Origin of the sequence: Cedecea neteri (assembly GCF_000758305.1) — a bacterium.
Classification (GTDB): domain Bacteria; phylum Pseudomonadota; class Gammaproteobacteria; order Enterobacterales; family Enterobacteriaceae; genus Cedecea; species Cedecea neteri_C.
Map to the genome: position 1 here is coordinate 2,467,170 of NZ_CP009458.1, position 56,259 is coordinate 2,523,428.

At 54.5% G+C, this 56,259-nt stretch carries 55 protein-coding genes, 3 tRNA genes and 1 riboswitch (2 of these 59 running past the window's edge); of the genes, 39 read left to right on the plus strand and 19 right to left on the minus strand.

The annotated features are described in order from the left end of the window. From tolQ to pnuC, 11 genes are all read left to right on the plus strand, one after another. A protein-coding gene (gene tolQ, locus LH23_RS11550) for a Tol-Pal system protein TolQ (protein WP_071704076.1) crosses the window boundary here: on the plus strand, positions 1–111 show its 3' end. It extends 576 nt beyond the left edge of the window; only the last 111 of its 687 coding nucleotides appear in the window; its start codon lies off the left edge, out of view; the stop codon is at positions 109–111. Positions 112–124: 13 nt separating this feature from the next. Then, positions 125–550, plus strand: coding sequence for a colicin uptake protein TolR (gene tolR / locus LH23_RS11555; protein WP_008456166.1), 426 nt, complete (start codon positions 125–127; stop codon positions 548–550). 32 nt (positions 551–582) lie between these two features. After that, entirely contained in the window at positions 583–1,902 is a 1,320-nt protein-coding gene (gene tolA, locus LH23_RS11560; protein WP_039291240.1) for a cell envelope integrity protein TolA, read from the plus strand. A 131-nt stretch (positions 1,903–2,033) separates the two neighbouring features. Beyond that, positions 2,034–3,326, plus strand: a complete 1,293-nt coding sequence (gene tolB / locus LH23_RS11565; RefSeq protein WP_008456170.1) for a Tol-Pal system beta propeller repeat protein TolB — start codon at positions 2,034–2,036, stop codon at positions 3,324–3,326. A 31-nt stretch (positions 3,327–3,357) separates the two neighbouring features. Then, positions 3,358–3,879 carry a peptidoglycan-associated lipoprotein Pal gene (gene pal, locus LH23_RS11570; protein WP_008456172.1) on the plus strand — a complete coding sequence of 174 codons (522 nt, stop codon included), beginning with the start codon at positions 3,358–3,360 and terminating at the stop codon, positions 3,877–3,879. Between the two features lie 9 nt (positions 3,880–3,888). Beyond that, complete coding sequence (gene cpoB / locus LH23_RS11575) at positions 3,889–4,674, plus strand: cell division protein CpoB (protein ID WP_039291242.1); 786 nt, start codon at positions 3,889–3,891, stop codon at positions 4,672–4,674. A gap of 164 nt (positions 4,675–4,838) precedes the next feature. Beyond that, a tRNA-Lys gene (locus LH23_RS11580) sits at positions 4,839–4,914 on the plus strand. 46 nt (positions 4,915–4,960) lie between these two features. Next, positions 4,961–5,036: transfer RNA gene (locus LH23_RS11585), tRNA-Lys, on the plus strand. A gap of 82 nt (positions 5,037–5,118) precedes the next feature. Further along, positions 5,119–5,194: transfer RNA gene (locus tag LH23_RS11590), tRNA-Lys, on the plus strand. Between the two features lie 380 nt (positions 5,195–5,574). Then, positions 5,575–6,636 carry a quinolinate synthase NadA gene (gene nadA / locus LH23_RS11595; protein ID WP_039296603.1) on the plus strand — a complete coding sequence of 354 codons (1,062 nt, stop codon included), beginning with the start codon at positions 5,575–5,577 and terminating at the stop codon, positions 6,634–6,636. 23 nt (positions 6,637–6,659) lie between these two features. Then, a complete protein-coding gene (gene pnuC, locus LH23_RS11600) occupies positions 6,660–7,376 on the plus strand; it encodes a nicotinamide riboside transporter PnuC (RefSeq protein ID WP_039291243.1) in 717 nt (238 codons plus the stop codon). Here pnuC and zitB read toward each other — a convergent pair whose 3' ends face one another. Further along, complete coding sequence (zitB, locus tag LH23_RS11605; protein WP_039291245.1) at positions 7,377–8,312, minus strand: CDF family zinc transporter ZitB; 936 nt, start codon at positions 8,310–8,312, stop codon at positions 7,377–7,379. It lies immediately after the preceding gene. Positions 8,313–8,643: 331 nt separating this feature from the next. On the opposite strand from zitB, the gene aroG reads away from it, so the two are divergent. Next, complete coding sequence (gene aroG, locus LH23_RS11610; RefSeq protein WP_039291247.1) at positions 8,644–9,696, plus strand: 3-deoxy-7-phosphoheptulonate synthase AroG; 1,053 nt, start codon at positions 8,644–8,646, stop codon at positions 9,694–9,696. A 63-nt stretch (positions 9,697–9,759) separates the two neighbouring features. Here aroG and gpmA read toward each other — a convergent pair whose 3' ends face one another. The 7 genes from gpmA to modE form a co-directional block, all read right to left on the minus strand. Then, positions 9,760–10,512, minus strand: a complete 753-nt coding sequence (gene gpmA, locus LH23_RS11615) for a 2,3-diphosphoglycerate-dependent phosphoglycerate mutase (RefSeq protein ID WP_008456186.1) — start codon at positions 10,510–10,512, stop codon at positions 9,760–9,762. Between the two features lie 209 nt (positions 10,513–10,721). Continuing rightward, on the minus strand, positions 10,722–11,762 hold the full coding sequence (gene galM / locus LH23_RS11620; RefSeq protein ID WP_039291249.1) for a galactose-1-epimerase: 1,041 nt from the start codon (positions 11,760–11,762) through the stop codon (positions 10,722–10,724). Next, a complete protein-coding gene (gene galK, locus LH23_RS11625) occupies positions 11,756–12,904 on the minus strand; it encodes a galactokinase (RefSeq protein ID WP_039291251.1) in 1,149 nt (382 codons plus the stop codon). Before galK ends, galM begins: the two co-directional genes overlap by 7 nt. Next, positions 12,901–13,953: a galactose-1-phosphate uridylyltransferase gene (gene galT, locus LH23_RS11630; RefSeq protein WP_039291253.1), complete on the minus strand. Its 1,053-nt coding sequence runs from the start codon at positions 13,951–13,953 to the stop codon at positions 12,901–12,903. The genes galK and galT overlap by 4 nt, the downstream gene beginning before the upstream one ends. 9 nt (positions 13,954–13,962) lie before the next feature. Next, positions 13,963–14,979 carry a UDP-glucose 4-epimerase GalE gene (galE, locus tag LH23_RS11635; RefSeq protein ID WP_039291255.1) on the minus strand — a complete coding sequence of 339 codons (1,017 nt, stop codon included), beginning with the start codon at positions 14,977–14,979 and terminating at the stop codon, positions 13,963–13,965. 224 nt (positions 14,980–15,203) lie between these two features. After that, positions 15,204–16,682, minus strand: a complete 1,479-nt coding sequence (modF, locus tag LH23_RS11640) for a molybdate ABC transporter ATP-binding protein ModF (protein WP_039291257.1) — start codon at positions 16,680–16,682, stop codon at positions 15,204–15,206. A 77-nt stretch (positions 16,683–16,759) separates the two neighbouring features. Next, on the minus strand, positions 16,760–17,551 hold the full coding sequence (gene modE, locus LH23_RS11645; RefSeq protein WP_039291258.1) for a molybdenum-dependent transcriptional regulator: 792 nt from the start codon (positions 17,549–17,551) through the stop codon (positions 16,760–16,762). Between the two features lie 300 nt (positions 17,552–17,851). Here modE and LH23_RS11650 point away from each other — a divergent pair, with 300 nt between their 5' ends. The 5 genes from LH23_RS11650 (at position 17,852) to modC (ending at position 22,367) form a co-directional block, all read left to right on the plus strand. After that, a complete protein-coding gene (locus LH23_RS11650) occupies positions 17,852–19,414 on the plus strand; it encodes an AbgT family transporter (RefSeq protein ID WP_039291260.1) in 1,563 nt (520 codons plus the stop codon). Positions 19,415–19,505: 91 nt separating this feature from the next. Next, positions 19,506–19,658 carry an AcrZ family multidrug efflux pump-associated protein gene (locus LH23_RS23425; protein ID WP_008456213.1) on the plus strand — a complete coding sequence of 51 codons (153 nt, stop codon included), beginning with the start codon at positions 19,506–19,508 and terminating at the stop codon, positions 19,656–19,658. Positions 19,659–19,843: 185 nt separating this feature from the next. Further along, entirely contained in the window at positions 19,844–20,620 is a 777-nt protein-coding gene (gene modA, locus LH23_RS11660; protein WP_039291262.1) for a molybdate ABC transporter substrate-binding protein, read from the plus strand. Beyond that, positions 20,617–21,309, plus strand: coding sequence for a molybdate ABC transporter permease subunit (gene modB / locus LH23_RS11665; RefSeq protein WP_039291263.1), 693 nt, complete (start codon positions 20,617–20,619; stop codon positions 21,307–21,309). Before modA ends, modB begins: the two co-directional genes overlap by 4 nt. Continuing rightward, complete coding sequence (modC, locus tag LH23_RS11670; RefSeq protein WP_039291265.1) at positions 21,309–22,367, plus strand: molybdenum ABC transporter ATP-binding protein ModC; 1,059 nt, start codon at positions 21,309–21,311, stop codon at positions 22,365–22,367. The genes modB and modC overlap by 1 nt, the downstream gene beginning before the upstream one ends. Here modC and LH23_RS11675 read toward each other — a convergent pair whose 3' ends face one another. Beyond that, on the minus strand, positions 22,368–23,198 hold the full coding sequence (locus tag LH23_RS11675; protein ID WP_039291266.1) for a pyridoxal phosphatase: 831 nt from the start codon (positions 23,196–23,198) through the stop codon (positions 22,368–22,370). It lies immediately after the preceding gene. Between the two features lie 128 nt (positions 23,199–23,326). Here LH23_RS11675 and pgl point away from each other — a divergent pair, with 128 nt between their 5' ends. Continuing rightward, complete coding sequence (pgl, locus tag LH23_RS11680) at positions 23,327–24,325, plus strand: 6-phosphogluconolactonase (protein ID WP_039291268.1); 999 nt, start codon at positions 23,327–23,329, stop codon at positions 24,323–24,325. A gap of 56 nt (positions 24,326–24,381) precedes the next feature. Here the strand turns inward: pgl and LH23_RS11685 are convergent, their stop codons facing one another. The 3 genes from LH23_RS11685 to bioA form a co-directional block, all read right to left on the minus strand. After that, positions 24,382–25,662, minus strand: coding sequence for a putative acyl-CoA thioester hydrolase (locus tag LH23_RS11685; RefSeq protein WP_039291271.1), 1,281 nt, complete (start codon positions 25,660–25,662; stop codon positions 24,382–24,384). Positions 25,663–25,806: 144 nt separating this feature from the next. Then, positions 25,807–26,046 carry a hypothetical protein gene (locus LH23_RS11690; protein WP_039291273.1) on the minus strand — a complete coding sequence of 80 codons (240 nt, stop codon included), beginning with the start codon at positions 26,044–26,046 and terminating at the stop codon, positions 25,807–25,809. Positions 26,047–26,208: 162 nt separating this feature from the next. Continuing rightward, positions 26,209–27,495, minus strand: coding sequence for an adenosylmethionine--8-amino-7-oxononanoate transaminase (gene bioA / locus LH23_RS11695; RefSeq protein ID WP_156108030.1), 1,287 nt, complete (start codon positions 27,493–27,495; stop codon positions 26,209–26,211). Positions 27,496–27,584: 89 nt separating this feature from the next. Here bioA and bioB point away from each other — a divergent pair, with 89 nt between their 5' ends. The 6 genes from bioB (at position 27,585) to LH23_RS11720 (ending at position 32,162) form a co-directional block, all read left to right on the plus strand. Next, positions 27,585–28,625, plus strand: a complete 1,041-nt coding sequence (gene bioB, locus LH23_RS11700; RefSeq protein WP_039291276.1) for a biotin synthase BioB — start codon at positions 27,585–27,587, stop codon at positions 28,623–28,625. Continuing rightward, the gene (gene bioF / locus LH23_RS11705; protein ID WP_039291278.1) at positions 28,622–29,773 is read left to right on the plus strand and encodes an 8-amino-7-oxononanoate synthase; all 1,152 of its coding nucleotides are present in this window, start codon (positions 28,622–28,624) and stop codon (positions 29,771–29,773) included. The genes bioB and bioF overlap by 4 nt, the downstream gene beginning before the upstream one ends. Continuing rightward, entirely contained in the window at positions 29,757–30,515 is a 759-nt protein-coding gene (gene bioC, locus LH23_RS11710) for a malonyl-ACP O-methyltransferase BioC (RefSeq protein ID WP_039291280.1), read from the plus strand. The genes bioF and bioC overlap by 17 nt, the downstream gene beginning before the upstream one ends. Then, complete coding sequence (gene bioD / locus LH23_RS11715; RefSeq protein ID WP_039291282.1) at positions 30,508–31,191, plus strand: dethiobiotin synthase; 684 nt, start codon at positions 30,508–30,510, stop codon at positions 31,189–31,191. The genes bioC and bioD overlap by 8 nt, the downstream gene beginning before the upstream one ends. A gap of 176 nt (positions 31,192–31,367) precedes the next feature. Further along, the gene (locus tag LH23_RS24265; RefSeq protein ID WP_071842715.1) at positions 31,368–31,628 is read left to right on the plus strand and encodes a hypothetical protein; all 261 of its coding nucleotides are present in this window, start codon (positions 31,368–31,370) and stop codon (positions 31,626–31,628) included. Positions 31,629–31,643: 15 nt separating this feature from the next. Next, on the plus strand, positions 31,644–32,162 hold the full coding sequence (locus LH23_RS11720; protein WP_039291284.1) for a helix-turn-helix transcriptional regulator: 519 nt from the start codon (positions 31,644–31,646) through the stop codon (positions 32,160–32,162). Between the two features lie 12 nt (positions 32,163–32,174). Here LH23_RS11720 and LH23_RS11725 read toward each other — a convergent pair whose 3' ends face one another. Then, positions 32,175–32,885: an ABC transporter ATP-binding protein gene (locus LH23_RS11725; protein ID WP_039291286.1), complete on the minus strand. Its 711-nt coding sequence runs from the start codon at positions 32,883–32,885 to the stop codon at positions 32,175–32,177. Between the two features lie 789 nt (positions 32,886–33,674). Here LH23_RS11725 and uvrB point away from each other — a divergent pair. After that, positions 33,675–35,690 (plus strand): excinuclease ABC subunit UvrB, encoded by a 2,016-nt coding sequence (gene uvrB / locus LH23_RS11730; RefSeq protein WP_039291288.1) that lies wholly within the window; start codon positions 33,675–33,677, stop codon positions 35,688–35,690. 10 nt (positions 35,691–35,700) lie between these two features. On the opposite strand, the gene yvcK is transcribed toward uvrB, so the two are convergent. Next, entirely contained in the window at positions 35,701–36,609 is a 909-nt protein-coding gene (yvcK, locus tag LH23_RS11735) for a uridine diphosphate-N-acetylglucosamine-binding protein YvcK (protein ID WP_039291289.1), read from the minus strand. 208 nt (positions 36,610–36,817) lie between these two features. Then, a riboswitch (molybdenum cofactor riboswitch) is annotated at positions 36,818–36,952 on the plus strand. Here yvcK and moaA point away from each other — a divergent pair. The 7 genes from moaA (at position 36,908) to LH23_RS11770 (ending at position 41,040) form a co-directional block, all read left to right on the plus strand. Next, the gene (moaA, locus tag LH23_RS11740; protein ID WP_039291290.1) at positions 36,908–37,930 is read left to right on the plus strand and encodes a GTP 3',8-cyclase MoaA; all 1,023 of its coding nucleotides are present in this window, start codon (positions 36,908–36,910) and stop codon (positions 37,928–37,930) included. (Overlaps the previous riboswitch by 45 nt.) 24 nt (positions 37,931–37,954) lie before the next feature. Further along, a complete protein-coding gene (moaB, locus tag LH23_RS11745) occupies positions 37,955–38,467 on the plus strand; it encodes a molybdenum cofactor biosynthesis protein B (RefSeq protein WP_039291292.1) in 513 nt (170 codons plus the stop codon). Positions 38,468–38,470: 3 nt separating this feature from the next. Next, positions 38,471–38,956, plus strand: a complete 486-nt coding sequence (moaC, locus tag LH23_RS11750) for a cyclic pyranopterin monophosphate synthase MoaC (protein WP_039291294.1) — start codon at positions 38,471–38,473, stop codon at positions 38,954–38,956. Beyond that, on the plus strand, positions 38,949–39,194 hold the full coding sequence (gene moaD / locus LH23_RS11755; protein ID WP_008456269.1) for a molybdopterin synthase sulfur carrier subunit: 246 nt from the start codon (positions 38,949–38,951) through the stop codon (positions 39,192–39,194). Before moaC ends, moaD begins: the two co-directional genes overlap by 8 nt. Continuing rightward, the gene (moaE, locus tag LH23_RS11760; protein ID WP_008456271.1) at positions 39,195–39,647 is read left to right on the plus strand and encodes a molybdopterin synthase catalytic subunit MoaE; all 453 of its coding nucleotides are present in this window, start codon (positions 39,195–39,197) and stop codon (positions 39,645–39,647) included. A 90-nt stretch (positions 39,648–39,737) separates the two neighbouring features. Then, positions 39,738–40,448, plus strand: coding sequence for a Bax inhibitor-1 family protein (locus LH23_RS11765; RefSeq protein WP_008456273.1), 711 nt, complete (start codon positions 39,738–39,740; stop codon positions 40,446–40,448). A 184-nt stretch (positions 40,449–40,632) separates the two neighbouring features. Continuing rightward, the gene (locus LH23_RS11770) at positions 40,633–41,040 is read left to right on the plus strand and encodes a YbhQ family protein (protein ID WP_039291296.1); all 408 of its coding nucleotides are present in this window, start codon (positions 40,633–40,635) and stop codon (positions 41,038–41,040) included. Here the strand turns inward: LH23_RS11770 and LH23_RS11775 are convergent. Genes LH23_RS11775 through cecR form a run of 5 tightly spaced genes read right to left on the minus strand, consistent with a single transcriptional unit; the run spans position 41,002 to position 46,672 of the window. Further along, positions 41,002–42,108 carry an ABC transporter permease gene (locus tag LH23_RS11775; RefSeq protein WP_039291298.1) on the minus strand — a complete coding sequence of 369 codons (1,107 nt, stop codon included), beginning with the start codon at positions 42,106–42,108 and terminating at the stop codon, positions 41,002–41,004. The genes LH23_RS11770 and LH23_RS11775 overlap by 39 nt on opposite strands. A 10-nt stretch (positions 42,109–42,118) precedes the next feature. Continuing rightward, complete coding sequence (locus LH23_RS11780; RefSeq protein ID WP_039291299.1) at positions 42,119–43,258, minus strand: ABC transporter permease; 1,140 nt, start codon at positions 43,256–43,258, stop codon at positions 42,119–42,121. Further along, on the minus strand, positions 43,245–44,993 hold the full coding sequence (locus LH23_RS11785) for an ATP-binding cassette domain-containing protein (RefSeq protein ID WP_039291300.1): 1,749 nt from the start codon (positions 44,991–44,993) through the stop codon (positions 43,245–43,247). The genes LH23_RS11780 and LH23_RS11785 overlap by 14 nt, the downstream gene beginning before the upstream one ends. Beyond that, positions 44,980–45,987: a secretion protein HlyD gene (hlyD, locus tag LH23_RS11790; RefSeq protein ID WP_039291302.1), complete on the minus strand. Its 1,008-nt coding sequence runs from the start codon at positions 45,985–45,987 to the stop codon at positions 44,980–44,982. The genes LH23_RS11785 and hlyD overlap by 14 nt, the downstream gene beginning before the upstream one ends. Continuing rightward, the gene (cecR, locus tag LH23_RS11795) at positions 45,977–46,672 is read right to left on the minus strand and encodes a transcriptional regulator CecR (protein ID WP_039291303.1); all 696 of its coding nucleotides are present in this window, start codon (positions 46,670–46,672) and stop codon (positions 45,977–45,979) included. Before cecR ends, hlyD begins: the two co-directional genes overlap by 11 nt. Positions 46,673–46,928: 256 nt before the next feature. Here cecR and rhlE point away from each other — a divergent pair, with 256 nt between their 5' ends. The 7 genes from rhlE to LH23_RS11830 form a co-directional block, all read left to right on the plus strand. After that, positions 46,929–48,326 (plus strand): ATP-dependent RNA helicase RhlE, encoded by a 1,398-nt coding sequence (gene rhlE / locus LH23_RS11800; protein ID WP_039291304.1) that lies wholly within the window; start codon positions 46,929–46,931, stop codon positions 48,324–48,326. Between the two features lie 129 nt (positions 48,327–48,455). Next, a complete protein-coding gene (gene dusC, locus LH23_RS11805; protein ID WP_039291305.1) occupies positions 48,456–49,391 on the plus strand; it encodes a tRNA dihydrouridine(16) synthase DusC in 936 nt (311 codons plus the stop codon). Between the two features lie 174 nt (positions 49,392–49,565). Then, positions 49,566–50,996, plus strand: a complete 1,431-nt coding sequence (locus LH23_RS11810) for an OprD family outer membrane porin (RefSeq protein ID WP_231560114.1) — start codon at positions 49,566–49,568, stop codon at positions 50,994–50,996. A gap of 24 nt (positions 50,997–51,020) precedes the next feature. After that, positions 51,021–51,911 (plus strand): 5'/3'-nucleotidase SurE, encoded by an 891-nt coding sequence (gene surE, locus LH23_RS11815; protein WP_039291307.1) that lies wholly within the window; start codon positions 51,021–51,023, stop codon positions 51,909–51,911. A 161-nt stretch (positions 51,912–52,072) separates the two neighbouring features. Beyond that, complete coding sequence (gene licT / locus LH23_RS11820; protein ID WP_039291308.1) at positions 52,073–52,912, plus strand: BglG family transcription antiterminator LicT; 840 nt, start codon at positions 52,073–52,075, stop codon at positions 52,910–52,912. A gap of 136 nt (positions 52,913–53,048) precedes the next feature. Then, positions 53,049–54,896, plus strand: a complete 1,848-nt coding sequence (gene bglF / locus LH23_RS11825) for a PTS beta-glucoside transporter subunit IIABC (RefSeq protein WP_039291309.1) — start codon at positions 53,049–53,051, stop codon at positions 54,894–54,896. A 15-nt stretch (positions 54,897–54,911) separates the two neighbouring features. Next, positions 54,912–56,259, plus strand: the 5' portion of a protein-coding gene (locus LH23_RS11830) for a glycoside hydrolase family 1 protein (RefSeq protein WP_039291310.1). 47 nt of this gene lie beyond the right edge of the window; the window shows 1,348 of its 1,395 coding nt (coding positions 1–1,348); the start codon lies at positions 54,912–54,914; its stop codon lies beyond the right edge, outside the window.

Here is a 56,259-nt window from a genome sequence, read left to right on the forward strand (position 1 = left end):
AACCGCCTTAACCAACGCGTGAACAAACTGGAATTGAATTACGACAACTTCATGGAAGAGTTCACGGCTATCCTGCACCGTCAGGCTTTTACCAGCAGCGAAAAGCAGTAACAAGGGGTAAGTCATGGCCAGACGCGGACGTGGTCGTCGTGAGCTGAAGTCAGAAATTAACATCGTTCCTTTGCTGGACGTGCTGCTGGTGCTGTTGCTGATCTTTATGGCAACGGCGCCGATCATCACCCAGAGCGTCGAAGTGGATCTGCCGGATGCGACCGATTCTCAGACCGTCAGCAGTAACGATGAACCACCGGTCATTATTGAAGTGTCCGGGGTAGGGCAGTACAGCGTAGTGGTTGAGAAAGATCGTATGGATCAGCTGCCGTCAGAGCAGGTTGTTGCCGAAGCGCAGCGCCGTCTGCAGGCGAATCCAAAAACGGTCTTTTTGATTGGCGGCGCAAAAGATGTTCCGTATGACGAGATCATCAAGGCGCTGAATCTGTTGCATCAGGCGGGCGTGAAATCCGTTGGTCTGATGACGCAGCCAATCTGATCCATTTCGCTTAAACCGTTTGGGAACCGAGAGTGTCAAAGGCAACCGAAGAGAACGCTAAATTAAAACGGGCGATCATCGTTTCAGTGGTGCTGCACATCATTTTGATTGCCATCCTGATCTGGAGCTCGTTTGATGAGCACATTGATGCATCCGCTGGCGGTGGCGGTGGTTCTTCTATTGACGCGGTGATGGTTGACCCGGGTGCGGTAGTGGAAAACTACAATCGCCAACAGCAGCAGCAGGCAAGCAGCAAACGTGCCGCTGAACAGCGTGAAAAACAGGCGCAGCAGCAGGCGGAAGAGCTTCAGCAAAAACAGGCGGCAGAGCAACAGCGTCTGAAAGAGCTGGAGAAAGAGCGTTTAGCGGCTCAGGAGCAGGCAAAAGCGCAGGCCGAACAGCAGAAACAGGCTGAAGCGGCCGCGAAGCAGGCTCAGGAGCAGCAGAAACAGGCCGAAGCCGCGGCTGCAGCTGCGAAGGCAAAAGCGGATGCTCAGGCGAAAGCCCAGGCTGACGCCCAGGCCAAAGCTCAGGCTGATGCCCAGGCTAAAGCTGCGGAAGAAGCTGCGAAGAAAGCGGCTGCGGATGCTCAGAAAAAAGCCACTGAAGAAGCGGCTAAGAAAGCAGCTGACGCAGAGAAAAAAGCTGCTGCTGACGCTGCTGCTGCAGCGAAAAAAGCTCAGCAGGATGCTGAGAAAAAAGCCGCAGATGCTGCAGCTAAGAAGGCTGCGCAGGACGCCGAGAAGAAAGCTGCTGCTGAGGCAGCTAAGCAAGCTGCAGCTGAAAAAGCTGAAGCTGCTAAGCAGGCTGCTGCTGAAAAGGCCGCGGCAGAAAAAGCTGCCGAGAAGGCCGCTGCTGACAAGGCTGCAGCTGCTAAAGCCGCCGCAGATAAGAAAGCGGCCGCCGACGCGAAGAAGAAGGCTGCTGCTGAGAAAGCTGCTTCTGACAAGGCCGCAGCACAGGGTGTCGATGATTTATTCGGTGATTTAAGCTCAGGTAAGAATGCACCGAAAACGGGCGGTGGGGCGAAAGGTAATGCCGCAGCTGCCGCCGGAAAAGGGAATAATAAGAACAACGGCGCTAGTGGCGCGGAGATCAACGGCTATGCTGGTCAGATAAAGGCAGCGATCGAGAGTAAGTTCTATAACGATCCTTCGTTTGCCGGTAAGACCTGTTCGCTGCGGATCAAGTTGGCACCAGACGGCCTTCTGCTTGATATCAAGCCTGAAGGCGGTGACCCAGCACTTTGTCAGGCTGCCGTTGCGGCAGCGCGTCTGGCGAAGATTCCGAAGCCGCCAAGCGAAGCTGTTTATGAAGTCTTCAAGAACGCACCGATCGACTTTAAGCCTTAACGCGGTTTTCCCCGTCACGACGGGGAAAGCACACTAAGCTGAGTTACAGGGTTTTGGTAGTTTTGTGTATTTGGGTTTGTTAACATTCTGCTAAATTATCGTGGGCTTTCCGCCCGGATAAGGGAGATATGATGAAGCAGGCATTTCGTGTAGCGTTAAGTTTCTTAATGCTGTGGGCAGCGGTGCTGCACGCAGAAGTTCGTATCGAGATCACCCAGGGCGTGGATTCTGCTCGTCCAATTGGTGTGGTTCCGTTCACCTGGGCAGGCCCTGGCGCCGCGCCTGAAGACATCGGTGGCATTGTTGCCGCTGACCTGCGTAACAGCGGTAAATTCAACCCACTCGACAGATCTCGCCTGCCACAGCAGCCGGGTTCTGCTCAGGAAGTTCAGCCTGCTGCCTGGACCGCGCTCGGTATTGACGCCGTCGTAGTAGGCCAGGTTACGCCAAACGGCGACGGCAGTTACACCGTTGCTTACCAGCTGGTAGATACCTCTGGTGCACCAGGCACGGTACTGGCGCAGAACTCCTACAAAGTGAACAAACAGTGGCTGCGCTATGCCGGCCATACCGCCAGCGATGAAGTGTTTGAGAAGCTGACCGGGATTAAAGGCGCATTCCGTACCCGTATTGCTTACGTCGTACAGACCAATGGCGGCCAGTTCCCGTATGAGCTGCGCGTGTCTGATTACGATGGCTACAACCAGTTTGTGGTTCACCGTTCTCCACAGCCGCTGATGTCTCCAGCCTGGTCTCCGGACGGCAGTAAATTGGCTTATGTGACCTTCGAAAGCGGCCGTTCTGCGCTGGTTGTGCAGACGCTGGCTAACGGTGCAGTGCGTCAGATTGCTTCGTTCCCGCAGCACAACGGTGCACCAGCGTTCTCTCCGGACGGTTCTAAGCTGGCGTTCGCGCTGTCTAAAACCGGCAGCCTGCAGCTGTACGTGATGGACCTTGGCTCTGGCCAGATTCGTCAGGTGACAGAAGGTCGCAGTAACAACACGGAACCTACATGGTTCCCGGACAACCAAACCCTGGCCTATACCTCTGACCAGGCGGGTCGTCCACAGATTTATAAAGTCAGTATTAGTGGCGGTGCTCCGCAGCGTCTGTCCTGGGAAGGTTCTCAGAACCAGGATGCCGATGTCAGTGCCGACGGTAAAATTATGGTAATGGTCAGCTCCGCTAGCGGTCAGCAGCACATTGCCAAACAGGATCTGGTAGCGGGTGGCGTAACAACTTTATCGTCAACGTTCCTGGATGAAACGCCAAGTCTGGCACCTAACGGCACTATGGTAATCTACAGCTCTTCTCAGGGGATGGGATCCGTGCTGAATTTGGTTTCAACAGATGGGCGTTTCAAAGCGCGTCTTCCGGCAACTGATGGACAGGTCAAATTCCCTGCCTGGTCGCCGTATCTGTGATAACAATATTGATTATTAAAGGATCAAAGAAATGCAACTGAACAAAGTGCTGAAAGGGCTGATGATTGCTCTGCCGGTTATGGCTATCGCGGCGTGTTCTTCTAACAAGAGCGCCAACAATGGTCAGAGCGGTGAAGGTATGCTGGGTGCCGGCACTGGTATGGACGCTAACGGCCACGGCAACATGTCTTCTGAAGAGCAGGCTCGTCTGCAGATGCAACAGCTGCAGCAGAACAACATCGTTTACTTCGGTCTGGACAAATACGATGTTAGCTCTGAATTCGCTGCAATGCTGGATGCGCACGCTAACTTCCTGCGTAGCAACCCGTCTTACAAAGTGACCGTAGAAGGTCATGCGGATGAGCGCGGTACCCCAGAGTACAACATCGCACTGGGCGAACGTCGTGCTAACGCTGTTAAAATGTACCTGCAAGGTAAAGGCGTTTCTGCAGACCAGATCTCCATCGTTTCTTACGGTAAAGAAAAACCTGCAGTACTGGGTCATGACGAAGCGGCTTACGCTAAAAACCGTCGTGCCGTACTGGTTTACTAAGAGAATCGCATGAGCAGTAACTTCAGACATCACTTGTTGAGTCTGTCGTTACTGGTTGGCATAGCGGCCCCCTGGGCCGCTACTGCTCAGGCGCCAATCAGTAGTGTCGGCTCAGGCTCGGTCGAAGACCGCGTCACTCAACTCGAGCGTATTTCTAACGCTCACAGTCAGCTTTTGACCCAACTCCAGCAACAACTCTCCGATAACCAGAATGACATTGATTCCCTGCGCGGTCAGATTCAGGAAAGTCAGTATCAGCTGAATCAGGTTGTGGAACGTCAAAAGCAAATTTTGCTGCAGATGGATAGCCTTAGTGGCGCTGCGGCGGGAGCAGGGCAACAGCCTGCTGCCGGTGCATCCCAGGCCGCCACGCCGGACGCAGGGGCCTCTAACGCGGCGCCTGCTGCCCCAGTGCAGGGCGGTGACGCTAATAGCGACTACAACGCAGCTATCGCGCTGGTGCAGGATAAATCGCGTCAGGACGATGCTATCAACGCGTTTCAGGCCTTTGTGAAGAAGTATCCGGATTCAACTTATCTGCCTAACGCCAATTACTGGCTGGGTCAGTTGAATTACAACAAAGGCAAAAAGGACGATGCGGCGTTTTATTTTGCCTCCGTGGTGAAAAACTACCCAAAATCTCCTAAAGCACCGGACGCCATGTTTAAGGTTGGCGTGATCATGCAGGACAAAGGCGACGCTGCAAAAGCGAAAGCCGTCTACCAGCAGGTCGTTAAACAGTATCCCAATACTGAAGGTGCAAAGCAGGCTCAAAAACGTCTGAATGCGCAATAATGCGTGCGGCCTGACCAGATATCGTCGTTTTTCTGGTCTTGCCGTGCGAAACGTAAGCAGTTGAGCGATCTGCGTCAAAATTATTGTTGCGTCAAAATCTTAAATCAGTAATATATGCCGCCGTTGCCAAGGGATACTAAATAAACCCAAAGTGACGCAAAAGTGGGTCGTTAGCTCAGTTGGTAGAGCAGTTGACTTTTAATCAATTGGTCGCAGGTTCGAATCCTGCACGACCCACCACTTTAAAGTAGTAAGCAGTAAACAAGTTTGCAGTAAGCCGCACAGCGGGTCGTTAGCTCAGTTGGTAGAGCAGTTGACTTTTAATCAATTGGTCGCAGGTTCGAATCCTGCACGACCCACCATCTTTTAAGATGAAAGTTGTAGTGAATCGAAAACGGTTCGAGTAGGGCAAAGCAAAACTTCAAAGCAGTAACCGCATAAAGCGGGTCGTTAGCTCAGTTGGTAGAGCAGTTGACTTTTAATCAATTGGTCGCAGGTTCGAATCCTGCACGACCCACCAATGTAGAAAGGCGCCCTAAAGGCGCCTTTTTGCTATTTGATATTCGGGCAGGGTTCTAGCCTGCAGCAGGTTCGACAAAATCGCTTTTGATTTTGCACGTCGCTTGCGACGAGCCCGAAGGGCACCGTCATCCTGCACGACCCACCAATGTAGAAAGGCGCCCTAAAGGCGCCTTTTTGCTATCTGCGATTTGAAAATCCTGCCATTCCCGGCACTCATTCTCCACTGGTCTGTTTCTCTCAGCGCATCGAGCAATAACCCACGACATTTCGACTAAATTTCGCTATCTTGTTTAGCATATAAAACAATGAGTGCCGAAGATGGCGTGAATCACGCTTTATTTGGCCTGTAATGTTAAGTCAGTAAAACGAGACTGCATGATGAGCGTAATGTTTGACCCGGAAACTGCGATTTATCCCTTCCCGCCTAAACCTGCGCCCCTGAGCGGAGATGAAAAACAGTTTTATCGTGAAAAAATTAAGCGTCTGCTTAAAGAGCGGGATGCGGTGATGGTGGCGCATTACTACACCGACCCGGAAATCCAGTCGCTTGCCGAAGAAACCGGTGGGTGTATCTCTGACTCGCTGGAGATGGCTCGCTTTGGCGCTAACCATCCAGCGTCTACGCTACTGGTGGCGGGGGTGCGTTTCATGGGGGAAACGGCGAAAATCCTCAGCCCCGAAAAGACCATTTTAATGCCCACCCTCAATGCCGAATGCTCATTAGATCTCGGCTGCCCGATTGAGGCATTTAATGCTTTCTGCGACCAGCACCCGGATCGTACTGTCGTCGTCTATGCTAATACCTCTGCCGCGGTAAAAGCCCGGGCAGACTGGGTCGTCACATCCAGTATTGCGGTAGAGCTGATTGAACATCTGGATAGCCTGGGCGAGAAAATCATCTGGGCACCGGATCGCCACCTTGGCAACTACGTTCAGAAGCAGACTGGGGCCGACGTACTGTGCTGGCAAGGAGCCTGCATTGTGCATGATGAATTTAAAACTCAGGCGCTGGCGCGGATGAAAGCGCTATACCCGAATGCGGCGGTACTGGTTCATCCTGAATCACCGCAGGCCGTGGTGGATATGGCCGATGCGGTAGGATCGACCAGCCAGCTGATTAACGCGGCTAAAACGCTGCCTCACCAGCAGCTTATTGTCGCCACCGATCGCGGGATATTTTACAAAATGCAACAGGCGTGTCCGGACAAAGAGCTACTGGAAGCGCCAACCGCAGGGGAAGGGGCAACCTGCCGCAGCTGTGCGCATTGCCCGTGGATGGCAATGAACGGGCTTAAAGCCATTGCTGAAGGGCTGGAACAGGGTGGGGCTGCACACACGATAGAAGTGGATGCTGCGCTGCGAGAAGGCGCGCTGGTTCCGCTTAATCGTATGCTCGATTTTGCGGCAGAATTGCGTCGTACGATTAAAGGCAACGCGTAACAATATTACGCTCAGGGGAGTTCATGGATTTTTTTAGCACGCAGAACATTCTCGTCCACATCCCCATTGGGACGGGCGGGTATGACTTATCATGGATTGAAGCTGTGGGAACGCTGGCGGGATTGCTTTGTATCTGGCTTGCCAGCCTGGAGAAGATAGGCAACTACGCCTTCGGGTTAATCAACGTCACTCTGTTTGCCATCATATTCTTTCAGATCCAGCTCTACGCTAGCCTTCTTTTGCAGCTGTTCTTTTTTGTGGCGAACATCTACGGCTGGTATGCCTGGTCGCGGCAAAGTAGTAACCATCAGTCACTGCTGCAAATCCGATGGCTGCCTTTGCCTAAGGCGATTGCCTGGCTAGTGATTATTGTCGCAGCGATTGGGTTGATGACGGTGTTTATCGATCCGGTCTTTGCCTTCCTGACCCGGGTTGCGGTGTCTGTGATGCAGAGTCTGGGGCTGAACGTTACCCTGCCTGAACTTCAGCCAGATGCCTATCCGTTCTGGGACTCGTGCATGATGGTGCTGTCGATTGTGGCGATGATTCTCATGACCCGGAAATACGTGGAAAACTGGCTGCTGTGGACAATCATCAACGTCATCAGCGTGGTTATCTTTGCCCTGCAGGGCGTTTACGCGATGTCGCTGGAATATCTCATTCTGACGTTCATCGCGCTGAATGGCAGCCGGATGTGGATCAACAGCGCGCGACAATCCGGTTCGCGCGCCTTGTCCTGATTAGTGATGATGATGGGCATGGCCAGCACCGTGGTCATGCTCATTCAGGTCGCAGTCCGGGCCGTGACAAACCTGATACTCCATCTGTACCGTGGCATGTTCTATCTGATACTCGTGCTCGAGGAAGTGATGTATGCGCGCCAGCAAAGCGTCGTGATCGTGGGGCGGTACAACCTGAACATGTAGCGTCATCAGCGGTTTTTCGCCAACCAGCCAGATATGGACGTGATGCACGTTACGTACTTCCGGTATTGAGCGGGAAAGATTACGCTTCAACGCGGCAATGTCGATGGCGCCCGGTGCACCTTCTAATAGCTCGTTGACGCTCTCTTTCAGCAGGCTCCAGGCGCTGCGTAGCACCAGGCAGGAAACCAGCACCGACAGTATGGGGTCAATCGGTGTCCAGCCGGTCCAGAGGATCACCACCGCCGCCACAATTGCCCCCACTGAACCCAACAAGTCACCCAGCACATGCATCGCCGCCGCGCGCACGTTGAGATTTTTCTCTCCGCTGCCGCTGTGTAGGATCCAGAAAGAAACCAGGTTAGCCAGCAGTCCGGCGACCGCAATGGTCAGCATTGCCCAGCCCGCAATCGGCTGAGGATTTGAGAAGCGCTGAATCGCTTCCCAGACAATAAGAATGGTGATCACCACCAGGGCAATAGCGTTTACAAATGCTGCGAGCGTAGTCAGGCGTAGCCAACCAAAGGTATGCCGGGCGTTGGGAGGCCGACGGGCAAAATGCACGGCCAGCAAAGCAAACAGCAGTGCCGCAGCGTCGGTGAGCATATGGCCAGCATCGGCCAGAAGAGCCAGCGAGCCGGAAAGCAGGCCGCCGATAACTTCGGCAACCATGAAAATTGCCGTGATGAGAAAGGCAAACAGCAGGCGTTTTACGTTGCTATCAGCAGGGGTATGTTGGTGTGAATGCGCCATAATCTCTCACAAAGATAAATCCCGGTGGGCTAATTATAACCGCTCCATGGTTTCAACTGGTTGAAAGAGGCTGAAAAATCCAGCGAGTCAAAAATGTGGATGAGACCTTAATTTTCAAAATAGCATTCAATATTGAAAATTTAACATCCTTCAGTGGTAAGCGTTGAAATAGGGTGTGAATCCATAGATTCTCATTATGTTCTCACTGTTTTTTTCGAGTTTTCAGGATTAACCTGTGAGAAGTGTAAAAGCCCGTTTACACTTGTGGTTATGCGAGTTAGATTGAAAGGATTGCAACGAAGAAAAATATCAGGATGACCCCGGAAATATCATGAATTATCAGAACGACGACTTAAGAATTAAAGAGATTAACGAGCTTCTCCCCCCTGTAGCGCTGTTGGAAAAATTCCCCGCCACTGAAAAAGCTGCCCACACCGTCTCTCAGGCGCGTAAAGCGATCCATAAAATCCTTAAAGGCAGCGACGACCGTCTGCTGGTGGTGATCGGGCCTTGCTCCATTCACGACACCAAAGCCGCCAAAGAGTACGGTGCGCGCCTGCTGGCGTTGCGTGAAGAGCTTCAGGGCGAACTGGAAGTGGTAATGCGCGTCTATTTTGAAAAACCGCGCACCACCGTGGGCTGGAAAGGTCTGATTAACGATCCGCACATGGACAGCAGCTACCAGATTAACGACGGCCTGCGCATTGCGCGTAAGCTGTTGCTGGATATCAACGATTCCGGCCTGCCAGCGGCAGGGGAATTCCTTGATATGATCACGCCTCAGTATCTGGCGGACCTGATGAGCTGGGGCGCTATCGGCGCGCGTACCACTGAATCACAGGTGCACCGCGAACTGGCTTCCGGCCTCTCTTGCCCGGTTGGTTTTAAAAACGGCACCGACGGCACGATCAAAGTTGCGATTGATGCCATCAACGCCGCCGGTGCACCGCACTGCTTCCTGTCCGTAACCAAGTGGGGCCATTCCGCCATCGTCAACACTAGCGGGAACGGTGACTGCCACATTATTCTGCGTGGCGGCAAAGAGCCGAACTACAGCGCGAAGCATGTGGAAGAGGTTAAAGCGGGCCTGGTGAAAGCGGGTCTTGAGCCACAGGTGATGATTGACTTCAGCCACGCCAACAGCAGCAAACAGTTCAAAAAGCAGATGGACGTTTCTGCCGACGTTTGCGGCCAAATTGCCGGCGGCGAAAAGGCTATCATCGGCGTGATGATTGAAAGCCATCTGGTAGAAGGCAACCAAAGCCTGGAGAGCGGCGAGCCGCTGGTCTACGGCAAAAGCGTTACCGACGCCTGCATTGGCTGGGACGATACCGAAGTGGCGCTGCGTAAACTTGCCGCGGCGGTAAAAGCTCGTCGCGGCTAACGGCCTGATTTGAGCAATAAAAAAGGCGTGGTGCTTACCACGCCTTTTTTTATGGGTGGCGAATTACTTCGCTTTACCCTGGTTGGCTACTGCGGCGGCTTTCGCTGCGATTTCGTCAGCGTTGCCCAGGTAGTAACGTTTCAGCGGTTTGAAGTTCTCATCGAACTCATAAACCAGCGGCACGCCGGTAGGGATGTTCAGTTCGAGGATCTCATCTTCGCTCAGGTTATCCAGGTATTTAACCAGTGCACGCAGGGAGTTACCGTGAGCCGCAACGATAACGCGCTCGCCGGACTTCATGCGTGGCAGAATGGACTCATTCCAGAACGGCGTTACGCGGTCGATGGTCAGCGCCAGACTTTCGGTGGTTGGCAGCTCGCTGTCGGTCAGTTTAGCGTAACGTGGATCGTGGCCAGGGAAGCGCTCGTCGTCTTTAGACAGCTCTGGCGGGGTGATCGCGAAGCCGCGACGCCACTGTTTAACCTGCTCGTCACCGTATTTTTCAGCGGTTTCAGCTTTGTTCAGACCCTGCAGGGCGCCGTAGTGACGCTCGTTCAGTTTCCAGGATTTCTCAACCGGCAGCCAGGCCTGGTCCAGTTCATCGAGGATATTCCACAGGGTGTGGATGGCACGTTTCAGCACAGAGGTGTAAGCGAAGTCGAAAGTGAAGCCTTCGTCCTTCAGAAGCTTACCGGCAGCTTTAGCTTCGGTACGACCTTTATCAGACAGATCAACATCATACCAACCAGTGAAGCGGTTTTCGTTGTTCCACTGGCTTTCGCCGTGACGAACCAGTACCAGCTTAGTAACAGCCATGATTTACTCCTTAATGAGCCTGGGATTAATGATAACAATTATCATTATATTGCCGTGCCATAAGTCACGGCAATGATAAACGTTTAACATAGCGAAAAAGCGCGTGGAGTGTAAGGTGGTTGTAAAAGGTTGTTATATTTTTGGCTCGATCTGGCGGGAAAGTCAGCGATTTGGTGAGAAATTGCCCTTATTGAAAAGGGCAATAGGGATCAATGAGGCAGAAACTGGTATTCCGTGATGCTGAGATAGGTCTCATCCGGTTTTAACCAGCAGTCCGGCTGCGGCCATTCCGGGTGATTTGGACTGTCCGGCAGGAAACCGCTCTCCAGCGCCAGACCGTTCCAGTCGCTGTAATTTGCGCTATCTCGCGCAGGCGTACCCGCCAGATAGTTCCCGCTGTAGAACTGTAGCGCCGGTGCCGTTGTGAACACCTTCATTTCCAGCGCACCGTCTGCAGACCAGACTCGTGCAACCGGCTGACTAAGATCGCCTTTAGCCTGCAGCAAGAAAGCGTGATCGTAACCTTTGGTGAGGCGCTGATCGTTGTCGGCCATAAAATCTTGCACAAGCGTTTTAGGCTCACGGAAATCAAAGCTGGTGCCAGCCACTTCTTTAAGGTCGCCCGAAGGCAGGCCGCTGGCGTCGACCGGCAAATAGCTGTCGGCCAGCAATTGGAGCTTATGCTGCCGCACATCGCCTTGGGTGCTGTCGAGATTGAAGTAGGCGTGGTTGGTGAGATTGACCGGGCAAGGCTTATCTACGACGGCACGAAGCTCGATGCTGATGCGGTTATCTTCCGTTAAAGCATAGCGCGCCGTGGCGTGTAATTTACCGGGGAACCCCTGATCGCCGTCGCAGGAATCCAGCTCGTAGGTCACTGCTTGCTCATTTTGCACGGCAATGCGCCAGCGGCGTTTATCGAAACCTTCCGGCCCGCCGTGAAGCTGGTTTTCGCCCTGATTAATTTCAAGCTGGAGCATTTCACCGCCAACGGTAAGCTTCCCTCCGGCAATACGGTTAGCGTAGCGCCCGACGGTCGCACCCATAAAGGCACTTTGCTGCAAATAATGCTCAGGCGAAGCGCAGCCCAGCAACGTCTCCCGCACGCCGCCGCCTTTTAGCGGTACCCGACAGGAAAGCAAGGTCGCGCCCCAGTCCATCAGCGTGACGACAATCCCCGCGCTGTTGCGCAGGGTGGTAAGGCGAAACGGCTGGCCGTCCGGCGCCAGCTGCGGCGTCTCTTTTAGCATTGGCCCGCTCCTTCGGAGGCTTTGCAAACGTAGAAGGTTTCTTTAATCCCTGTTTTACTCTCGTACTGTTCTTCTACAGCCTGTTTCACGGCCGGGACGAGATCTTCAGGCACCAGCGCTACAATACAGCCTCCAAAACCACCGCCGGTCATACGTACGCCGCCTTTTTCACCAATGGTCGCTTTGACGATCTCCACAAGGGTATCGATTTGCGGCACGGTGATTTCGAAATCATCGCGCATGGAGGCGTGAGATTCGGCCATCAGCTGGCCCATACGGACCAGGTCACCTTTGGCAAGCGCATCCGCAGCTTCCACGGTGCGGATATTTTCTGTCAGCACGTGACGAACGCGTTTGGCAACGATCGGATCCAGCTCGTGCGCGACGGCATTGAATTTTGCCAGATCAACATCTCGCAGGGCTTTCTGGCTAAAGAAACGAGCGCCGGTTTCACACTGTTCGCGACGGGTGTTGTATTCGCTACCCACCAGCGTGCGTTTGAAGTTGCTGTTAATGATCACCACCGCAACGCCTTTTGGCATGGAGACGGCTTTCGTTCCCAGCGAGCGGCAATCAATCAGCAGGGCGTGGTCTTTCTTGCCAAGGGCGGAAATCAGCTGATCCATAATGCCGCAGTTGCAGCCGACAAACTGGTTCTCTGCTTCCTGGCCATTGAGCGCCAGTTGAGCGCCGTCCAGAGGCAGGTGGTAGAGATGCTGGAAGACTTTGCCGACCGCCACTTCCAGCGAGGCGGACGAGCTTAACCCGGCGCCCTGCGGCACATTGCCGCTGATCACCATATCCACACCGGAAAAGTTGTTATCGCGCTTTTGCAGATGCTTCACCACGCCGCGAACGTAGTTAGCCCACTGTTGTGTATCGTGCGAGACAATAGGGGCATCGAGGGAGAAGCTGTCCTGCTGATTGTCATAATCGGCGGCAACAACCCGGACAATGCGGTCATCACGTTTGGCGCAGCTAATCACCGTCTGATAATCAATGGCGCACGGCAGCACGAAACCATCGTTGTAATCGGTGTGCTCACCAATCAGGTTTACGCGGCCCGGGGCCTGAATAGCGTGTGTTGCCGGGTAACCAAATTGCTCAGCGAACAGACGCTGGGTTTTCTCTTTCAGACTCATAATGACGCTCCTGACTGGCGGAAATGGATATCACTGACGGCACGCAAGCGTTCTGCGGCTTGCTCTGCGGTTAAATCTCGCTGGGTTTCGGCCAGCATTTCATAGCCAACCATAAACTTACGAACCGTGGCGCTGCGCAGCAGCGGCGGGTAGAAATGCGCGTGAAGCTGCCAGTGCTGATTGCTTTCACCGTTGAACGGCGCGCCGTGCCAGCCCATTGAGTAGGGGAAGGAGCACTGGAAGAGGTTGTCATAGCGGCTGGTGAGTTTTTTCAGCGCTAATGCCAGGTCAGCACTTTGTTCTGCGCTGAGGTCGGTGATACGCAGGACGTGGGCTTTGGGCAGCAGCAGCGTTTCGAATGGCCAGGCTGCCCAGTAAGGGACGACGGCCAGCCAGTGTTCGGTTTCAACTACGGTGCGGCTACCGTCCGCCTGCTCACGCTGCACGTAGTCCAGCAGCATTGGGGTGCCCTGGTGGGCGAAATATTCACGTTGTAGGGTATCTTCACGGGCGACCTCGTTAGGCAAAAAACTGTTTGCCCAAACCTGTCCGTGAGGATGTGGGTTGGAGCAGCCCATAGCTGCGCCTTTGTTTTCAAATACCTGAACCCACGGGTATGTCTGCCCCAGCTCAGCGGTCTGCTGTTGCCAGGTTTGTACAACTTCTTCCAGAGCGGGAAGCGTGAGCTCTGGTAATGTTTTACTGTGGTCGGGAGAGAAGCAGATAACCCGGCTGGTACCGCGCGCGCTTTCGCAACGCATCAAGGGATCCTGGCTTGCCGGGGCATCGGGCGTGTCCGTCATCAGCGCCGCAAAATCGTTGGTAAAAACGAAAGTGCCGGTGTACTCGGGGTTTTTATCCCCGGTAACGCGCGTATTTCCAGGGCAAAGAAAACAGTCCGGATCGTGTGCCGGAAGTTTTTCTTGCGCAGGGGTTTCCTGCGCGCCCTGCCAGGGGCGCTTCGCCCGATGTGGCGAAACCAAAATCCATTGACCCGTTAGCGGGTTATAGCGGCGATGCGGATGATCGACCGGGTTAAACTGCTCCATTACATATCCTTAATCTTCATAACCTTGGGGGTGGCGTGACTGCCAGCGCCAGGTATCGTCTGCCATTTCCTGCAGCGACCGGCTGACACGCCAGTTGAGTTCTTTGTCGGCTTTGGTGGCGTCGGCCCAGTAGGCCGGCAGATCGCCATCACGACGAGGGGCAAAGTGGTAGTTCACCGGTTTACCGCAGGCTTTGCTGAAGGCGTTTACCACGTCGAGCACGCTGCTGCCGACACCTGCGCCCAGGTTGTAAATATGAACGCCTGGTTTACCGTTCAGCGCCTGCATCGCGGCAACGTGGCCGTCGGCGAGATCCATCACGTGGATGTAATCACGCACGCCGGTACCGTCTTCGGTTGGGTAATCGTTACCAAAAATAGCCAGCGAATCGCGTCGACCTACGGCAACCTGCGCAATGTAAGGCATCAGGTTATTCGGGATGCCCTGAGGGTCTTCGCCCATATCGCCTGACGGATGGGCGCCGACCGGATTAAAGTAGCGCAACAGCGCAACGCTCCAGTTTGGCTGGGCTTTTTGCAGGTCGGTAAGGATTTGCTCAACCATCAGCTTGCTTTGGCCGTAAGGGCTGGCGGGTTTACCGGTAGGGAAACTTTCTACATAAGGAATTTGAGGCTGGTCGCCGTAAACGGTGGCGGAAGAGCTGAAGATGAAGTTAGTTACGTTTGCCGCTCGCATGGCGGCGATAAGCTTCAGAGTGCCGGTCACGTTGTTGTCGTAATACTCCAGCGGCTTATTCACCGATTCACCGACGGCTTTCAGGCCGGCAAAATGAATTACGGCATCGATACGATGGTCGTGGAAAATTTCTGCCAGCAGGGCTTCGTCGCGAATATCACCGTTGATAAACAGCGGATGCTTGCCACCCAGGCGTTCAATTTCCGGCAATACGCTGCGCTTGCTGTTGCACAGGTTATCGAGGATCACCACATCGTGGCCGCTTTGCAGCAACTGTACGCAGGTATGACTTCCAATGTAACCGCTACCACCTGTAACCAAAACTCTCATTTTTCGCTCCATATAGCCTATGGGTTAAGATAACCATAGCATAACAGATGGCTGAAAAATGTGATATGCACCAGATTAGTGGTATCGTTTACACTGCGTTATTTTTCGTGAATAAAAAGGATATAACGCATTGTAAAACAAATGCGTAAACATGAAAGGGTGCGTCTATTCCGAAAGTCTGACTGCGACTCTATATGAAAAAGGCGCCGCAGCGCCTTGAAGGATTATGCGGGAAGAATATTTTCTATCTGATAGCCGTACTTGTCGCCGACCGGGACAAACGTCAGCCGATGGGTAATGCACTGGGGCGCATCTTCGGCATGGTGGGACACAAACAGCAGCTGTGTTTCTCCTTCGCCAATCAAAATATCGACAAAGCGACGTATCAGCTGGCGGTTGAGCGGATCCAGCCCTTGCAAAGGTTCATCCAGGATCAGCAATGTTGGGTGCTTAACCAGCGCACGGGCAATCAGCGCCAGGCGCTGCTGCCCCCATGAAAGGCTGTGGAAAGGCGCATCGGCGGTGGCATTATCCATGCCCAGCATATTCAGCCATTCGCGGGTCAGCTTCTGCTGACGATCTGAAACGGCCTGGTAGATCCCAATTGAGTCGAAATAGCCTGACAGAATAACGTTTCGCACGGTGGTGCTCACGCGGTAATCCAGATGCAGGCTGCTGCTGACGTACCCAATGTGCTTTTTGATATCCCATATTGTCTCGCCGCTGCCCCGGCGGCGCCCAAACAGCGTCAGATCGTTGCTGTAACCCTGGGGGTGATCGCCAGTGATCAGGCTGAGTAACGTAGATTTTCCTGCGCCGTTAGGGCCGACAATTTGCCAGTGCTCGCCGGGGTTCACTGACCAGCTAAGTTTGTGCAGGATAGGGCGATCGTTGTATTCCACCACGCCATCGTTAAGCACAATACGAGGCTGGTTTTCCGGCAGCGTATAGCGGGCGGACGGATCGTCGGCTTCCGGGAGCGCCACGCCCGCCAGCTTCTCGCTGTGGGCCAACTGAGCGATAAGCGCCTGCTCAAGTAGCGCCTGCTTTTTACCGCTTTCTGTCAGCGTGCAGTCTGCTAACACGCCGGCGAATTCCACAAAATCCGGGATTTCATCGAATCGGTTCAGGACCAGAACCAGGGTGTAGCCCTGGGCGCTAAGCTGTTCGAGAAGGCTTGCCAACTGCTGGCGAGATTTCACGTCCAGCCCGTCGAACGGTTCATCCAGGATCAGCAGTTCTGGCTCCGACATTAGCGCCTGGCAAAGCAGCGTTTTGCGTGTTTCTCCCGTCGACAGATATTTAAAGCGGCGGGTGAGCAGATGTTCAATGCCAAACAGCGTGGCCAGATCGCGGCAACGGGCTTCATTGACCACCTCTTCCTGGATAATTTCTGCGGTGGTGCGGCCGGTATCGTCTTCGTCGGCGCTTAGCATATCGGTGTTATTGCGCTGCCACTCGTCGCTGACCAGTTTTTGCAACTGTTCAAAAGAGAGATGAGCAATGCGGGTGAAGTCGCAGTGGCGTTCGCCCTTCATGATAGGCAGGCTACCGGCCAGCGCGCGGGCAAGAGCGGATTTACCGCTGCCGTTCGCCCCAACAAATGCCCAGCTTTCTCCGGCGTGAAGGGTAAGATCATTCAGGGTAAGGGTTTTTATGTCGCTAAGGTGAAACGTACCTTGCGAAATTTGCAACGCAGACATGTTTTATCCCATTTTTTGCAGCGATGAAGCTACAGATTTACGGCGTGTCTGCGTTGATGTCAATGAGAAGCGGACTTTTAGCAGAGTGTGGCGACAATGACCCTGTCTGCATTGAAATATGCTGTGACCTTAGCACCTTCTGCCAGCGCCTGCTGTTCTACGTGGATATTCGGCAGGGTGGCGCACAGCGTTTGTCCATCTGTCAGCTGAATCAGCACTTCACTTTGCTCTTTACCCTGCTCAATGCTGCTGATTTTGCCCGGCAGCTGGTTATCGGCATTGCGCGCCGCATTAGCATCCGTTGTGACGTCTATCCACGGTGCTTTGATAAGCACCAATACTTCTTTGCCTTCATCCAGTCCCAGCCGCTCTGCGCTTTGGCGGGTAATCGCCGCTTTCAGACGCGATTCACCGTCAGCCAGCAGAATATCGACGTGCTGCTGAACCTGTTCGTCATCGCGTTTAAGTACTGTACCAAACAGCTGATTGCGGGCGCTGGTTTGCAGTGAAAAACGGGAGATGGCGGCGAGCAGGCTGTCCAGGGGCAGGGCATCATCCTGCAAAACATCAAAGGCCTTTTGTTGAATTTGCGCGAGCAGATCGTAGAGCTGAATCAGGCGCTCACCGTACCGGGTCAGGACGGCACCGCCGCCGCCTTTGCCGCCGGTGGCGCGATCAACCAGGCTTGATTCTGCCAGCTGATTCATTTCGTTAATCGCATCCCATGCGCTTTTGTAACTGATGCCCGCCAGTTTTGCGCCCTGGCTAATCGATCCCGTGTGGCGAATTTGTTTAAGCAGCGCAATGCGTCGCGGGTCGGCGAACAGCCGTTGCTGGAGTTTCAGAGTTAATAAAATTTCAGCCTGCATAGTTTCTCCGCGCCGCAAATCGGCTCAGCGTTTCCCTTTGTAATCATGGGGGAAAATTATATCAGTTCGCCGCCAGGGGACAAATCGTTCCTGATTACGCGAACTAAAACTATGGTTACTGCTCGGTTATATCGAATTAATAACCAGTTTTTGTCTTTTTATTGGGTTTTAATTTTTATTAACCAGCTCTTGTTTAGAGATTAATTTCATTAAAAGAATAGTTTCGTCTTGTGATTACCCCTATTATCCCTGCCGTACATTGGATGACAGAACAGACATATCTCGGGATTAGGGGCAACTATGAGTACGCTGACAACAAAAGGAAATGAGGCAAAAGAGAATCGCTTGCTGAACGGTTTTCTTAATGCCATTGAGAAAGCAGGTAACCGACTGCCGGAACCCGCGCTGATTTTCTTCTATTTTTTACTGGTTGTGATGGGGCTATCCGCCGCGCTGTCACAGTTAGAGTTTGATATCGTTAACCCGGTGACTCAGAAAGCCGTGCAGGTCAACAACCTGCTTTCCGCCGAGGCGTTAACACATACGCTTTCTACGATGGTGACCACCTTTACCAGTTTTGCTCCTTTAGGCATCGTTCTGGTGGCTATGCTGGGCGTTGGCGTTGCCGAAAGCTCCGGCTTTATTAACGTTGCACTGAAAAAAATGCTCCGTGTTACGCCGAAAAAACTGCTGACGCCGATGCTGATTTTTGTCGCAATGTTTAGTCACGTCGCGGCAGATGCGGGATATGTGCTGGTGATCCCTCTCGGTGCCATTATTTTTATGTCCGCCGGGCGCCATCCTTTGGTGGGGATCGCGGCGGCATTCTCCGGCGTATCCGGTGGCTTTGCGGCCAATATGGTGCCAACCGGTAACGACGCGCTGCTGCAAGGTTTCACCCAGGCCGCGGCTCAGCTGCTCGACTCAACGTATACCGTGAACACGCTGTGTAATCTGTTCTTCGGGACCGGCTCAACACTATTGATCACCCTCGTTGGCTGGTGGGTGACGGAGAAAATCGTCGAGCCTCGGGTCAGTAAAATGGCGATTGATGGTGACTTTAAGCACGATGAAGATATGTCCAGCGTCACGCCAGAAGAGAGCCGGGCATTCCGTCGTGCGGGCCTGGTGATGCTCCTTAGTTTGCTAGGGCTTGCCGCTGCCGCCTGGCCTGAAAGCTCAACGCTGCGCAGCCCGGCAGGCGCGTTAACCGACTTCGGCGCGCCTGTCATGAAGTCTATCGTCCCGCTCATCTTCCTGATTTTTATTCTGCCGGGCATTGTCTATGGTTTTGCGGCAGGCACCTTTAAATCGGGAAAAGACGTCATTGGGGCGATGAACGACTCAATGAGCAAAATGGGCTCTTATATGGTGATGGCGTTTTTCTGTGCGTTGTTCATTAAAGCCTTCAGCGATTCGAATATTGGTACGCTGGTGGCGCTGGCGGGGGCGGACGGCCTTAAAGCCATGGCGCTGCCGGGAGAGGCGACAATTATCGGTATGGTGCTGCTGACGGCGCTGGTTAATCTGCTGATTGGTTCGGCTTCAGCAAAATGGGCGCTGCTGTCGCCTATTATGGTGCCGATGCTTATGGCCGTGGGGATATCGCCAGAGCTTACTCAGGCGGCGTTCCGCATCGGTGATTCTTCCACAAACATTATCACGCCGATGATGGTGTTCTTCCCGCTGATCGTGATTTACTGCCAGCGCTATGTGAAAGGCGCTGGCGTGGGCACGCTGGTATCAATGATGATGCCTTATTCTATCGCCTTCCTGGTGAGCTGGAGCCTCTTCCTGCTGGTGTGGTGGGGGCTGGAAATGCCGCTTGGCGTTGCGGCACCTTATACCTGGTCAGCTGGATAAGCCGCACCGGGCAGGCAAATGGCACAAAAGGAGAGTGCGTTTTTCTCAACTGCCGCTAGAATAATCACTCTCGCTTTTGCCGGAGGCAACTATGTTCGAGTTATTGAAAAGCCTGGTGTTTGCCGTGGTCATGGTGCCGGTTGTGATGGCAGTCATCCTCGGTCTCATCTATGGATTGGGTGAAGTGTTTAACGTCTTTTCAAAAGTCGGTCATCGCGACCAACAGCCGAAACAGCATCACTGATTCCCTGAAAGCCCGGCATTTGCCGGGTTTTCTCTTTCTGCCGCCTTAGCGCCCCACACGCAGTCATTCCGTTGATCTCCGTCAAGAACTTTAAAGGCCTTCGTCTTTCTGCCGATAAATTCTGTATCTTCCGCATTGCAATCGTTATATTTCACGTTACATAACGAAACAAACGGAGTGAAAACATGAATCAACGTTGGGTTCGCCTCGCCCTGGGGGCGGCATTATCTGTTTCTCTGGCAGGCCAGGCACTGGCTGAAAGTAGCAAAATTACCGTCTTTGCGGCGGCATCGTTAACCAATGCGATGCAGGATATTGCCACGCAATATCAGAAAGAGAAGAAAGTTGAGATCGCTTCTTCTTTTGCCTCTTCTTCCACGCTTGCTCGCCAGATTGAAGCGGGGGCACCAGCCGATCTGTTTATTTCTGCCGATCAGAAATGGATGGATTATGCTGTTGAGAAAGACACCATCAAAACGGACACTCGCGAAACGCTGTTAGGTAACAGTCTGGTCGTTGTTGCACCGACTGCCAGCAAGCAGGGCGACATCGCCATTGATGCGAAAACCGACTGGGCATCGCTGCTAAAAGGTGGTCGTCTGGCCGTAGGCGATCCCGATCATGTTCCTGCGGGGATTTACGCCAAAGAGGCGCTGCAAAAGCTGGGCGCATGGGACAGCTTATCCAGTAAACTAGCTCCGGCCGAAGACGTCCGTGGTGCGCTGGCGCTGGTTGAGCGCGACGAAGCGCCGTTGGGCATCGTTTACGGTTCTGACGCCGTCGCTGGAAAAGGCGTAAAAGTCGTGGGGACCTTCCCGGAAGATTCTCACAAGAAAGTGGAATACCCGATTGCGATTGTGAAAGGCCACGATAACCCGTCAGTGACCGCGTTCTATAGCTATCTGAAAGGACCGGAAGCGGCGAAAGTCTTCCAAAAATACGGATTTACGACGAAACAATGATATTGAGCGATCCCGAGTGGCAGGCAGTACTGCTAAGCCTAAAAGTTTCATCTATTGCGGTACTGTTCAGTCTTCCTATCGGGATCTTCTTTGCCTGGGTGCTGGTTCGCTGCCGCTTCCCGGGCAAAGCCTTGCTCGACAGCCTGATTCATCTTCCCCTGGTGCTGCCGCCGGTGGTGGTGGGCTATCTGCTTTTGGTGGCTTTTGGCCGCCGCGGTTTTATCGGTGCCTGGCTGTATGACTGGTTTGGCATTACCTTCGCCTTTAGCTGGCGAGGGGCGGTGCTGGCGGCGGCGGTGATGTCTTTCCCGCTGATGGTCAGGGCAATCCGCCTCGCGCTGGAAGGGGTTGATCTCCGTCTTGAACAGGCGGCCAGAACGCTGGGCGCAGGGCGCTGGCGTGTCTTTTGCACCATTACTTTGCCGTTAACGCTGCCAGGTATTATTGCCGGTACCGTGCTGGCCTTTGCCCGCTCGCTGGGCGAGTTCGGCGCAACAATTACTTTTGTGTCCAACATTCCCGGTGAAACCCGAACGCTGCCTTCGGCCATGTATACCCTGATTCAAACCCCCGGCGGAGAAAGCGCCGCCGCACGTTTATGCCTGATCGCTATCGCGCTGGCGATGGCCTCACTGCTGGTGGCCGAATGGCTGGCGAGAGTCAGCCGTAAACGTATGGGGGCAAACTGATGCTGGAACTTAACTTCGTTCAAACCCTGGGGACGCATCGGCTGGAAATCAATGAAATCCTGCCGGGCCAGGGCATCACGGCTGTGTTTGGTGTCTCCGGTGCAGGAAAAACTTCCTTAATCAACGCTATAAGCGGCCTGACTAAACCCGAACAGGGGCGAATCGTGTTGAACGATCGCGTCCTGAGCGATGCCGAAAAGCAACTTTATCTGCCGCCGGAAAAACGCCGGGTCGGCTATGTGTTCCAGGATGCGCGCCTGTTCCCGCACTACCGTGTGCGCGGCAATTTAAAATACGGCATGGCAAAAAGCATGGCCGGCCAGTTCGACAAGCTGGTGGCATTGCTCGGCATTGAAGAGTTGTTGGAGCGTTTCCCCTGGAGCCTTTCCGGTGGTGAAAAGCAGCGCGTTGCTATCGGGCGAGCTCTTCTGACCGCGCCGGAGCTGCTGCTGCTGGACGAGCCGCTAGCCTCGCTGGATATCCCCCGTAAACGTGAATTGTTGCCTTATCTCCAGCGGCTCGCCCGCGAGATCAATATTCCCATGCTGTACGTGAGCCACTCGCTGGAGGAAATCTTACATCTGGCAGACAAAGTGCTGGTGCTGGATGCCGGAAATGTTAAAGCGTTTGGCAACCTTGAAGAGGTTTGGGGCAGCAGCGTGATGCATCCGTGGCTGCCTAAAGAGCAGCAAAGCAGCGTGCTGAAAGTTACCGTGCTCGAGCACCATCCACATTACGCCATGACGGCGCTGGCGCTTGGCGATCAGCATCTGTGGGTAAACAAAATCGACAAACCGGTGCAGGCTCCGCTGCGCATTCGCATTCAGGCTTCTGACGTTTCGCTGGTGCTACAGCCGCCGGTCAACAGCAGTATTCGCAACGTTCTGCGGGCAAAGGTTGCCCAGTGCTTTGACGATGAAGGGCAGGTGGAGGTTCAGCTTGAAGTGGGTTCCCGCACGCTGTGGGCGCGCATCAGCCCCTGGGCCCGGGACGAACTGGCGGTAAAACCTGGCCAGTGGCTGTATGCGCAAGTGAAAAGCGTGTCGATCGCAACCTGATTACAGCACGTACTTATAAAGCGTTTCGGCGATCCCGGTTTCCAGATTCGTGCCGATAGTCATATTCGCGCGGGATTTTATCGCATCGTCGGCATTGCCCATGGCCACGCCCATCCCGGCGCTTTCCAGCATGCTCAGATCGTTGTAGTTGTCACCGAATGCAATCACCTGATCCATGGCCAGACCCTGAGACGCTACCCACTGAGCCAGGCGAGCCCCTTTACTGTTGCCACGCTGGGCGACATCAACCTGATCGTGCCATGACCACTCGCAGGAGAGATCCAGTTCGCGCTCTACCTCAACGGTAAACTGCCTGAGCTTAGGAATGTCTGAATCCGTCAGGGCAAACTTCCAGATAGCCTCCACATCCTGAGCCGCCTCTTTGAGTGAAGGCACGCTGCGGAAAACCGGACGCTGGTGTTCAGGTAATGATTGCGCCCAGGTTTGGGTGCGGGCGACGTGGGCTTTGACGTGTTCTGAGCTTTCGAGATAGAGCATTGCATCGTCGACGTACATCAGGCCATGCACCCGATGAGCCGTCAGTAAATCTACCATTTTCGTGGCCTGCTCCGGGCGAAGGGGATCGGACGCCAGAACCTTTTTTGCATGATAATCATACAAATAAGTGCCATTGCAGCAAATTGCAGGTGTATCCAGAGCCAGTGCCTGATAAAAAGGATGTATGGCGACATGATGGCGACCCGTTACGATAACCACTTTCACGCCCGCTTCGCGAGCTTGCTGAAGGGCCGTAATGGACTCCGGGAGAATGTTTTTTTGCGGGGTCAGTAGGGTGCCGTCGAGATCGAGAGCAATTACGCGATAACTCATTTAGGGTTCCAGTCATTATTCATAAGGTTCGTTCCGATGGTACACCGCTCATGCTGTAGCGCAAAATCGCTCGCGCCGTGAGCCGGCCTTATGATGCTTACTTACGACGTCAGGAGGAAAGTAAAGTCATGAAACAGACAGTCTATACCGCCAGCCCGGAAAGCCAGCAGATCCACGTCTGGACGCTGCACGCCAGCGGCGAAATGACCCTTGTGCAGGTGGTTGATGCTCCAGGACAAGTTCAGCCGATGGTCATCAGTCCGGATAAACGCTTCCTGTACGTTGGTGTGCGTCCTGAGTTTCGCGTAGTGGCTTACCGCATTACGCCGGATGATGGCTCTCTGACTGAAGCTGGCGTGGCGCCTCTGCCGGGCAGCCCAACCCATATTTCTACCGATCGCAAAGGTCGCTTCCTGTTCAGCGCGTCATACAACGCGGCAAACGTGGCGGTGATTAGCCTTGAAAATGATGGCCTGCCGGGCGAAACCGTCGATGTGGTTGAGGGGCTGGACGGCTGCCACTCGGCGAACATCTCCCCGGATAACCGCACGCTTTGGACGCCAGCGCTGAAGCAGGATCGTATTTGCCTGTTCACGCTGTCCGATGACGGCAAGCTGGTGGCGCAAACGCCTGCTGAGGTCACGACGGTTGAGGGCGCAGGCCCGCGCCACATGGCGTTTCACCCGAACCAGCAGTATGCATACTGCGTGAACGAGCTTAACAGCAGCGTTGATGTCTGGGAACTGCGCGACCCGCACGGCAAAATTGAATGTGTGCAGACGCTGGACTTTATGCCGCCAGGTTTCACTGGTACCCGCTGGGCTGCCGATATTCATATCACGCCGGACGGTCGTCATCTTTATGCCTGTGACCGCACCGCCAGCATTATTACCGTCTTCAGCGTGTCTGAAGATGGCAGCGTGTTGAACATTGAAGGCTACCAGCCGACGGAAGAGCAGCCTCGCGGTTTCAACGTTGACCACAGCGGTAAATACCTGGTTGCCGTCGGGCAGAAATCCCATCATGCCGCCGTGTACAAAATTAATGGCGAACAGGGGCTACTGGAAGAAAAAGGCCGCTACGCCGTCGGGCAGGGCCCAATGTGGGTGGTGATTAACGCGCACTGATTGTCAGCCATAAAAAAACCTCGCCGCGGCGAGGTTTTTTCTTACTGAGTTAAAAATTACTTCTCTTCGACGACCGGGCTGCCTACGCCGCGGTTATTGAACTCCCACATGCGGTTGAAGTTCGGGTCATTCAGATCGCGTTTGATCGCGCCTTTATCGTCTTTGGTGCCAACGTTGCCCGCGAACGGACGCTTAGACTCCAGCGCATCGCCCCACGGCTTAGCCGTGTTAAAACCTTCGTTGATCACGCTGTCGCGGATCACAACCTGGCCATTTGCGGCCTGGCCGTTTTCACCGGCTAAGTCCCAGGAGCGGCCCAACTGAGCGTCACCAGCTGCGGTAAAGCGGCTGTTGATGGCCAGGAAGCCGTAGTAGATGTTCGGCAGAGTAGCTGGTGCGAACACAGAACCTTCTTTGGTGCGGCTGTTCACCAGGCGGAAATCGGTGTTATCAAACACTACCGCACCGCGGCCTGCGACCACATCCACATCACCTTCAATGTAGCTGTTGGTGACCAGCGTGCGCGGCTGACGGTTAGTCAACATGCGGTTCTGAACGTCGCTGTTGGTGACGAAGAAAGTGTTCTGGCGGCCCAGCAGGTGAACGTTATTCAGCTGCACTTTATCGCCATCGCTACGCAGCGCCACGGCCTGATGATTGCCGGCATCCACGCTGTCACCCAGGGTGTTCTGGATGGTCAGGTTCTGGAGCTGCAGGCCATTATTCTGCGACCAAACGGCAGCGGAACACATCACGCCCACGGTCGCGCCACGGCGGCTCTGGCAGTTATCAAACATGTACCAGGCAGGTTTTCCAGGCATGTATTTCCCGCCTGGGTTAACGGCGCGACGCCAGGTTGTCGGGTCGGTTTCAGAGTCCAGCGTCAGGCCGATTTTGACATCGTCCGCGTTGCCAGAGGTGCCGTACAGCGTCACGCTGCCAGAAGCCGCAGGAATATACACCGTACCTTCATATTGACCCGGCATAATGGCGATATAAAGGCGAGAGCTGCTGTGCTTGATGATGGCAGCGTCCACCGCGGCCTGGACTGACGTATGGGTGACGCCAGGCGTACCGGCAGGGCCAACCACGAAATCAGGCTGCTGAGGCGTACGAATCGAGGACGGCGTCCACGCGGCTTCATTTGGGTTCATTGACGTGAAGTAGCGTGCAGCCACAAAATTCTGCGCTTCGTCAGCCGCCAGGATCGGGCGGGACTGGGTTCCCGGCGCCACCTGAGTAGACGGTTTGTCCTGGGGTGGGGTTGAGCTACATGCACTCAGCGCCACGGCGAAAGCCAGGGCTGCGGCGCGACGAGAAACCGATAATGTGTTCAAGGTTGCTCCTTGCTGTACGGTGGAATAGAGGGTTATTTCAAAACCTGCTTTTTATACTAAGTTGAGCGAAACGGGAAGCCGATTTGTGCAAATCGGCTTCAGAAAGAGGGAAGAGGGCATTATCCGAGGATGAAAAGGGAGGGGTTAATCTTTTTCTACGGTGTACTGGCCGTCTTTCTTGCGAATAATATATTTGTGGTCACTGTCGCAGGAGACGGTAAGTGAACCCCCGAATGCGGCGGGGTACACGCTGTTCACGGTATCGCACTGATACCCCGCCTGGCGAATCACTGACTGCGACTCCGCTTTTAGCTGGGGCGAGCCGGTATCGGCCAGGGCGTTGCCTGCTATCAGGCAGAAGCTGAGTACAACGGTTCTCTTCATTTCTGTCTCTCTGTGATGTGAATCTGGTGAAAGGTTAATCGGCAGCGAGACGGGAAGGGATTAATAACTTAACTGGATTTATTTGTGTAAATTCATTCCAGAAAACGATTAGAGAAGGGGAGACCAGGCCGGCGAGCGATACCGGCCCGGTTGAGTCGGAAACTAGCGGAAAAACTCAGGATTTTTTACCGCCTGTGTGACGGCCAAAATTAATTTTTCCAGCTGCTCAGGGCTGATGATGTAAGGCGGCATCAGGTAAATCAGACGGCCGAACGGCCGGATCCACACACCCTGTTCGACAAAGAAACGCTGCAAAGCGGCCATATCCACTGGCCTGCGTGTCTCTACCACGCCAATAGCCCCCAGCACACGCACGTCGGCTACGTTTTCGTTCGCCGTGAGCGGCAGCAAACCTTCCCGAAGCTGATGTTCAATCGCAGGGACCTGTTGCTGCCAGTCACCTTCCGCCAGGAGCGCCAGGCTTTCACTGGCAACTGCGCAGGCCAGGGGGTTACCCATAAAGGTTGGGCCGTGCATAAAGCACCCGGCTTCACCGTCGCTGATGGTTTCCGCAACGTGGCGGGTGGCCAGCGTCGCGGAGAGCGTCATCGTGCCACCGGTTAAGGCTTTGCCGAGACACATTATGTCCGGTGAAATACCCGCGTGGTCGCAGGCAAACAGTTTCCCGGTGCGGCCAAAGCCCGTCGCGATCTCGTCGGCAATCAGAAGAATTCCCTCCCGGTCGCACATGCGGCGGAGGCGGCGCAGCCATTCTGGGTGGTAAAAACGCATGCCGCCCGCGCCCTGGACGACAGGCTCCAGAATAACGGCGGCAATTTCTTCGCGATGTGCGGCCATCAGGCGTGCAAACGGCACGATATCCATCTCGTCCCACTCATCACCAAAGCCGCACTGCGGTGCCGGGGCAAAGAGATGTTCAGGCAAATAGCCCTGCCACAGGCTGTGCATTGAGTTATCGGGGTCGCAGACCGACATCGCACCAAACGTATCGCCGTGATAGCCATTACGGAAGGTCAGAAAACGCTGGCGAGGCTGACCCTTTGCGTGCCAGTACTGCAGCGCCATTTTCATGGCGACCTCAACGGCGACCGAACCGGAGTCCGCCAGAAACACACATTCCAGCGGGGCAGGCGTCATCGCGACCAGCTTGCGACACAGCTCAATGGCCGGTGGATGAGTGATCCCGCCGAACATCACGTGCGACATGTTATCAATCTGGGCCTTCATTGCCTGATTCAGCCGCGGGTGATTGTAGCCATGGATAGCAGCCCACCAGGACGACATACCGTCGACAAGCATTCGCCCGTCATCCAGTTGCAGCTCGCAGCCCGATGCGGCAACAACGGGATAAACCGGGAGCGGCTGGCTCATAGAGGTGTACGGGTGCCAGATATGTCGCTGGTCGAACGCTAAATCATCAGGGGTCATAGGGTGACTTGTAAACCATTTGAAAAACATTTAGGTTTACGAGTATAACGTCAATCGATTTCTCATAACACCCCTTTTGGAGAGGCCCCATGGCTCACCACGCACGCTGGACAATGTCGCAGGTCACTGCTTTATTTCAAAAACCTTTGTTGGATCTGTTGTTTGAAGCGCAGCAGACACATCGCCAGCATTTCGATCCCCGTCAGGTACAGGTCAGTACCTTGCTGTCGATCAAAACCGGCGCATGCCCGGAAGATTGTAAGTATTGCCCCCAAAGCGCCCGCTATAAAACTGGCCTGGAGGCTGAACGCCTGATGGAAGTTGAGCAGGTACTGGACTCCGCCCGCAAGGCTAAAAACGCGGGATCGACCCGTTTTTGTATGGGGGCTGCCTGGAAGAACCCGCATGAACGCGATATGCCTTACCTTGAGCAAATGGTGCAGGGCGTTCGCGCTATGGGACTGGAAACCTGTATGACGCTGGGGACGCTGACTAATGAACAGGCACAGCGCCTGGCCTCCGCAGGGCTGGACTATTACAACCACAATCTGGACACCTCCCCGGAATTCTACGGCAACATCATCACGACCCGAACCTATCAGGAACGTCTGGACACGCTGGATAAAGTCCGTGATGCGGGCATAAAAGTTTGCTCCGGTGGAATTGTCGGCCTGGGTGAAACCGTCACCGACCGCGCCGGGTTGCTGCTGCAATTAGCGAATTTGCCAACGCCACCAGAAAGCGTACCTATCAATATGCTGGTGAAAGTTAAAGGCACGCCGCTGGCAGATAACGAAGACGTGGATGCTTTTGATTTTATTCGTACCATCGCGGTGGCACGCATCATGATGCCAACCTCTTACGTGCGCCTTTCCGCAGGTCGTGAGCAGATGAGCGAGCAGACGCAGGCGATGTGCTTTATGGCCGGGGCAAACTCCATTTTCTACGGCTGTAAACTGCTGACGACGCCGAACCCGGAAGAGGACAAAGATCTGCAGCTGTTCCGCAAGCTGGGGCTCAATCCGCAGCAAACCACCACCGAAATGGGCGACAACGAACAGCAGGAGCAGCTCGCCGGGCAGATTCTCAACGCCGATACCGACAATTATTACAACGCGGCGGCGGTATGAGCTGGTCACAGCGAATATCCGCGGCTTTAAGCGAACGGCGGGCCAGCGTCAGCCTTCGCACCCGGCAGGCCAATACGCTCGGTAACGGGCGTATCTTCTCGGCCAACGGTCGGGAATATTTGAATTTTTCCAGTAACGATTATCTGGGGCTGAGTCATCACCCTCAGATTGTGGAGGCCTGGCAAAAAGGCGCGACGCGGTTTGGCGTTGGCAGCGGCGGCTCTGGCCACGTCACGGGGTATAGCCGTGCACATCAGGCGTTTGAGGAACAACTGGCGGATTGGCTCGGCTTTGAGCGAGCGCTGTTGTTTATTTCCGGCTACAGCGCGAACCAGGCAGTGATCTCCGCGTTGGCGCAAAAAACGGACACGCTTATCGCCGATAAACTTTGCCATGCCTCAATGATGGAAGCGGCGATGCAAAGCCCGGCTCAGCTACGTCGATTTCATCACAACGACGTTCAGGCTCTTGCCACGCAACTGGGTAAACCACATGAAGGTGAACAGCTTGTCCTGACTGAAGGTATCTTCAGCATGGATGGGGACAGCGCGCCGCTGGCTGAAATAGCGCAGGTAACAAGACAGGCTGGCGGCTGGTTGATGGTCGACGATGCGCACGGTATTGGTGTCCTCGGCGAAGAAGGGCGTGGCAGCTGTCATCTGCAAAAAATCAAACCGGATATTCTTGTCGTCACCTTTGGCAAAGCGTTTGGCGGCAGCGGCGCGGCGGTATTGTGCGACGAAGACGTTGCAACTTACCTGCTGCAGTTTGCCCGCCACTTGATATACAGCACCGCTATGCCGCCGGCGCAGGCCGTCTCGCTTCAGGCCGCGTTAAAGGTGGTTCAGCAGGGCGACGACTACAGAGCAAGGCTGGCTGAAAATATTCAGCATTTTCGTAAGGGAGCCGCCCGGCTCTCGCTGAATCTGGCGGATTCTGGCAGCGCTATACAACCGCTGATAGTGGGTGAGAATCAGCGCACGCTGGATCTCGCCTCCCGCCTGAAAGAGCGGGGCTTCTGGTTAACCGCCATTCGGCCACCTACAGTTCCCCCCGGCAGCGCCCGCCTGCGCATCACCCTCACGGCAGCCCATACATCTGATGATATTGACGCATTGCTGGAGGCACTTTATGACGCAGCTTGTTGATAAAGCCGCCGTCGCCGCAGCGTTTAGTCGGGCGGCAGGCAGCTACGAGCGTTTCGCCGAGTTGCAGCGTATCTGTGGTGATAATCTGCTGGCCGAGCTGGAAAACCGCCGCGCCGTAAGCGTGCTGGATGCTGGCTGCGGCACCGGCTGGTACAGCCGAATTTGGCGGGAAAGAGGAAGCGAAGTGCTGGCGCTGGACATCTCGAAAGCGATGCTGGAGCAGTGCCAGAAAACCCAGTCGGCGCATCGTTTTCTTGAGGGGGATATCGAGTCTGTTCCGTTAGCGAATGAACAGGTCGATCTGGCGTGGAGCAACCTTGCCGTCCAATGGTGCAGCGATCTGCAGCAAGGCTTATCCGAGCTTTACCGCGTGACAAAACCGGGTGGCTGCGTAGCATTTACTACGCTTGCGGCAGGTTCACTGCCTGAACTGCACGAGGCCTGGCGCGGGATTGACGAACGGGCGCACGCCAACCAGTTTTTAGCCGTGGCCGAAATAGAACAAGCGTGTCAGCCATGGCGTTACGTATTAACCAGCCGCACCGTAAGCCAGCGCTTTCCTGACGTCATGAGCGCCATGCGTTCGCTAAAAGGCGTTGGGGCAACACACCTGCACGATGGTCGCAAAAACACTCTGCTGACGCGTGGTCAACTGCAGCGGCTGAGCGAAGCGTGGCCCCGGCAAGATGGGCAGTTCTCCCTTAGCTGGCAGATAATTTTTGGAGTAATTGAACGTGATTAAAAAATGGTTCGTGACCGGTACCGACACCGAAGTCGGGAAAACAGTCGCCAGCTGCGCGCTGCTTCAGGCGGCGAATACTGCCGGGTATCGCTCCGTGGGCTATAAGCCTGTGGCTTCTGGCAGTGAAATGACGCCTGAAGGCATTCGTAACAGCGACGCATTAGCGCTGCAGCGCAACAGTTCGGTCAACGTGCCCTATGAGGAGATCAATCCGCTGGCTTTTCTTGAGCCAACCTCTCCACACATCATTAGTGCTGAGGAGCAGCGTCCAATCACCTTTTCCGTAATGTCTGCAGGCCTGGAAAATCTTACCGGAAAAGCCGACTGGATCCAGGTTGAAGGCGCGGGAGGCTGGTTCACGCCGCTATCAGACACCACGACATTTGCCGAATGGGCCATCAGTGAGCAACTGCCTGTCATTTTGGTGGTGGGCGTGAAGCTTGGCTGCATTAATCATGCGATGCTCACGGCGCAGGCGGTACTGGCCGCCGGTTTACCGTTAGCTGGCTGGATTGCAAACGGTGTTCAACCCGCAGGAAAAAGGCACGCGGAATATCTCGCCACGCTCAAACAGCGGCTGCCGGCCCCGCTGCTGGGAGAGATCCCATGGCTTGAGGATCTCAGCGATCAAACCGCGCTTGGTCACTACCTCGATCTCTCCGTTATTACGATCTAAGCCGCAAGGTGACGGTAACAAAAGCCACACCCGCAGCAAAGCCTCGGGGTGGCTCCCGCTTTAGCATTTCCCCCACAGACAAAGATTCATTCCAGCCGGGACCTTCTATAAAGTACCTCCTACTTTTGGTTGTCATTAGACAACCTTTATGAGATGCTTTTTTAGCCGGAGGAGATATGGCCAGAAAACGGCACCCGCAAAAAGAAATTGAAGCAGCTTTAAGCTATGCCGAATTTCAGGGATGGCGGGTAAAAGAGGGCGGTTCGCACTGCTGGGGAAAGATTTATTGCCCATGGAACGATAAAACATGTCGATGCGGGGAGTTTTGCATCAGCTGCGTCTGGAGCACGCCTCGCAACGCTGAGAACCATGCCAGACAAATTCGCAGGCTTGTGGATGGATGCGCTAACAGGGCATCACACAGCGTTCTGCATTAACAAGGAGAAGGCACCATGGCGGGATACACATTCACGCTTGTTTTTACCTTACCTGAAGGGAAAAAAGATCCGGAGAAGTGGGTTGCTGCGCTGGGCGCAGGAGGGTGTGATGATGCCCTTGTTGGCATCGGTGTGACGGGGCGCATCGCCTTGAACTTCATCCGCGAGGCTGACACTGCAGAAGACGCTTTGCTGAGTGCGCTGACGGACGTTTCAGGCATTATTCCTGGCGCGTTATTGGTTGAAGCTGCCCCTGATTTAGTGGGCTTGAGTGACATCGCGGAACTGTTAGGCGTGTCCCGGCAATATATTCGTAAGGTCATGGTTTCCCGGGAGGCATTTCCAGCCCCGGTACACGATGGCAAGACCGCTTTGTGGAATCTCGAAGCGGTGTTGTGCTGGATGAACAGCGCTGGCGTGAAGTCCATACCTTCCCCTTTGCTGGATATTGCAAAAGTGACACGGCAGTGCAACCTGCATCGGGCGATGACGGATCTCAACCCAGTCTTTCAGGCAAAGCTGAAAAACTTATAGCAGAGACTCCGTTCAGGTTTCTAGCCAGCCCGCAACGAGCTTGTCGTCCAGCTGAGCGACATTCCCTTGTGCGACATTCCGGCCTTTATGCAACAGGCAAAACTTGTCTGCTACCCGGCGAATAAAAGACAGCCGCTGCTCGACCAGCAAAATGGTCAGGCCGAAATCGTGGTTTAAGCGCCGAATGAGATTGCCCATTTCCGTGATGAATCTCTGGCCTCTACCGAAAGTTGGCTCATCCAGTATCAGCAGCTTAGGTTCTAAAACCAGTGCCCGGGCAAGCGCTAACTGTTGCTGCATATCTCCACTAAGTTCGCCGCTTTTTACCTGCCGCAGGCTATAGAGCTCGGGAAACAGGTCATCAATCAGCGCAGGAATGGCCCGGGGGGCCTGATGGCCTGCCATCATCGCTATCTGAAGGTTTTCCTCAACGCTAAGCTGAGAGAAAATGCGTCTGTCCTGGGGAACATAGCCGATTCCAAGCGCAGCTCGCCGCTCAACGGGTTTATTGACCAGATCCTCAGGTGGTTGTCCCGCCTGTTGCCACAACATACTGCCGCTTTGTACTGGCAAATAGCCAGTAATGCAGTTTACGAGCGTGGTTTTTCCCTGGCCTGGAGCACCAATCACGCAGGTGCATTCTCCCGGGGTCAGTTCGAGATCCAGGTTCCACAGTATGTGATGGTCACCGTAGAACTGATTAACAGCGCGTAAGCTAAGCATGGCTCATCTCCTTGGTTGGGGAGTCGTTTCCCCCTGGATATGCTGCAATTAGCTTGCCAGCTTGGTGATAACGCCTGAAAGCATCGTGCTCTTCAGGATAAAACTGAGCATTGGCTCCCTGAAAGGGTGAAGCCGGTATGCAAGATTGAACTTAGCTGCACCTGACAGGTGCTAAAAAGAACGAATTTGGTGCAAGAAAACGCCTTTTAACCTCAGGATATATCTCAATTTCGGGATCTTGCTCAATATGGCCGGGTATAGCGAAATCGAATGAATAAAAGCAAAAAATTTAGCGAAATTTTTTTTTCGCCTCTGGCACAGAAAGATCAGGGATTTTTCCGAGTGGCTAAGCAAAAGGGCTGGATGCAGTTATCCACCATTCCTGTGGATAACCTTGTGTATTAGAGTTAGAAAACTTGGCGAAAGCGAGAGCGGGCGCGGCCTGCGGCCAAATTGGCGCGAAACCGGTCTTTGTGAAATATTCATTTGAATTCAAGTTGTTAAATAAAATCAACTGCTGCAATAAAACTGTCAAACATTCGGCCAGAGGTTTCCTTACCTCCCTTGACAAATGTTAAAAGGTGAAAAAATTTGGGGATAACCGGCAGCGGCTGGAGATTTATCTGGCGAAGGGGCAAATTATGGGCAAACAAAGTGGCACAAAGCAGCCGTTAGCAGGCTTAGTAAAAATGAGAACTGGTGTTTTATACAGTTTTCTACTGGCAAAAATCCCGCTGCCGGGTAAAATTACTCTCCGGCCCGCTCGTTTCTTCATCAGGTAGCCCGTTCATGAGTAAAGCGTTCAAACTGAATTCCGCATTTAAACCTTCTGGCGACCAGCCTGAAGCTATCCTTCGCCTGAAAGACGGGCTTGAAAACGGACTGGCACACCAGACGCTGCTGGGCGTGACGGGGTCGGGCAAAACCTTCACCGTAGCAAACGTGATTGCTGACCTTCAGCGCCCAACGATGGTGCTGGCGCCAAACAAGACGCTGGCGGCGCAGCTGTACGGTGAAATGAAAGAGTTCTTTCCGGACAATGCGGTTGAGTTTTTTGTCTCTTACTACGATTACTACCAGCCTGAAGCCTATGTGCCGAGCTCGGACACCTTCATTGAAAAAGATGCATCGGTGAACGAGCACATTGAGCAGATGCGTCTGTCGGCGACCAAAGCGTTGCTTGAGCGCCGGGACGTTATCGTGGTGGCATCCGTGTCGGCAATCTACGGTCTGGGCGATCCGGACCTCTACCTGAAGATGATGCTGCACCTGACGAAGGGAATGATCATCGATCAGCGGGCGATCCTCCGCCGTCTCACGGAGCTGCAATATACGCGTAACGATCAGGCTTTCCAGCGTGGAACGTTCCGCGTAAGAGGAGAAGTGGTCGATATCTTCCCGGCTGAATCCGACGATCTTGCTTTGCGCGTGGAGCTGTTTGACGAAGAAGTTGAAAGGCTATCGCTGTTTGATCCATTGACCGGGCAAATCGATCAAACTATTCAGCGTTTTACCATCTACCCTAAATCGCACTACGTGACGCCACGCGAGCGTATCGTGCAGGCGATGGAAGACATCAAAGTTGAACTGGCCGAGCGCCGAAAATTCCTGCTGGAAAATAATAAACTGCTGGAAGAGCAGCGCATTGCCCAGCGTACCCAGTTTGATCTCGAAATGATGAACGAGCTGGGTTACTGCTCGGGCATTGAAAACTACTCTCGCTTCCTGTCCGGGCGGGGGCCTGGCGAACCGCCTCCGACGCTTTTTGACTATCTACCGGCGGATGGCCTGCTGGTGGTGGATGAATCCCACGTCACCATTCCGCAAATTGGCGGCATGTATCGCGGTGACCGTGCCCGTAAAGAAACGCTGGTGGAATACGGTTTCCGCCTGCCGTCAGCGCTGGATAACCGCCCGTTAAAATTTGAAGAGTTTGAAGCGTTGGCCCCGCAGACCATTTATGTTTCAGCGACGCCGGGCAACTACGAGCTGGAGAAATCCGGCGATGACATCGTTGACCAGGTTGTTCGTCCTACGGGGCTGCTCGATCCGGTGATTGAAGTGCGTCCGGTGGCCACGCAGGTAGACGATTTGCTCTCTGAAATTCGTAAGCGGGTGGCAATCAACGAGCGTGTACTGGTGACGACGTTAACCAAGCGGATGGCGGAAGACCTGACTGAATATTTAGAGGAGCACGGTGAACGCGTGCGCTACCTGCACTCAGATATCGATACCGTAGAGCGCATGGAGATTATCCGCGATTTGCGTCTCGGTGAGTTTGACGTGCTGGTGGGGATCAACCTGCTGCGAGAAGGCCTTGATATGCCGGAAGTGTCGCTGGTTGCCATTCTTGACGCGGACAAAGAAGGTTTTCTGCGTTCTGAGCGCTCGCTGATTCAGACGATTGGCCGTGCGGCGCGTAACGTTAACGGCAAGGCGATTCTCTATGGCGATAAAATTACGCCGTCGATGGCGAAAGCGATTGGTGAAACCGAACGCCGCCGTGAGAAGCAGCAGCGCTACAACGAAGAGAATGGCATTACGCCGCAGGGCCTGAACAAGCGTGTGGTAGATGTTCTGCAGCTTGGCGAAGGCATGGCGAAGACCAAAGGACGGGTTAAAACCAAAGCGCGCAGCGTGATTGAAGAAGATGAAGTTGTGCTGACGCCGAAAGCGCTGCAGCAGAAAATTCACCAGCTTGAAAGCAAAATGCTGGAGCACGCGCAGAATCTTGAGTTTGAAGAGGCGGCGCATATTCGCGACCAGCTTCACAAGCTGCGCGAACTGTTTATCGCCGCCTCATAAGCAGCGAAGTTTATCCGAGCTGCTGCACGGCCTGCTCGAGGGCAGCTCGCAGCAGCTGGCGGTCGTGGCGATACCTTATATCGCTCGCTTCCAGCGGCTGTTGAATCACCAACCTGTCGCCCACCTCGCTGACGTCGACATGCGGGCCCACCAACACGGCATCAATAACGCGTTTTCCGATATGCTGCTCCATCAGCTCAAGTTTTTGGCGCAGGGAAAGGCTGGCCGCAGCGGGGCTTAGCTCTTTGCCCAGATTACCGATATACACCATTGGCGCTGGCGTGCGGCGCAGCGCCTGATCCATCTCTTCAAGCAGCAGAATTGGCATCAGACTGGTGTAAAAACTGCCGGGGCCAATCAGAATTAAATCGGCCTCAGCGATGCTCTCTATGGCTTCTCGGGTGGCCGGGACTTTCGGGTAGACCGCCAGATCCTGCGGTGGATTAAGCAGCTGGTCGATACTCACTTCGCCATACACGGCGTTGCCCTGGTCGTCGGTAGCCATTAAATCAACCGGATGTTCCGACATCGGAATCAGCTGCGCATCAACCTTCAGCAGATTACGAATTAAATTGATTGCCTCCAGAGGGCGCACGCTGAGGTGATCCAGGGCCTTTAACATCAGGTTTCCGAGGTTATGGCCTGAAAGTTCACCGTTACCGCCAAAACGGTACTCAAACATTGTCGATGCCACGCTTGGTTCGGTGATCAGCTGGTTCAGGCAGTTGCGCATATCTCCCCAGGCAATTCCACCTTCAGAGCGTCGAATGCGTCCGGTTGAGCCGCCGTTGTCGGTCGTGGTGACGATGCCGGTTAAACGTGAGCCAAGAGTGGAAAGGGATGACATGACGCGACCCAGGCCGTGTCCACCGCCGAGCGCGACAACCCGATCAAGATCTGCAAGCGTGCGATTACGCATAGAAAAGATAATCCTTAAGAGGCATACAGGCGCTTAAGGTAGCGTAAAAGCGCTAAAAAGACGATTCTTGCTCTGTGGATAATGATGCATATCAAAGTAAAAGTTAGCTTTTTAAGTACTCTGTAGCGAAATTAAGCAATCATCTCGTTATGTATAGATTTATATAGCGAAAACTGATATAGCGCGAAGCCAGATGTCGCGCTACTATCGCAGTAACACACACTCAAGCCCTGGTACCTAAGTCACTAGATAAGGTGCCCTGGCCGCAGCCCCTGAGGTTGCCAGGGTGCAGGAAGAAATGACTGCATCTCCCGTATTTGGAAAGGTGTATTCAGTGTCCCAGCTTACCGATGCTTTTGCGCGTAAGTTCTATTACTTGCGCTTATCAATTACCGACGTCTGCAACTTTCGCTGCAGCTATTGCCTGCCTGATGGCTATAAGCCGCACGGTGTAGCCAATAAAAGCTTCCTCAACGTCGATGAAATCCGCCGCGTTACCCGAGCTTTCGCTGCTCTGGGTACCGAAAAGGTGCGCCTGACAGGCGGGGAACCTTCTTTGCGCCGCGACTTTACCGAAATCATCGCCGCGGTGCGTGAAAACGCGTCTATTCGCCAGCTTGCGGTGACGACCAACGGCTATCGCCTGGCCCGGGATGTTAACGCCTGGCGTGATGCGGGGCTGACCGCCCTGAACGTGAGCGTCGACAGCCTGGACGCTCGTCAGTTTCATGCCATTACCGGCCAGGATAAATTTCGCCAGGTGATGGAAGGCATTGACGCGGCTTTCAGCGCGGGTTTTGAGCGAGTAAAAGTGAACACCGTGCTGATGCGTGACGTAAACCACAATCAGCTCGAGACCTTCCTGGCCTGGATTAAACCGCGCCCCATCCAGCTCCGCTTTATTGAGCTGATGGAAACCGGCGACGGCGGCACGCTTTTCCGCAAACACCATATTTCCGGCCAGACCATTCGTGACCAGTTGCTTGAGCGTGGCTGGGTTCACCAATTGCGTCAGCGCAGCGACGGCCCCGCTCAGGTCTTCTGCCATCCCGACTATGAAGGTGAAATCGGGCTCATCATGCCGTATGAGAAAGATTTCTGTGCCAGCTGCAACCGGCTGAGGGTTTCGTCCATCGGTAATCTTCACCTTTGCCTGTTTGGCGAACAGGGGATTGCGCTGCGCGATCTGTTAGCGGATGACGCCCAGCAAAATGAGCTGGAAGGGCGTATCTCTTCCGCGCTGGCACAAAAAAAGCAAACCCATTTCCTGCATGACGGTAATACCGGCATCACCCAAAATCTGTCGTATATCGGCGGCTAGAGGCTGCCCACAAGGAGAATATCGATGAGTCAGGTAAGCGCAGAGTTTATCCCGGCACGTATTGCTATTTTGACGGTGTCCAGCCGTCGTGGTGAAGATGACGACACTTCTGGTCACTATCTGAGTGAGGTTGCCACGGAAGCGGGACATCAGGTGGTAGACAAGGCCATCGTCAAAGAAAACCGTTATGCCATCCGGGCCGCAGTTTCGCAGTGGATTGCCGATGAGCAGATTCAGGTGGTGCTGATCAACGGCGGCACCGGGTTTACCGACGGAGACCAGACGCCGGAGGCGCTTCTCCCGCTGTTTGACCGGGAAGTTGAAGGCTTTGGCGAGCTGTTTCGCATGCTCTCGTTTGAAGAGATTGGCACCTCTACGCTGCAGTCACGTGCCGTTGCGGGCATGGCGAACAAAACGCTGATTTTTGCCATGCCTGGCTCAACGAAGGCCTGCCGCACCGCCTGGGAAAATATCATTCAGCCTCAACTGGATGCCCGTCAGCGCCCGTGCAATTTCCACCCACATATTAAGAAGTAAGTTATGTCGCATTTGACCCATATTAACGCCGCCGGGGAAGCACATATGGTGGACGTGTCCGCCAAGGCTGAGACGGTTCGTGAGGCCCGCGCAGAGGCGTTTGTTACCATGCAGCCGGCAACGCTGGCGATGATTGTCGACGGCAGTCACCACAAAGGTGACGTTTTTGCCACCGCGCGTATCGCGGGGATCCAGGCCGCTAAACGTACATGGGAATTGATCCCGCTTTGCCATCCGCTTTTATTGAGCAAAGTAGAAGTGCAGCTTGAGGCTCAGACCGAGCAAAACCGCGTCCGCATCGAGTCCGTATGCCGCCTGACGGGAAAAACCGGCGTAGAAATGGAAGCATTGACTGCGGCCTCCGTCGCCGCGTTGACCATTTATGATATGTGCAAGGCCGTGCAAAAAGACATGGTTATCGGCCCTGTACGTTTGCTGGAAAAAAGCGGCGGAAAATCCGGCGATTTTAAGGTGGAAAACGATGCTTAATGTTCTGTTTTTTGCCCAGGTACGCGAACTGGTCGGCTGCGATAGCCTGGCGCTGGATGAAGCTTACGGCGATGTGGAGCAACTGCGTGCGGCATTGGCCGACAGAGGCAGTCGCTGGGCGCTGGCGCTGGAGTCCGGCAAGCTGCTGGCCGCGGTCAATCAAACGCTGGTGAGCTTTGATCATCCGCTGGCGAAGGGTGATGAAGTGGCCTTTTTCCCACCGGTGACCGGAGGTTAAATGGACAGCACCCGTATCATTGTTGGCCGTGAGAATTTTAACGTCGGCGAAGAGTATCAGTGGCTTTCTCAGTGCGATGAAGACGGCGCAGTCGTGACCTTCACCGGCAAAGTACGCAATCATAACCTTGGTGACAGCGTGAGTGCCCTGACGCTTGAACATTATCCGGGCATGACCGAAAAAGCGCTGGCTGAGATTGTCGCCGAGGCCAGAAGCCGTTGGCCGTTGCAGCGAGTGACGGTGATCCACCGCATCGGCGAACTGTGGCCAGGCGATGAAATTGTCTTTGTCGGCGTGACGGGCGCGCACCGCAGTTCGGCGTTTGAAGCCGCCCAGTTCATCATGGATTACCTGAAAACCCGCGCCCCGTTCTGGAAACGTGAAGCGACCGCCGAAGGCGACCGCTGGGTCGAAGCCCGGGACAGCGATAAACAGGCGGCTAAACGCTGGTAGGCTACGCGGTCTGCGGGATGTGTTAATCTTAAAGCGGGTGAGCCAAACAGCTCGCGTCAGAAGCTTAATTCACAACACAGAGGAAGCATCATGGACCGATTCCCGCGTCCCAATGAGACTATCGTGCAGCGTGCCAATACGGGCCTTCAGACCTTTATGGCGCAAGTTTACGGCTGGATGACCTGCGGTCTGCTTTTAACCGCCTTTATCGCGTGGTATGCGGCGAATACCCCGGCGGTGATGGAGTTTGTCTTCTCCAGTAAAATCACTTTCTTTGGTCTGATCATCGTTCAACTGGGGCTGGTCTTTGTGCTCTCCGGCATGGTGCACAAGCTGAGCGCCGGCGTGGCAACCTCGCTGTTTATGCTTTACTCGGCGCTGACTGGGTTGACCATGGCGAGCATTTTCCTGGTTTATACCTATTCGTCTATCGCCAGCACGTTTGTAGTGGCGGGCGGGATGTTTGGCGCCATGAGCCTCTATGGCTATACCACCAAACGTGACCTGAGCGGCTTCGGCAACATGCTGTTTATGGCGCTGATCGGGATTGTGCTGGCTTCGCTGGTTAACTTCTGGCTGAAAAGCGATGCGCTCATGTGGGCCATCACCTACATCGGCGTGGTGGTGTTTGTGGGCTTGACCGCGTACGACACGCAGAAACTGAAAAATATCGGCGAACAAATTGATACCCGCGACGCGCAAATGCTGCGTAAGTACTCAATTCTGGGTGCCCTGACGCTGTATCTGGACTTCATCAACCTGTTCCTGATGCTGCTGCGTATCTTCGGCAACCGCCGCTAATCTTCGCATTCCCTCTCCTTCGGGGGAGGGAGTTTCCCCGCAGTTTTGCTTTTCCTCGCGCGACTTTTACCTGCCTGAACGGAAATATATTGCAATATCTGTCACAAAAAGGGGGCGTATTGAGGAAATTTCCGTACACTTGCGTACTCTGATTAACAGGAAGAAATACTCCAGGAGATAAAACATGAAGTGGCAACAACGTGTAAGAGTGAGAACCGGACTGGGTTGCTGGCAGATTATGCTGCATCTTGCGGTGGTCGCTGCGCTGCTCGTTGGCTGGAAAACCGCGACCCTGATCCCCGTGGGCGTAGGGCTGTGCCTGCTTTATGTCGCTACCGTGGTGATGATGTTTATCTTCCAGCGTTTTCACACTGGCCTGCTGCGTGATATCGGTGACTTCCTTGAAGAGCTCACCACTACCTGGTATTTCGGTAACGCTATGATTGCGCTGTGGTTGCTGTCGCGCGTGGTGCAGAGTCACCTGATTCTGGCGCTCGCCGGCCTGGCAATGCTCGCCGGGCCAGCTATCTTCTCTCTGCTCGCGAAAGACAAATCACGCAATCTTACGCCTAAACATCCAGTACGCCGCTGAACCCGTTGTGGCCGCAATTACCAGCAGCGGCCACAAACTCTGCCAGACAATCCCAAAGCTCGCATCCTTCAGGTAAATCTGTTTCGTAATGTCGGTAAAATGGCGAATCGGGTTTATCCACGTTAAATCCTGCAGCCACACCGGCATGTTTTCTACCGGCGAGACATAGCCAGAGAGCAGGATCGCCGGCATCATAAAGACAAATACGCCAATAAACGCCTGCTGCTGGGTTGAGCAAAGGGCGGAAATCAGCAGCCCGAACCCCACCAACGACAGTCCGTAGATAATCATCGTGAAGTAGAACAGCAGCAGCGAGCCGGAGAAGGGGATGTGATACCCCCAGATACCAACCGCCAGCACAATGGTGGCCTGCACCAGCGCGACAATCTGCGCGGGAACCGCTTTGCCAATAAAAATTTGCCAGGTGGCCAGGGGCGAAACCAACAGCTGATCGAGCGTGCCTTGCTCGCGTTCGCGGGCAACCGAAAGGGAAGTCACAATCATCACGCCGATGGTGGTAATCATCGCAATCAGCGACGGAACCACAAACCATTTGTAATCGAGGTTGGGGTTATACCAGTTGCGAATAGTCAGCTCGCTGTTGTTGGGTTTGGGCTGGCCGGTCATCAGCTCTTGCTGATAGTTATTGACGATTTGCTGGAGGTAATTCGCCGCAATCTGCGCGCTGTTTGAGTTACGCCCGTCGAGCAGAATTTGCAGTTTCGCCGGATTCTGACTGGCAATATCACGCGAGAAATTCGCCGGGAAGCGAATCAGCAGCAGCGCTTTTTGGTTGTCTATTGTCGGCTGTACCTCCTGCGGGCTTTTCAGTAGCAGCACGTGGCTGAAGGCGCTGGCACGGGCAAAGCGCTGGGTTAGCTCAATCGAGTGGCTGCCGTTGTCTTCGTTATAGATAGCGATGGTGGCATTGGTGACCTCGAGCGTGGCGGCAAACGGGAACAAAAGCACCTGCAGCAGCACCGGCAAAATCAGGATGGCGCGGGTCTGCGGCTCGCGCAGCAGCGACTGCAGCTCTTTGCGAATCAACGTCCATAAACGATAAAACATGCTTTCTCCCTTAATCGAGCCGACGTTTGGTTTTCAGCGCCGTCAGGCCGATAAACATCACCGCCGAGGCAATCAAAAACAGCGTGTTGACGATCAACACCGAGGTGATGTTCCCCGCCAGGAACAGGCTTTGCAGGGTGCTGACGAAGTAGCGCGCCGGGATGACGTAAGTCACCGCCCGGATAATCGCTGGCATGCTGTCTATCTGGAAAATAAAGCCCGACAGCATGATGGACGGTAAAAATGCGGCGTTCAGCGCGACCTGCGCGGCGTTGAACTGGTTACGTGTAATGGTGGAGATCAGCAGCCCCATGCCCAGCGTGCTGAGTAAAAACAGGCTGGTGATCAGAAACAGCAGCACCAGCGAGCCGCGCCACGGTACGCCGAGAATAAACACCGTCACCAGCATACAAAGCAGCATGGCTAACATCCCCAGCACATAATAGGGCACCAGCTTGCAGAGCAGCAGTTCGGTCTTCGTCACCTGCGTGGAAAGCAGGGCCTCCATAGTGCCGCGCTCCCATTCCCTGGCCACGACCAGAGAGGTCAGGATCGCGCCAATGACCGTCATGATGATGGTCACCGCGCCGGGAATAATAAAGTGCTGGCTGATGGCCGCGGGGTTAAACCAATAGCGCAGCTGCACGTCGATTAGGGGCTCAAAATGCTCCCCGCGATCTTCCGCCCGCTGCTGTTGCCAAAGCTGCCAGATCCCCTGCATATAGCCCTGAACAAAGTTAGCCGTATTGGGCTCGCTGCCGTCGGTGATCACCTGAATCGGGGCCGTGGCACCGGGGCGGGCCATGTTCTGGGCAAAGTCAGGAGGAATAGTCACCATGCCGCGAATTTTCCCGGCCTGCATCAGTTGAATCAGCTGCTCGCGGTTATCGCTGATGGTGGGTTCAATAAACGGCGAGGCGCTGATGGCGTGGGTGAAGTCCAGCGCATCCTCGCTTTGCTGCTCAATCAGCACGCCGACGTGAAGGCGGCTGGAGTCCAGGTTAATGCCGTAGCCGAAGATAAACAGCAGCAGAAGTGGGATAACCACGGCGATTAACCAACTGCTGGGGTCGCGTACAATTTGCCGGGTTTCTTTCACGCACAGGGCGCGGACGCGGCGCCATGATATCCTTTGGCTATGTTCGCTCATCGCTGTGCTCCTTATCCCATTCGTGAATCAGCCCGATAAACGCCTGCTCCATGGTGGGGTCGGGCGTGTCGTCATCCGCTATCTGCTGCTTCAGGTCGTCCGGCGTGCCGCTGGCAATCAGCTTGCCCCGGTATACCAGCCCGATGCGGTCGCAGTATTCGGCCTCATCCATAAAGTGAGTGGTCACCATCACCGTCACGCCTTTCTCTACCATGCTGTTGATATGCAGCCAGAACTCGCGGCGGGTAATGGGATCCACGCCGGATGTCGGTTCGTCGAGAAACAGAATATCCGGTTCGTGCATCAACGAGCAGGCAAGCGCCAGCCGCTGCTTAAAGCCCAGCGGCAGAGAATCTGTCGTGCTATTGGCGATAGGCTGCAGCGCAAACGCCTCGCTCATGCGGGCAATTTTGTCCTGCTGGGCTCGGCCACGAAGGCCATAAACGCCGGAGAAGAAACGGAGGTTTTGTGCCACCGTTAGGTTGCCGTAGAGGGAGAATTTTTGCGCCATGTAGCCCAGGTGCTGGCGTGCTTTGCCGGAGCTGGTTTTCAAATCCATATCCAGCACCAGCGCTTTGCCCGAAGTGGGGACTAACAAACCGCACATCATCTTGAAGGTGGTGGACTTGCCGGCGCCGTTGGGGCCAAGCAGTCCGAAGATTTCACCGCGTTTAACGGCAAAGTTAACGTGGTCGGTGGCGGCAAAGTCGCCGAACTTTTTGGTTAACTCTTCGGCCTGAATCACCGTCTCGCCGGACTCGCCGTCAACGGTATGAAGAATATCGCCCAGCGGAGATTCGTTCGCGGCGGCGCCACCCAGTAAATCAATAAACGCGTCTTCAAAGCGCGGGTCGGTTTCTTTTAGGCTGGATTCGGGCACGTTCAGAGCATTTGCCAGCTCGTTCACTTTCGCCTCTTTGGCAAGGATCAGCCGCACCGAGCGGCCTTGAATCACGCCGTCGCTGACCTGCGGCAGCTTCAGCGCGCGCTGAAGTAGCTGGCGATTATTCTCTTGCTCGTGGCTGACCAGCAGTGAACGTCCGGCCATCTTCTGCGTCAGCGCTTTCGGCGCGCCGTGATAGAGCAGCTCGCCTTCGTTCATCAGCAGAATTTCCCGGCACTGCTCGGCCTCATCGAGATACGATGTGCTCCAGAGGATCAGCATGCCTTCGCCCGCCAGCTCGTGCACCATTTGCCACAGTTCACGCCGGGATATGGGGTCAACGCCTACGCCAGGTTCATCCAGCAAAAGGACTTTTGGCTGGCCGACGAGCGTGCAGGCGAGGCCAAGTTTTTGCTTCATCCCACCTGAGAGTTTGCCCGCCAGCCGTTCGGTAAACGGCCCGAGAGAGGTGAATTCCAGCAGCCGGGCAAAGGTGCTTTTACGCTGCTCCCCGGTCACGCCGCGCAGGTCGGCATAGAGCGTCAGGTTTTCCATTACCGTTAAATCTTCGTACAGGCCAAATTTCTGCGGCATGTAGCCCAGTTCTGCGTGCAAAGCGCGGTCGTCTTTAATCGGGTCCAGGCCGATCACTGAGGCACTGCCTTCGCTCGGTTGCAGTAGCCCTGCCAGCATCCTCATTAACGTGGTTTTCCCCGCGCCGTCCGGGCCGACCAGGCCGGTTACAGCCCCCGCATGAATTTCGCAATCCAGGCTGGCGACGGCCGGTTTTTCAAGGCCAGGAAAACGCTTCACCAGCCCCTGCAGGCGAATGACCGCGTCATTGCTGCTCATGCTGAGTTCCACCGTTGAATTTCACCGTAACGGGCATGCCCTGACGTAGCGCGTCATCTGCATCGGTCACGATAATGCGCAAGCGGTAGACTAAATCCGTGCGCAAATCCGGGGTTTCAACGGTTTTCGGGGTGAACTCGGCCGTCGGAGATACAAATCCCACTTTGCCATGGTAAGGCTTGTCCGGGCGGCCATCGGTATAAATCAGCAGCTCGCTGCCGGGTTTGGCCTGCCCGAGGTTGGTTTCGTCGATATAGGCGCGAACCCACACCGGGCGAGTGAGCGACAGGGTGAGAACCGTGCTGCCCGCGTTTAGCATGCTGCCTGGCTCAACCGCACGGGTCAGCAGCGTACCGTCAGAAGGCGCAATCAGCGTGGTATCCTGCAGATCTAGCTGCGACTGAGCCAGCTGCGCTTTGGCTTGCTGAAGGCTGGCCTGCGCCTGAGCGATTTCCTGAGGGCGGTTGCCGCTGCGGTACTGGCTGAGTTTATCCTGGGCGGCTTTCAGCGTGGCTTTTGCCTGGTCGCTGGATGAGCGGGCGTTGGCTAAATCATTCGCTGAGATGGTTTTGGTTGCCCACAGACCTTGTTGGCGCTGGTAGAAGTTTTGCGCGTAATCATAGGCTGCCTGCGCCTGGTTTACCTGTGCCGCCGCCTGGGCTATTTCTTCATCGCGGTAGCCTGCAATAATCAAATCGTATTTGGCCTGGGCGGCCGCAACGTTGGCTTCAGCCTGGCGCAACGCGTTTTCATAGGGCGCTTTATCTATCAGTCCCAGCGGTTCACCGGTTTTGATCGCATCACCTTCATCAACTTCAAGCGCCGCGAGTCTTCCCCCCACGCGGAAACTCAAATTAACGGTGCGGATATCTACGTTGCCGTAGAGCGTTAGCTCGCTGTTTTGCCGGCTCTGATACCATTTCCAGCCGCCAAATGCCGCAGCCACGAGCGCTACAATCACAATCACGGCAATCACCGGCTTCTTATTGTTCATCACTAGCGTTTCCTCTGTTTAAAGATAATCCCTGCAGGATGAAATCAACGTGGCTCAGCACCACGCGGCTTATTTGTTGCACCTTGGCCTGGTCAAACTGAGGCCAGCCGGTGCGCAACAGAATCGTTTCTCGTCCAAGCCGGAAGGCCAGTACCTGGCCGAGCAGCGTGTGGGTATGCAAAATAGTGTCGGTATCAAAGGGATCTCGCCCGGTGTAATGCGCCACCAGCGTGGTGAGCAGGGTGTGCATCGGGTCGATAACCTGCTGGTGAATAAGCTGATAAGCGGCGGTCGGGGAAAGCTGTTCGCGGGAGATAAATTTGCTCAGGTTGAGCGTGTCGTCGGCGGTCAGTAGGGCGATCATTTGCCCGAGCGCGGTATGAATAAGATGCCGTATTTTCTCTTTGTCCGGTTCGGGCTGGCACAGCAGGGCTTCTGCGCGGGCAACATGCTCGTGAAAGTTACCGCTAATGAAGTCGGCAATCCACTGGGCGGAAGCCATATACAGCGCTTCTTTGGAGCCAAAATAGTAGGTGATCGCGGCAATATTTTGCCCGGCTTGAGCGGCGATATCTCGCGTCGTGGCATGCATGCCATATTCTGCGAATTGCGCGATGGCGGCGGTGATTAGCGTGTTTTTAGCCTGCTCTCCGCGGCTGGTGACGGGCGTCGGCGAAGGTGCCATACCGACCTCTTAAAATGTTAATCAATCGATTGATTAAGAGTAAGCAAAGTTATCAACCCTGTCCAGCACAAGGCTTTATTCTGCTGATGAGGCGGAAAGTGAGAATTTATGCGGAAGATCACAAAAACTGCTACACTGCACGCGAACGGCGCCGTGGTTTGCGCCTCCTCTCTTCGCCAGCTTAGCGCTGGCGCGTGATGTTCCCCCTGGAAACTACACCGCACAATTCTGCGGTCAGGGCGGTTCTGGAGTTCCTATGTCTTTTGATTCTCTCGGCCTGAATGCCGATATTTTGCGTGCGGTGGAAGAGCAGGGCTATCGTGAGCCTACCCCAATCCAGCGCCAGGCAATTCCGGTAGTCTTATCAGGCCGTGACCTGATGGCCAGTGCCCAAACCGGTACCGGCAAAACCGCAGGCTTTACCCTGCCGCTGTTACAGCGTCTGACCGACAGCGCCCCTCACCAGAAGGGCCGTCGCCCGGTGCGCGCGCTGATCCTCACCCCAACCCGTGAACTGGCGGCGCAGATTGGTGAGAACGTCCGCGATTACAGCAAATATTTAAATATCCGCTCGCTGGTTGTCTTCGGCGGCGTGAGCATTAATCCGCAGATGATGAAGCTGCGCGGCGGCGTGGATGTGCTGGTGGCAACGCCAGGCCGTCTGCTGGATCTTGAACATCAGAATGCCGTGAAACTCGATCAAATCGAGATCCTGGTGCTGGACGAAGCCGACCGTATGCTGGACATGGGCTTCATTCATGACATTCGCCGCGTGCTAGCTAAACTGCCTCCGCGCCGCCAGAACCTGCTGTTCTCCGCGACCTTCTCCGACGACATTAAAGCGCTGGCTGAGAAGCTGCTGCACAACCCGGAAGAAGTGGAAGTGGCTCGTCGCAACACGGCGTCTGAGCAGGTCACGCAGCACGTTCACTTCGTGGACAAAAAGCGCAAGCGGGAACTGCTGTCGCAAATGATTGGTGAAGGCAACTGGCAGCAGGTGCTGGTGTTCACCCGCACCAAACACGGCGCTAACCATCTGGCAGAGCAACTGCAAAAAGACGGTATCACCGCGGCGGCAATCCACGGCAACAAGAGCCAGGGGGCTCGTACACGCGCGCTGGCTGACTTCAAAAGCGGCGGCATCCGTGTGCTGGTGGCGACCGATATCGCGGCTCGTGGCCTGGATATTGAAGAACTGCCGCACGTCGTTAACTATGAGTTGCCGAACGTGCCAGAAGACTACGTGCACCGTATTGGCCGTACCGGTCGTGCAGCAGCCACCGGCGAAGCACTTTCTCTGGTGTGCGTGGATGAACATAAACTGCTGCGTGACATCGAGCGTCTGCTGAAGCGCGAGATCCCACGTATCGCTCTGCCAGGTTTTGATGTTGATCCTTCGATTCCGGCTGAGCCAATCGTCAACGGTCGTCAACAGCGTGGCGGTGGTGGTCGTGGCGGTCAGGGTGGTCGCGGCGGTCAAAGCCAGGGGCAGGGCCAGCGTCGCGGTGGCAACGGCGGGAACGCAAATGCTTCCGGTGAGCGTAACAATGGCCCGCGCCGCAGCGGTAAACCGCAGGGCGAAGGTGCCGCGAAGCCGGCTGGGGATAATGCCCGTCGTCGTCGTCCACCGCGTAAACCAGCGGCTGCGCAGTAAGTTTCATACCCTCACCCTAACCCCCTCCCTTTCAGGGAGAGGGGATTAAAGACGCTCTGTGTTCCCCTCTCCCTTCTTGGGAGAGGGTCGGGGTGAGGGGATAACACCATACATATTATCGGATGCGTCATGCGTGTTCTTCTTGCCCCGATGGAAGGGGTTCTCGACTCTTTAGTCCGCGAACTTCTTACCGAGGTTAACGACTACGATCTCTGTATCACCGAATTTCTTCGCGTGGTCGATCAGCTGTTGCCGGTTAAATCTTTCCTCAAACTTTGCCCCGAACTCGATCATGCCAGCCGCACGCCATCCGGTACGCTGGTTCGCGTCCAGCTTCTTGGGCAATACCCGCAGTGGCTGGCTGAGAACGCAGCTCGCGCGGTCGAACTCGGTTCCTGGGGCGTGGACTTAAACTGCGGCTGCCCGTCAAAGCTGGTCAACGGCAGCGGCGGCGGTGCGACTTTGCTCAAAGATCCTGAACTCATTTACCGCGGCGCGAAAGCCATGCGTGAGGCTGTGCCAGCGCATTTGCCTGTCACGGTGAAGATTCGCCTTGGCTGGGACAGTGGCGCACGTCAGTTTGAAATTGCTGATGCCGTGCAGCAGGCGGGGGCGACAGAGCTGGTGGTTCACGGACGCACTAAAGAAGATGGCTATAAAGCCGAACTGATCAACTGGGGCGCTATCGGGGAAATTCGCCAGCGGCTGTCGATCCCGGTCATCGCTAACGGCGAAATCTGGGACTGGCAAAGCGCGCAGGATTGCCTGGCCACTACGGGATGTGATTCGGTGATGATTGGGCGTGGGGCGCTGAATGTGCCGAACCTGAGCCGGGTCATCAAATACAATGAAGCGAGGATGCCGTGGGCTGATGTCGTTACGCTGTTGCAAAAATACAGCCGTCTCGAAAAACAGGGTGATACCGGGCTGTATCACGTGGCAAGGATTAAACAGTGGCTTGGTTATTTGCGTAAAGAATACGTTGAAGCAACGGAACTGTTTACCGTTATTCGTACATTAAAAACGTCCAGTGAAATTGCTAATGTTATTGGCGCGTTAAAATAGTTTTTCTTAAAACCCGTTAATTAAACTTTTAATTAACGGGCATTTTCCGTTAAAGAATTTCTTTTCTTTCATTCTTTCCTGAATGCGGTTCACAAATTTTTATCTTTCTTTTATTTTGTGCTGGAGCTGGTTTCAGCATGATGACATCATAGCTGCGTAAATTATTCCAAAGGATTGTTACTGTCTAACAGGCAAAACCTAAATTCATTCTCCGGTTTCCGGGAAATGAATTTAGGTTTTTTTTTGCTTTTTTTATTAAAACAAGGGACGTTTATCATGTACTCACGCACGAAAATAACCGGTGGCATGATGCTGCTATTTGCTCTGGGAGGTATGCCCGAAGCTTTGGCCAGCTATTCTCACTCTGATGGCGGCCTGCTAACAGACAGCCATCTCGATGCCACCTTAAAAAATGTCTGGATGCTGAATACCACCGACGCAATGGCGGATCAGGGCATTGGTGATCAAAATGCCTGGGCTCAGGCGTTGCATCTGGACTGGCAAAGCGGCTGGCTGTGGGATCTCGTGGGGGTTGATGCCTCGTGGTATGGCGTAGCGAAGCTGTACGCTAACGATGCCTTCTACGGCAGGGACTTATTGAGGGACAAAAACGGCAAAGCACAGGGCTTCAATAAACTAGGGCAACTGTACGCCAAAGCACGATGGGGGGATGCCGGGCGGCATCTCAATCTTTGGGTCGGCTGGCGTCAACTCTATAAATTCGGCGCGTTAAACGTTACCCGCAGCCGAGCTGCCCCCAGCACTTGGGAAGGCGTTAGCGCCGAGTTTGCGTGGGATGACTTTGGCGCAAAGGCCGCCGTCGTGAACCGCTTTTCTGAGCGCGATGAACCGGAAAAACGCCGATTCCGAACCTTAAAAACAAATAAGCAGATTGACTATATCGCGACCAGTGAACTGAGCTGGTCACCGGTAAAGGGCAGTAAAATTAGCTACATTGCCGCCGAGAGTGATAGCTATCTTCTCCGCCACGGGCTTGAAGCGAATACCGTGGTGCCGCTTGGCAAAGATTTTAATCTCCTGGCAAGAGGCACGTACTACTACGCCCGTGGCCTCAGCGATTGGGAGGGGGCTCGAGGGTTCAGCCGCACAGCACAGCACCTTTTTGCCCTTGTCGGCTATCAATACGGGCGAGCGGAATCCGGCCTCGGCTGGTCGCACACTCGGGCGCCTTTGGATAACGGTTTAGGCCACTTTTATTGGCACTTTGGTAAAAACACACGAGGTGCCTTTAATAGCAAAGCCGATGGCGAAGGTAATGACTACATCAACGACGGCGAACAAATGTTGTATTTATACAGCCAGTATCAGATCTTGCCTGAATTACTGGTTGGCATATACGGCAATTACGGTTTTGGCATGCAATATAAAGGCGTGGATTTAAAAGAGTGGGAGTACGGGGGCTATTTTCTCTGGCATAGCCCACAGGTTAAAGGCCTGAATGTCTTTGCTGGCTTTGGCCCAAGTTATAGCTGGAAGTTAACACCTGCCAGAATGCCTTCTCTTGATGAAAAAAATCATAGTTTCCGTCGCGCGAAAGGCGTGGGGGGAAGCGTACGCGTTGAATATCGGTTTAATTTATTTTAATTCCGTCATAAATAAGGAGTGAACATGAAAAAGAATATCATCGCCGGACTGGTGCTCACACTCATTGCGGGCTCCGCTTTTGCCGCCGAGCGTCCCATGCGTATTTTGATCGTCAATGATGATGGCTGCGAGTCTGTCGGAACAACCTCATTACAGGATAAATTAACGGCAAAAGGCTATGACGTCTGGATGGTGGCTCCGGCCACTAACCAAAGCGGTATTGGTTCGGCCATTACCTTCAAGCCAAATAAAATATTTGATGTTAAAAAGGTGGCCGACAAGCGCTACTGCTTCCCTGGCACCCCCGCAGACTCCCTTGACTTCGGCGTGCTGGGCGTGATGAAAGATACGCCTCCTGATCTGGTGATATCAGGCGTGAACGACGGCCCTAATACGGGTGTTGCTCAGTTGAATTCTGGCACCATCGGCGCTGCGGCCCGCGCGGTTCGTTACGGTTACCCGTCCATTGCCGCCAGTATTGGCTACATTCTCAGCGAGCAGGAGATGAAGGCCGGGTGGCCAAGTACCCATAAATACTGGCCAGACTCCGTCGATTATGTCGCAGGCCTGGTGGATACGCTGGCGAAAAGCTTGCAGCCGGGTAAGCCAGTATTACCAGCTGGTTCAGGGTTGAGCATCAACTATCCGCCGTTAGAAAAGCAGGCTATTAAGGGCATGAAATTCGTTGAGAACGAGCAAAACCCGGTGCCGCAGCACTACTATAAACTGCTGCCAGATGGCAAAGCACAGCAAATCATGAGTGATAAAGTGCTGACGCCGGTGGACACCGACACCGATACCGGCTGGCTGAATCGAGGTTACATCACCTGGACCGTTTTTGACGGAGAGTGGAATGCGCCGCAGTTTGATGAGCAGTACCGCAAACTGTTTGCGGCAGAAACTGCGGCCAAATAGCCCGGCGATGTCGCGATCGCTATCACGGTTTTCGCCCAGCAAGCTTGAGCGATATATCCTCCGTGATAGAGTGCAGATGTTGGATTGTTACTGCGCTTAGCAGGCAAAACCTGATCATCTGGCTCTGCCAGAGGTCAGGTTTTTTTGTTTCTGGGGTAACCATGGAAATCGCCAAGATACTGAACAACAACGTAGTGGTTATTCTCGATGAACACCGGCGCGAACAGGTGGTGATGGGGAAGGGGCTGGGCTTTCAAAAAAAAACGGGAGATAGCCTCGACCGTAGCAAAATAGAAAAAGTGTTTGCCCTACAAAGCGATGAGCTGGTAGCAAGATTAAGCGAGCTACTGAACCAGATCCCGCTGGAGGTGATGACGTCCTGCGACCGTATTATTCAGCTGGCGCGCGAACGACTCGGTAAACTGCAGGAAAGCCTCTATATTTCCCTGACGGATCACTGCCACTTCGCGATTGAGCGGCAGAAAAAAGGCATGGCAATACGCAACGTGCTGTTGTGGGAAATCAAGCGGTTATATCCCAAAGAGTTCGCTCTGGGGCTGGAAGCAATTGGTATTATTCACCGGCGCCTCGGCGTATTGCTTGCCGAAGATGAAGCGGGGTTCATCGCACTGCATCTGGTGACAGCCCAGCTTGAAGGCGAAATGCCGGAGGTGATGGATATCACCCGCGTGATGCAGGAGATCCTGCATATCGTGAAGTACCAGCTGCAAATCGAATATCAGACCGAGAGCCTGAGCTACCATCGCTTTGTCACGCATTTGAAGTTTTTTGCTCAAAGAATGCTGAACCGCACCACCGTAGCGGATGATGATGCAACCCTGCATGCGGCGGTAAAAGACAACTACCCGCTGGCGTGGCGCTGTGCGGAGAAGCTTCAGCGGCATCTTGCCAAAAGCTACCAGCGCGAGCTGACCAACGAAGAAATTATGTTCCTCGCTATCCATATTGAGCGAGTGCGCAAAGAGAGCCACAAGGCTTAAATAACAAAACGGATTGTGACTGCTTCGGCAGGCAAAACCTGAGCGTTAGCTTCCCTACGGGGCGGCTGGCTCAGGTTTTTTTTTAACTTTACTCAGCAGACATCGCCCGCGGGCGGGACGTAAAAGGAACAGGGTTATGGACTATCAAGGGTTGGCGCAGGCTATCCTGAAACATGTCGGTGGCAAGGAAAACATCGTCAGCCTGGTGCACTGCGCCACCAGGCTGCGTTTCAAACTGAATGATCCCTCGCTCGCAGAGCCTCAGGCGCTGAAGAGCAACCCCGGTGTTATCACAGTGGTGGAGAGCGGGGGGCAATTCCAGGTCGTGATTGGCAACCACGTTCACGATGTTTATACGGCGGTCTGTGCTGCGGCAGGCATCAGTGAAGAGGCCGTAACAAAAGATGTCCGGGGCGAAAAAAGCAATCCATTGAACCGGCTTATCGATATCGTTTCGGCAATTTTCACCCCTTTCCTGGGCGTGATGGCTGCTTCGGGGATCCTGAAAGGGATGCTGGCACTCAGCGTTGTTTGCGGCTGGCTAAATGCCGAGTCTGCTACCTATAAAATATGGTTCGCCGCCAGCGATTCGCTGTTTTACTTCTTTCCGTTGGTGTTGGGCTATACGGCCGGGAAAAAGTTTGGCGGCAGTCCATTTTTGACGATGGCCATTGGCGGAGCACTTACGCATCCGCTGATTATGCAGGCTTTCGAATCTGCCTCTCAGTCTGAACGCTTTCTTGGTCTGCCCGTCACCTTTATCAACTACAGCTCCTCGGTGATCCCGATCATCTTTGCCGCCTGGGTGAGTTGCTGGCTGGAAAAACGCTGTAACGGGCTGTTTCCTGCGGCCATGAAGAACTTTTTCACGCCTCTGGTTTGCCTTGGCGTCGTAGTGCCGCTGACATTTCTGATTATTGGGCCGGCGGCGACCTGGCTGAGCCAAATGCTGGCGCATGGCTATCAGGCCATTTATGCCTTTGCGCCGTGGCTGGCGGGAACCGTTATGGGCGCTATCTGGCAAGTCTGCGTCATATTCGGCCTGCACTGGGGCCTGGTGCCTGTCATGATCAACAACCTTAGCGTACTGGGGCAGGACACGCTGATGCCGCTCCTGCTTCCGGCGGTGATGGGGCAGGTTGGCGCCACGCTGGGGGTATTCCTCTCCACGCGGGATGCAAAACTTAAGGTCCTGTCGGGCTCAGCGGTGACCGCGGGGATATTCGGTATCACTGAACCTGCGGTGTATGGCGTGACGCTGCCTAACCGTCGCCCCTTCATTTTTGGCTGCATCGCCGGGGGCATTGGCGGGGCCATTGTCGGCTTTAGCCAAAGCCATCTTTATTCCTTCGGGCTGGCGAGTATTTTCAGTCTGGCGCAAATGCTTCCACCTGGCGGCATGGACAGCACCGTTTGGGGAGCCATCATCGGTACCCTGTTATCACTGTTGCTGGCCTGCGCACTGACCTGGGCTTTTGGTCTACCGCGCAGCACGAAATCCTCATCATCACCCACGGCCATTGCCGGAGATGAAGACATTCTGGCACCGATGAGCGGCACGGTACTGGCGATGGACCAGGTCCCTGATGCTACGTTTGCAGAGGGGCTGTTGGGGAAGGGCGCGGCCATTATTCCACTGACAAACGAAGTCCGCGCGCCGTTTTACGGCGAAGTTGCCTCGCTATTTCAGACCCGACACGCCATTGGCTTGCTGAGCGACAGCGGCATTGAAGTTTTAATCCATATTGGCATCGACACGGTGAAACTGGAGGGGCAGCACTTCACTGCCCACGTTCAGCCGGGAGACAAAATTAAACCCGGCGATCTGCTTATTACGTTTGACCGCGAGGCCATTCTTGCAGCCGGGTACGACCTCGCAACGCCAATAATTGTTAGCAATAGCGAGGATTATCGAGACGTGACCCGCGTAACGACTCAGTCCAGCATTGATTCAGGTATGCCGTTCCTGACGGTAGAACGCTAAGCAAAGGAGAGTGACATGACAGCATTTCCGAAGACATTTCTGTGGGGCGGGGCTATCGCCGCAAACCAGGTTGAAGGTGCGTGGCAGGAAGGTGGAAAGGGTATTTCTACCTCGGACGTCATGCAGCAGGGGGTGTTTGGCCCCTTAAAAGAGCGTGTGCCGGGAGACAGCGGCATTAAAGATATCGCCATCGATTTTTATCACCGCTATCCGCAGGACATTGCGCTGTTTGCCGAAATGGGGTTTAGCTGCCTGCGTATTTCCATCGCCTGGACGCGCATTTTCCCGCAGGGCGACGAGTCCGAGCCAAACGAAGCCGGGCTGGCGTATTACGACAAACTGTTTGATGAGCTGGCGCAACATGGCATTCAGCCGATGGTGACCCTGTCTCACTACGAAATGCCGTGGGGGCTGGTCAAGCAATATGGCGGCTGGGGCAACCGCAAAGTCATTGATTGCTTTGAGCGTTACGCCCGCTGCGTTTTCACCCGCTATCAGCATAAAGTGAAGCTGTGGCTGACCTTCAATGAAATCAACATGTCGCTTCATGCGCCGCTCACGGGCGTCGGGCTGGAGGGCGAGCCAGGAAAAGGCGAAATTTATCAGGCTATCCATCATCAACTGGTTGCCAGCAGCCTGGCGGTCAAAGCCTGCCATGAAATCATTCCGGATGCGAAAATCGGCAATATGCTGCTGGGCGGTCTGATGTATCCGCTCACCTGTAAACCTGAGGACATGCTGGAAACACTGCAGGAAAACCGAAGCTGGCTGTTCTTCGGGGATGTCCAGTGCCGGGGCAGCTATCCTGGCTATATGCAGCGTTATTTCCGTGACAACGGCATTCAGCTTGAAATCAGTGAGAACGATCGTGAAATCCTGAAAAATACCGTCGATTTTATCTCGTTCAGCTATTACATGACCGGCTGCGTGACGGCAGATGAACAGCTTAATGCGAAGCTGCGCAGTAATATTCTCAGCATGGTGCCAAACCCGCATCTGCCAAGTTCTGAGTGGGGCTGGCAAATTGACCCAACCGGCATGCGCATCCTGCTCAATATGCTGTGGGATCGCTACCAGAAACCGCTGTTTATTGTCGAAAACGGCCTGGGAGCGAAAGATAAGCCTGAAGCTGACGGCACGATCAACGACGATTACCGCATCAGCTACCTGAACGATCATCTGGTGCAGGTGGGCGAGGCGATTGAGGACGGCGTAGACGTCATGGGCTACACCAGTTGGGGGCCAATCGATCTGGTTAGTGCGTCAAAAGCCGAACTGTCGAAGCGCTACGGGTTTATCTACGTAGATCGCGATGACCAGGGGAACGGCACGCTTGCGCGCTCAAGAAAGAAAAGTTTCCACT

Coding starts and splice junctions, on each gene's coding strand:
- LH23_RS23425 (WP_008456213.1), top strand. CDS start 19,506: ATGTTCGAGTTATTGAAAAGCCTGGTGTTTGCCGTGGTCATGGTGCCG.
- modB (WP_039291263.1), top strand. CDS start 20,617: ATGATATTGAGCGATCCCGAGTGGCAGGCAGTACTGCTAAGCCTAAAA.
- gpmA (WP_008456186.1), bottom strand. CDS start 10,512: ATGGCTGTTACTAAGCTGGTACTGGTTCGTCACGGCGAAAGCCAGTGG.
- moaA (WP_039291290.1), top strand. CDS start 36,908: ATGACTGCATCTCCCGTATTTGGAAAGGTGTATTCAGTGTCCCAGCTT.
- zitB (WP_039291245.1), bottom strand. CDS start 8,312: ATGGCGCATTCACACCAACATACCCCTGCTGATAGCAACGTAAAACGC.
- moaD (WP_008456269.1), top strand. CDS start 38,949: ATGCTTAATGTTCTGTTTTTTGCCCAGGTACGCGAACTGGTCGGCTGC.
- modA (WP_039291262.1), top strand. CDS start 19,844: ATGAATCAACGTTGGGTTCGCCTCGCCCTGGGGGCGGCATTATCTGTT.
- LH23_RS11690 (WP_039291273.1), bottom strand. CDS start 26,046: ATGAAGAGAACCGTTGTACTCAGCTTCTGCCTGATAGCAGGCAACGCC.
- bglF (WP_039291309.1), top strand. CDS start 53,049: ATGGACTATCAAGGGTTGGCGCAGGCTATCCTGAAACATGTCGGTGGC.
- hlyD (WP_039291302.1), bottom strand. CDS start 45,987: ATGAACAATAAGAAGCCGGTGATTGCCGTGATTGTGATTGTAGCGCTC.
- pnuC (WP_039291243.1), top strand. CDS start 6,660: ATGGATTTTTTTAGCACGCAGAACATTCTCGTCCACATCCCCATTGGG.
- LH23_RS11650 (WP_039291260.1), top strand. CDS start 17,852: ATGAGTACGCTGACAACAAAAGGAAATGAGGCAAAAGAGAATCGCTTG.
- rhlE (WP_039291304.1), top strand. CDS start 46,929: ATGTCTTTTGATTCTCTCGGCCTGAATGCCGATATTTTGCGTGCGGTG.
- LH23_RS11720 (WP_039291284.1), top strand. CDS start 31,644: ATGGCGGGATACACATTCACGCTTGTTTTTACCTTACCTGAAGGGAAA.
- LH23_RS11675 (WP_039291266.1), bottom strand. CDS start 23,198: ATGAGTTATCGCGTAATTGCTCTCGATCTCGACGGCACCCTACTGACC.
- moaB (WP_039291292.1), top strand. CDS start 37,955: ATGAGTCAGGTAAGCGCAGAGTTTATCCCGGCACGTATTGCTATTTTG.
- tolR (WP_008456166.1), top strand. CDS start 125: ATGGCCAGACGCGGACGTGGTCGTCGTGAGCTGAAGTCAGAAATTAAC.
- cpoB (WP_039291242.1), top strand. CDS start 3,889: ATGAGCAGTAACTTCAGACATCACTTGTTGAGTCTGTCGTTACTGGTT.
- bioC (WP_039291280.1), top strand. CDS start 29,757: ATGACGCAGCTTGTTGATAAAGCCGCCGTCGCCGCAGCGTTTAGTCGG.
- bioB (WP_039291276.1), top strand. CDS start 27,585: ATGGCTCACCACGCACGCTGGACAATGTCGCAGGTCACTGCTTTATTT.
- modF (WP_039291257.1), bottom strand. CDS start 16,682: ATGTCTGCGTTGCAAATTTCGCAAGGTACGTTTCACCTTAGCGACATA.
- modE (WP_039291258.1), bottom strand. CDS start 17,551: ATGCAGGCTGAAATTTTATTAACTCTGAAACTCCAGCAACGGCTGTTC.
- dusC (WP_039291305.1), top strand. CDS start 48,456: ATGCGTGTTCTTCTTGCCCCGATGGAAGGGGTTCTCGACTCTTTAGTC.
- LH23_RS11785 (WP_039291300.1), bottom strand. CDS start 44,993: ATGAGCAGCAATGACGCGGTCATTCGCCTGCAGGGGCTGGTGAAGCGT.
- pgl (WP_039291268.1), top strand. CDS start 23,327: ATGAAACAGACAGTCTATACCGCCAGCCCGGAAAGCCAGCAGATCCAC.
- tolB (WP_008456170.1), top strand. CDS start 2,034: ATGAAGCAGGCATTTCGTGTAGCGTTAAGTTTCTTAATGCTGTGGGCA.
- LH23_RS11775 (WP_039291298.1), bottom strand. CDS start 42,108: ATGTTTTATCGTTTATGGACGTTGATTCGCAAAGAGCTGCAGTCGCTG.
- surE (WP_039291307.1), top strand. CDS start 51,021: ATGAAAAAGAATATCATCGCCGGACTGGTGCTCACACTCATTGCGGGC.
- yvcK (WP_039291289.1), bottom strand. CDS start 36,609: ATGCGTAATCGCACGCTTGCAGATCTTGATCGGGTTGTCGCGCTCGGC.
- moaE (WP_008456271.1), top strand. CDS start 39,195: ATGGACAGCACCCGTATCATTGTTGGCCGTGAGAATTTTAACGTCGGC.
- licT (WP_039291308.1), top strand. CDS start 52,073: ATGGAAATCGCCAAGATACTGAACAACAACGTAGTGGTTATTCTCGAT.
- LH23_RS11725 (WP_039291286.1), bottom strand. CDS start 32,885: ATGCTTAGCTTACGCGCTGTTAATCAGTTCTACGGTGACCATCACATA.
- moaC (WP_039291294.1), top strand. CDS start 38,471: ATGTCGCATTTGACCCATATTAACGCCGCCGGGGAAGCACATATGGTG.
- uvrB (WP_039291288.1), top strand. CDS start 33,675: ATGAGTAAAGCGTTCAAACTGAATTCCGCATTTAAACCTTCTGGCGAC.
- galM (WP_039291249.1), bottom strand. CDS start 11,762: ATGCTAAAAGAGACGCCGCAGCTGGCGCCGGACGGCCAGCCGTTTCGC.
- aroG (WP_039291247.1), top strand. CDS start 8,644: ATGAATTATCAGAACGACGACTTAAGAATTAAAGAGATTAACGAGCTT.
- galE (WP_039291255.1), bottom strand. CDS start 14,979: ATGAGAGTTTTGGTTACAGGTGGTAGCGGTTACATTGGAAGTCATACC.
- modC (WP_039291265.1), top strand. CDS start 21,309: ATGCTGGAACTTAACTTCGTTCAAACCCTGGGGACGCATCGGCTGGAA.
- LH23_RS24265 (WP_071842715.1), top strand. CDS start 31,368: ATGGCCAGAAAACGGCACCCGCAAAAAGAAATTGAAGCAGCTTTAAGC.
- bioF (WP_039291278.1), top strand. CDS start 28,622: ATGAGCTGGTCACAGCGAATATCCGCGGCTTTAAGCGAACGGCGGGCC.
- LH23_RS11780 (WP_039291299.1), bottom strand. CDS start 43,258: ATGAGCGAACATAGCCAAAGGATATCATGGCGCCGCGTCCGCGCCCTG.
- nadA (WP_039296603.1), top strand. CDS start 5,575: ATGAGCGTAATGTTTGACCCGGAAACTGCGATTTATCCCTTCCCGCCT.
- LH23_RS11765 (WP_008456273.1), top strand. CDS start 39,738: ATGGACCGATTCCCGCGTCCCAATGAGACTATCGTGCAGCGTGCCAAT.
- bioA (WP_156108030.1), bottom strand. CDS start 27,495: ATGACCCCTGATGATTTAGCGTTCGACCAGCGACATATCTGGCACCCG.
- cecR (WP_039291303.1), bottom strand. CDS start 46,672: ATGGCACCTTCGCCGACGCCCGTCACCAGCCGCGGAGAGCAGGCTAAA.
- pal (WP_008456172.1), top strand. CDS start 3,358: ATGCAACTGAACAAAGTGCTGAAAGGGCTGATGATTGCTCTGCCGGTT.
- galK (WP_039291251.1), bottom strand. CDS start 12,904: ATGAGTCTGAAAGAGAAAACCCAGCGTCTGTTCGCTGAGCAATTTGGT.
- LH23_RS11770 (WP_039291296.1), top strand. CDS start 40,633: ATGAAGTGGCAACAACGTGTAAGAGTGAGAACCGGACTGGGTTGCTGG.
- galT (WP_039291253.1), bottom strand. CDS start 13,953: ATGGAGCAGTTTAACCCGGTCGATCATCCGCATCGCCGCTATAACCCG.